Genomic DNA, 56,113 nt, shown 5'->3' on the forward strand with positions numbered 1-56,113 from the left:
GTGTCGAACCCCGCCGCCGCAGCCCGCTCCACCAGACCATAGGAGATCTCCCGCTGCCGCATCACATACAACTGGAACCAATTCCGGCCCTCCGGGTTGACCGCCTTCACCTCCTCGATCGACGTGGTCCCCAACGTCGACAACGTGAACGGGATCCCCGCCGCACCCGCCGCCCCCGCACCGGCAACCTCACCCTCGGTCTGCATCAGGCGGGTGAACCCCGTCGGCGCGATCCCGAACGGCAACGCCGACGGGCCACCCCAGATCTCACACGACGTATCCACCACCGACACATCCCGCAGCACCGACGGATGGAACTCCACATCCTGGAACGCCTGCCGCGCCCGCGCCAACGACAACTCCCCCTCCGCAGCACCCTCCGTGTAATCGAACGCCGCCTTCGGCGTCCGCCGGCGAGCGATCCGCGCCAGATCCTCGATCGACAACGCCGACCCCAACCGACGCTTCTTCAGATCCAACTCCGGCCGCTTGAACTGCATCAACTCCAGCAACTCAACCGGCTTCGGAAACTGACGGGTGATGCTGCCCCGCCCGGTCATCCTTCCCGCCCGGCTCTCGGACGTGGGCGAAGGCTGGCCATCCCGCCGTCGACGGCGACGCTGACGCCGGTGACGGAGCCGGCCCGCGGGTCGACGAGGAACGACACGACCGCAGCGATCTCGTCGGGCCGCACCAGGCGTCCGTGAGGCTGGCGGCCTTCGAGCGCGGCACGCTCGGCGACGGGGTCGTCTGCGGAGTCGAGCAGACGCTGGACCCACGGAGTGTCGGCCGTACCCGGGTTCACGCTGTTGACGCGGATACCGTCGGGCAGGTGGTCGGCTGCCATCTGCAGTGTCAGGGATGCGATGGCTCCCTTGGTCGCACCGTACAGAGCCCGCTGTGGCAGTCCGGTCGTTGCCACGATGGAGCTGATGTTCACCACCGCGGCCGAGTCGGATGCCCTCAGCCACGGCAACGCCGCCCGGGTCACGCGAACCGCGCCGAGCACGTTGATGTCGAACAGGCGGTGCCACTCCTCGTCGCTGTTGTCCTCGATGGTGCCCTGCGCGCCGATGCCCGCGTTGTTCACCACGACGTCGATCCCGCCGGCGACCTCGGCCGCCTGGGACACGGCCGCGCGAACCGCGGCATCGTCCGCGATGTCGACCGCCAGGGAGTCCGCCTCGTTCAGCGCGGTGCGATCGAAGACGAAGACCCGCAGGCCGTCTTCGCGCAGCCGGGAGGTGATGGCGGCGCCGATGCCGGACGCTCCGCCGGTGACGATGGCGGCGCGCTGCCGGCTCACAGGAACACCTGCCGCTGCGTGCCGAGACCGTCGATCGCGAGTTCGACGACATCCCTGCTCTTCACATACGGGAAGCGGCCGGAGAGCGCGACCCCGGCCGGGGTGCCCGTGAGGATGAGGTCGCCCGGCTCGAGCACCATGAACTGCGACAGGTGCCAGACGATGTAGGGCACGTCGAAGATCATGTCGGCTGTCGTCGAGTCCTGTCGCGGTTCGCCGTTCACCCAGCTGCGGAGGCGCAGGTCCGAGATGTCCACCTCGTCCGGCGTGACCAGCCAGGGTCCGATCGGCGAGAAACCGGGAGCCGACTTGCCCTTGCCCCACTGACCGCCGGAGATCTCGAGCTGCCACTCGCGCTCGGAGAGGTCGTTGGCCAGCACGTAGCCGGCGACGTACGAGAGCGCGTCGGCGGGGTCGCCGATGTAGCTCGCGCGCGACTTGATCACGACGCCGAGCTCCACTTCCCAGTCGGTCTTCCGGCTGCCGCGAGGGATGGCGACGTCGTCGTTCGGCCCGGCGATGGTGTTGGGGGTCTTGTGGAAGATCACCACGTTCTTGGGCGGTTCCGCGCCGGACTCGGCCGCGTGGGCGGCGTAGTTCATGCCCACGCAGATGATCGCCGATGGGCGGGCGATCGGCGCGCCGATGCGTGCCCCGTGCGCGTCGACCCGGGTCAGTTCACCGGCGTGCGCGGCGGCAGCGATGCGGGCGCGCGTTTCGTCGCGGAAGAAGTCGCCGGCGATATCTCCGGTGATGGTCGAGATGTCGTAGTAGGCGTCGCCCTGGACCAGGACCGGCACCTCCCGTCCAGATTCACCGAGTCGCGCGAAACGCATCCTTGCTCCAAACATCCGAGTTCTCGGGCCGAAAGTCGCCCTAACGTGCCGATACTAACATCGAACAGCGCGAGAGATCGGATGTTTGCACAACCGGAGGACGGCGTAGCCCGAATCCGATCGTTCGGGACCGGGTCCGGCCTCCCAGCCGCGCCGTCACGACTTCTTGCACGGATGAGCTCGCCCGCCAGCTGCCCCATCCTGAGGCCCGACCACCGCTGAGGTGCTCGTCGTTGCAGCCGACACGCCGTGTGATCGTGCAACGACGAGCACCTCGAGGGCAGGCGGGGGAGACATCCGATCGCGGCGGTGACGTCAGCCGACCCGAGAGTGCGCCCCGATCCGGTGATACGCGCGGTCGTGGTAGACGAGCGGGGCCGGATCTGCGATCCCGGCCCCACCGGCCGTCGGACGCACCGAGGTTTCGATCGCCTGCACCGTGATCAGGTAGCTGCCGCCGGTGTCTGTGCGCTGCACGATCGTCCCCCTCAACCATTGCGCCGCTCCGTCGATCACCGGTTCGCCTGTCGTGAGTGAATGCCAACCGCCCGCCGCGAATCGATCGACTCCCGTGGCCGAGAATCGTGCCGACACGTCCTCCTGGCCGGCGGCAAGGAAACTTACGGTGAGTGTCCTGGCCTCCCGGATCGCCGGCCATGACGACGATGTCGCCTGCAGAGAGAACGCCAGGAGCGGCGGCGCGGCGGATACCGAGATGACCGAGGTCGCGGTGAATCCGACCGGGTGCTCTCTGTGGCGCAATGCGATCACCGCGACTCCGGCCGGATGCCGGCGGAAGAGCGTGCGATACTCGTCGATACTGATCGGGCCGGCGCTCGCGGGCGACCGGTCGCCCGGCTCCGGCTTCTCCGTATCTGCGGTCGTCGTGCATCCAGCTGGAGTCATGGTCTTCTCCCGTTCTCGTGTTCTTTGTGACGTGGCTTGACTTCGTGCGTCGACCTTCAGGCGCCGGCGAACTCCGCAGCGGCCGCGGCATCCTCGGCGTGCGCGATCCCCTTGCCGCCTCCGGCCGGATAACGGCCGGCCGGGCGAGTCAGCCCGAGGTGGTCACGCAGTGTAGTGCCGGTGTACTGCTCGCGGAACTGGCCCCTGGCCTGCAGGATCGGAACCACGTGCTCGGCGAACGCGTCGAATCCACCGGGCAGGTAGGGCGGCATCACGTTGAAACCGTCGGCCGCGCCCTGCGTGAACCACTCTCCGATCGTGTCGGCGATCTGCTCCGGCGTGCCGGCGACCACTCGATGTCCGCGTGCGCCGGCGAGCCGGTGCAGCAGCCCACGCACGGTCGGGTTCTCCCGTTCCACGATGCCGGCGACCACTTGCAGCCGGCTGCGGTTGTTGTTCGTCACATCGCCCGCGCCGGCGAAGATCTCACGCGGGACCGGCGCATCCAGGGAGTCGGTCCCGAGTTCGACGCCGGTGAGCGAACGCAGTTGGCGCAACCCGTATTCGGGAACCGTCAGTTCGTTGAACTCGCGCTCGAGAGCTATCGCCTCGGCCTCGGTGGAGCCGATGAACGGGCTGATTCCGGGCAGGATCTTCACGGCGTCCGCATCGCGGCCGAACGCGCGCACGCGCTGTTTGATGTCGGCGTAGAACGCCTGCGCATCGGACAGTCGCTGGTGTGCAGTGAAGATCGCCTCCGCGAACCGGGCGGCGAAGGCGCGACCGTCGTTCGATGATCCCGCCTGTACGAGCACAGGGTGTCCCTGCGGCGAGCGGGGCGCGTTGAACGCGCCCGCGACGCGCACATGCTCTCCGGCGAAGGCTGCGGCATGGATCTTGGCCGGGTCCGCATACCGTCCGGCCGTGCGGTCGAGCAGGATGGCGTCGTCCTCCCAGCTGTCCCAGAGTCGCTGCAGCACTTCTACGAATTCTGCGGCCCTGGCGTACCGGGTCGCGGTGTCCGGGTGGGCGTCGAGGCCGAAGTTGGCTGCGGCATCCTCGGATGCGGTGGTGACGATGTTCCAGCCGGCGCGGCCGCCGCTCAGGTGGTCCAGCGTGGAGAACAGGCGAGCGAGGTTGTAGGGATCGTAGAAAGTGGTGGATGCGGTGGCGATGAGCCCGATCCTCTTCGTGTGCGCGGCGACAGAAGCGAGCGTGAGGATCGGCTCCAAGTGCCCGACCGAGTTGAACTCGATGCCGCGATTCAGGACGGGCCCGTCGGCGAAGAAGATCGCATCGAAGGCGACGGTCTCCGCCTTCTGGGCGAGCTCGGTGTAGAACGAGGCGTCGAAGATGCGCTCGGGCCGGGTCTGCGGATGCCGCCAGGCCGCTTCGTGATGACCGGCCGGATGGATGAACAGGTTGAGACTGAGCTGTCGCCCGGTGTTGTCGCGGGTCATGATTGTGGGCTCCGTTCGTTTTCGGGGGTGGATGTGGGGCATCGAGCGGGTCACGCCGGCTGCCGCCAGCGGGAGAATCGGCGTTCGAGAGCGACGAGAAGGGTGTTGACCAGCAGTCCGAGCAGGGCGATCGTGAGGATTCCCGCATACATGTCCGGGATCAGGAAGCTGTTCTGCGCGTTCACGATCAAGAATCCGAGTCCGGCCTTGGCGCCGACCATCTCGGCGGCGACGAGCACCAGGATCGATGCGGCGCCTCCCATCCGGATGCCCGTGAAGATCGTCGGAACGGCCGCGGGCAGCACGACCCGGCTGAAGAGTCGCACGCGCCCGACACCGAGCGACCGGGCGGCGCGGATGAGCAACGGGTCCACCGTGCGCACGCCTGCGATGGTGTTCAGCAGGATCGGGAAGAACGCCGCATAGGCCACCATCGTGATCTTCGAGACTTCACCGATTCCGAGGAGGAGCGTGAACACCGGCAGCAGCGCGAGCGCCGCGGTGTTGCGGAACAGTTCCAGCAGCGGGTTCACGGCAGACCCCAACCATCGGTTCCACGCGACGAATATGCCGAGGGGAACCGCGACAGCGACGGCGGTCGCGAATCCCGCCACTGCCCGCGCCAGGCTGGCCAGGATGTTCGCCTGCAACTCTCCGCTCTGCAGCAGGCCGAGTCCGGCGCGCAGAACCTCGTGCAGCGGCGGAAGGAACACGCGTGTCGTTGCGTCGGCGAAGTACGTCGGTCCGAACTCCCACAGCAGCAGGAACAGGATGATCCCGGTCGCCGCCCACAGGAGCCGGGCAGACCGTCTCAGCCACGAAGCGAACGGGATGCGCACGGCGCGGCGGATCGTGGACGCGTACGGCTCAACTGCTGAGGCGGTCATGCTGCGTTCCTCTCTTCGGTGCCTGCTCCCCCGTGGAGCAGCGCCCAGATCTCATGTCGGCGACTCACGAACTCGGGATCCGACCTGACGTCGGCGTTTGCGCGCCGCTCCGCTGCCTTGCCCGGGAACCGTACGTCGACGACGGCCTTCAGCCGGCCGGGCCGGGCACTGAGCACCACCACGCGCTGACCGAGATACACGGCCTCGTCGATGTCATGGGTGATGAACACCACGGTCTTGCCGGTCGCCGCCCAGATGCGCAGCAGTTCGTCCTGGAGCTGTTCACGCGTCTGCGCATCCAGTGCGGCGAACGGCTCGTCCATCAGGAGGATGTCCGGCTCGTACGCGAGACTGCGGGCGATCGCGACGCGCTGCTTCATCCCACCGGACAGCTCGTGCGGGTACCGGTCCTCGAAACCGCCCAGGCCGACGAGGGAGAGGAAGCGGCGTGCGCGCTCGTCCCGGGCCCGACGATTCAGACGCTCCCCGCCCACTTTCACGCCCTCCAGCCCGAACGTGACGTTGGCCAAGGCCGTGCGCCACGGGAACAGCGCGTACTGCTGGAACACCACCGCCCGATCGTGTCCCGGCCCGGTGATCGCGTTGCCATCCACCAGTACCGCGCCCGTCGTCGGGGCCGAGAGACCGGCGAGCAGATCCAGCAGAGTGGTCTTGCCCGACCCGCTCGGCCCGACCAGGGTGACGAACTCACCAGGGGCGACATCCAGCGTCAGATCGTCCAGTGCGGTCAGCGTCTCCGATCGCCGGGGCTGCACACTCGATCGCACCGTGAACGTCTTGCCCACATGCTGCAGGCTGATCTTCGCGGTCGCGTCGCTCATCGCTCGGCCTTCGCATAGGTGTTGAACCTGTTGGTGTAGATGGAGGTCGCGTCGAGTCGCCCGGAGACGATGCCCGCATCGTGCAACCAGGCATCCCAGCGGCCGAAGTCGTTGCTCGAGATCGCGCCGTAGCCCGGCAGCCCCGAGCTTTTCCAGTACTGCAGCGTCTGCGTGCTCTCGCCCCTGCCGCGCGAGGCGATGATCGAGCGGAACGTGTCGATCACCTGATCCCGCGGCGTCGTGTTCTCCCAGTGGATCGCCTTGGCGATCCCGGTCGCCAGCGCCGCGACAGTCTTCGGGTTGTTCGCGATGAAGTCATTGCGGAACACGTACTGTCCTCCCGCGAAGGAGCCGAACAGGCTGTAGTCGTCGAAGAGCGGACGGAGGCCGCCTGCGGCGACGGCGTGATCCTGCAGCACACCGCCGAGCGCTCCCAGCTCGACCTGCCCGCGACGAAGCGCCTCCTCGGTCGAGTTCGGCGGCGTGACGACCAGTTGCACCTGCTTGATCTCGTTCGCGCTGAGGCCACCGCGTTTCAGATACGTGTCCACCTCCGCCTCGCCTTGGGCGCCGAGCGTGTTGATGGCGACCTTCTTGCCGATCAGGTCCCGGGCGGTCTTGATCGGGCTGTCCGCCTTCACGTAGTAGCCGGTGAACGTCTTCGCGTCTTCGCCGTAGGCGCTGACCACCGCAGTGATGGGAGCGCCCGCCGTGACCAGCTTGACGATCGCGCCTGCGAACGCCTCACCGACATCGGTCTGGTCGGTCGCGACCGATTGGATGTCCTGGGGCCCGCTCGTCGTGTTTCCGACCCACTTCAATTTCACGTCACCGAGGTAGCCGAGTGCTTCCGCGAGCTCGGGAAGCACCACGGAATTCGCAGAGCCCTGGTAGCGCAGCACCGTCGTCTCACCGGACGCGCCGGCCTGAGGATCAGCGCTCGCAGCAGCCGAGCACCCGGTCACGCTCATCGCCATGCTGGCAACCGCTGCGACCGCTGCGATGGTTCGTCTCTTCCTCATTTTCCGCTCCCTCGAATCCGTCCGCCTGCGCGAGATGCTGCAGGCCGCCGTGTGTGAGAACGACGATATGGATTCTTGAGCAAATTAGTCAGGAAATAAGTCGAAGTAAGTCGGCGGAGCTACGCGGCACTCAATCCCGCAGGCGAGTACGCAGACGGTTAGGGCGCGTCTTCCACGCGGCATCGTCCGCGATCAAGGCTCGGACACCCTCCGGCAGCGGCCCGACAGCCACCTCGGCGAGGCTCGTCTCGTCGAGAACCGTACGCATCGCGGCGCGCACCGCGACCCACACATCGCGCACGTGCTCGGCGGCTCCGGGATAGGCGACGTCCTCAACGTGGGCCCCGGCCACATTCGCGAGCGGCCCGTCGATGGCCCGAATGACGTCCGCGACAGCGATCCGTTCCGGCGGCGACGCGAGACGATACCCTCCGTCGGCTCCGCGTTTGCTTTCGACCAACCCGGCGAGCTTGAGCTGATTCAGGATGCCGAGCACGAACGCCTCCGGCGCCGCCTGCGCCTCGGCGACTTCGTCGGCCTTCGTGTACCGCGAGTCGCCATCGGCGGAATAGCGTGCGGCCAGCTCCACCGCCGCACGGACGGCGTAATCGACCTTCGCGGTGATGCGCACCCGTCAAGTATCCCGGAGGGCGTGGGATTCGAACTCACGACGATTCCTTTTGCCCATCGGGATCAGGGGACCTCTCCTGGGACGTCACGTTTCCGCGGCCGGAGCCGGCGGCGAGGAACGCGGTGCCGAAGCACAGCTCGGTCCAGGAGGAATCGGCCAGGCTTTCCTGCATGGCGGCGCGGATCGACTCCCAGGGACGGCGCGCGATCCACTCGTCGAGGGAGGCCGAGCTCCGTACCGCCGCGATTGCGAGCTGCGACAGCCAGCGAGGCGTGCTGTCGGGGATCTTCAGATCCAGCACGACCCAACGACCGGCGGCGCAGAGGGCGTCTGCGCCGTGGGCGATGACCTGGCCGCACTCGGGCACCTGCGTCAGGGCGTAGGTCGACAGGATCGCGTCCATCGTGCCGGGGAAGACGAAGCCGGCGGCATCGGCCTGCACGAGGCTGACGTTGCTCCAGCCGTTCGCCGTGACGCGATTCTCGGCGCGCGCGAGCATCGCGTCGGTCAGATCGACGCCGACGATCCGGCCGCCGGGCCCGATCGCCTCCTCGATCAGCGGGAAGTTCAGGCCTGTGCCGCACGCGATGTCGACCACTCTGTCGCCTGGGCGGAGGCCGAGTTCCTTCACCGCACGCGACCGCTGCGCCCGTTGCGGGTAGCCGGGCACCGGGTAGAGCCGCGAGACCACGTCATAGTGCTCGGCCTTCTTGCGGTACGTCTCGATCAGGCGCTCGCGGCCTCGGTCGGTTCCGCTCATGATGACCCCGCGCCCGTCCGCAGATCGCGCTCGACCGAGCCCTTGATCCCCGCCATCTCGATGTCGCTCACGCGCTGCACCTGGCGCTCGAGGACACGGGCGGGAATGGTGCGCATGATGTTGGCGAGGTCGACTTCCACCCACATCATCGCGTCGGTGCGCCCGTCGCCTGCCGGCTCGATTTCCATCCCCCAGCGCGCGACGGAGCTTCCCATCGTGCCGGCGAAGGCCATGGAGTGCGGCGGGTCGACGGCGGTCACGCGCTCACGTCGTCGGTGATTCCACCCCAGGTCCCTCGCTCGCTGCTCCACCCAGCCGCCGGCCTGCAGCGGTCCGCCGCCGCGAACCCGGCATTCGAGCACCGTCGGTGCCCACTCCGCCCAGCGTCCCACGTCGCACAGGTAGGCCCACACGTCTCCGGCACTCGCGGCGACGGTGATCCGGCTCTCGGTTCTGACTGTCATTCGACGTTCTCCGCCTTCGCTTCCACCAGCGGCGGCGCGGCCGCCACGTCACGTCGCCTGTGGACCAGCCAGACGACATCCCTTCCGAACGACTCGATGAGCAGCACGAGGGCGGCCGCCACGAACACGATGCCGACCGGGCGGAGGATTCCCGACGCCGCCGCTGCCAGAGCGATCCCGGCGACGGCTGTCACCACTTTGCGCCAGTAGCGCGGCGGGAGCTTCCGGCGGAACCAGGGCAGCGCCCATCCGACGATCACGAACGCGTACCGCATCGAACCGATGGCGAGAACCCACACCCCTGAGCTCTGTGCGACGTACACGCTCAGCACGAGCAGGAGGAACGCATCCACCTCCATATCGAAGCGGGCGCCCAGTTCGGTCGTCGTTCCGGTGCGCCTGGCGACCCACCCGTCGACAGCGTCGAGTGCCAGCGCGGGGATGACGAGCGCGACGAGGAGGACCACCGCGATCGTCGTCGTGAAGGACGCGACGACCAATCCGGTGATCAGACCCACCAGCGTCGAACGGGTCATGGTGATGATGTTGGCCGGGCCGAGACGCTCCGAACGTCGACGCCGCAGCCCGCGGACCAGCAGCACATTCGAGAGGAGCAGGTACGCGAGGGTCGCCAACCATCCGGCCGACAGCGGCGGGACCGTCTGCCCGTGCACCGCGAGCACGATCACCGCGAACGCCGATCCGGCGAACGCCCATCCCGCCGCTTCGAGTTGAACTCTTCCCATGCGCTTCTCGTGTCTCTTGTGAGGGCACTACTTTCAATTAACACGCCACAGGCGCACCGATGGTTCAGAGAGGGGCGGATGTGCTCGATGCTATTGCGTTCTGGACCGAGGAGCCCGGTGTCGGCGTTCTCCGGTCCCAGCCCCTTCGACCGCCCGGCGACGGCGACGTCCTCGTCAGGACTCTGCATACCGGCGTGAGCCGCGGCACCGAGACCTCGGTGTTCGGCGGCCACGTGCCCGCGAGCGAGCGCGTACGGATGCGGGCCCCATTTCAGGAGGGCGACTTCCCCGGCCCGGTGAAGTACGGCTACCTGAACGTCGGGGTGGTCGAGCAGGGGCCTGCGACGCTCCGCGGGCGCACCGTCTTCACGCTCTTCCCCCACCAGTCGGCGTTCGTCGTCCCCGCGGAGGCCGTCGTCCCCGTGCCGGACGGAGTGCCGGCCCGGCGGGCCGTGCTCGCCGGGGCGGTCGAGACCGCCATCAACGTGTTGTGGGATGCCGCGCCGCTCCTCGGAGACCGGGTGACTGTCGTCGGGGCGGGGATGATCGGATGCTGCGTCGCACGTCTCGCCCGCGGGATCCCCGGAGTCGATGTCGTACTCGTCGACATCGACCCGTCGCGGCACGACATCGCCGACCGGCTCGGGGTGAGGTTCGCAGAGCCGGACGCTGCACCCGACCACCGGGATGTGGTCATCAACACGAGCGGGTCGGATGCCGGGCTGCAGCTCGCGCTCGAAACCGTCGTCACGGACGGTGAGGTCATCGAGGCCAGCTGGTACGCCGACCGTCCGGCGACGCTGCTGCTCGGCGGGGACTTCCATTCCCGGCGTCTCACCATCCGGTCGAGCCAGGTGGGCACGGTCTCCAGCCGCCGACGCGACAACCGGACCACCTCCGATCGCCTGGCGTTGGCCCTCCGGCTACTGGACGATGCCGCATTCGATGCTCTGCTCACAGCCGAATCCTCGTGGCGCGAGCTGCCCGCGGTCTTCGCGGAGCTGTCCGCCGGGGCGGGCGCCGGCCTCTGCCGCACCATCGATTGGGGGGATGCGTCATGACGTTCTCGGTGACGGTGCGAGACCACATGATGATCGCGCACAGCTTCACGGGCGAGACCTTCGGCCCAGCGCAGCGACTGCACGGCGCGACCTTCATCGTCGATGCGACGTTCGGCGCGGACGACCTCGATGCCGATGGCGTGGTCGTCGATATCGGGCGGGCGACCGCCGAGCTCTCGGAGATCACGGCGGCGCTCTCCTACCGCAACCTCGACGACGAGCCCGAATTCGCCGGCATGAACACGACGACGGAAGCGTTGTGCCGGGTGATCGCAGACCGCCTCGCCGACCGCTTCGGTGCGGGATCCGCCAGCGGGAGCCGGCACCTGACGTCGATCACGGTCACCCTTCACGAATCCCACATCGCGTGGGCGAGCTATTCGAGGCCCCTGTGAACGCGCGCCCGGAGGCGTCCGTCTTCTTCCTGGTCCCCGACGCCATCGACGACGCCGAGCGCGTCAGCGGCGGCAACGTGTACGACCAGCGGATTCGCGACGGACTGCGCGCGGAGGGCTGGGAGGTGCGGATGATCCGCGTCGCGGAGAACGAGCCGGGGCGGACCGCCGACGCCCTTTCGCAGCTGCCCGACGGGACCCTGCTGCTGGTCGACGGCCTGCTCGCGACGCACCATACGGATGCGATCGCGGCCGAGGGAGCGCGCCTGCGATTGGTCGTCCTCGCGCACATGATCGCGGCCGACCTCGCCGACTCCGAGCGCAGAGCATACGGAGTCGCGCGGCGCATCATCGCGACGAGCAACTGGACCCGCGGCGGACTGATCGCACAGGGCGTCGCGGATCCCGCCAGGATCGCCGTCGCCCATCCGGGAGCCGATCCGGCGGCGACGACGGCGGCCTCCTCGTCCGGCCACCGTCTTCTCTGCGTGGGCACGGTCGCGCCGCACAAGGGCCAGGATCTGCTCGTGAGGAGCCTGGCCGACTGCTCCGACGTTCCCGGTTGGACGTGCACGATCGTCGGATCGCTTCATGCGGCACCCGACTTCGTCACCGCGCTGAGGGCCGCGATCGCATCGGCGGGACTCGCCGATCGGATCGAGTTCACGGGTGTCCTCGCCGGGCGACCCCTCGAGGAGGCTTACGGCCGCGCCGATCTCGTGATCGCGCTGTCACGCAGCGAAAGCTACGGGATGGTGGTCGCCGAGGCGCTCGCGCGGGGCATCCCCGTCCTCACGAGCGGAGTCGGGGGCATCCCGGAGGCGATAGCCCAGGACGCCGCGGCCATGACCGTGCCCCTGGACGACCCGTGGGCGCTGGACGTCGTGCTGCACCGGTGGTGGGCAAGCCCTGCGCTGCGCCGGGAACGAAAGGCGGCGGCGCTGAAGGCGCGCGATGCGGCCCGGCCGTGGAGCACCACGACGGCGATCGTCGCATCCACTCTCGCGGAGGCCGCGCTCGCACACGCGGGGGCCGCGTTCCGCGGGGACGTGAGTGCCGACTCGGTGCCGAGACGATGAGCGAGATCATCGAGGTCGGCAGCCACTGGCTTGCAGTGCGCGAGGCGGAGGATTCCCGGGCGCGTTCTCAGGACCTCGCCCGGTCGGTTCGCTCCCTTCTTCCGGACGGGCCGATCATTGTGCACGACCTCGGCAGCGGCACCGGCTCCATGATGCGCTGGCTGGCGCCGCTGCTGCCCGGTCCGCAGACCTGGGTCCTGCACGACTGGAATGCGAGTCTCACCGAGCGAGCGCTCGACGGCGAGCTTCCCCGCGACCTCCTCGACGCACCCATCTCCGTACGCTCACGCATCGGCGAGCTCGCTCGGCTCGAGGGCGCGGACCTGGAGGGCGCCTCGCTCGTGACGGCGTCGGCGCTTCTGGATGTGCTGACTGCTCCCGAGGCGCACGCCATCGTGGACGCGTGCATCGAGGTCGGCGCCGCGGCTCTGTTCTCCCTGAGCGTGACCGGCGAAGTCGAACTCCGCCCCTGGGACGCACGCGACAAACTCTACGAAGCGGCGTTCAACGGTCACCAGCGGCGGGAGGTACACGGACGCCGGCTTCTCGGCCGCTACGGCGGCCCCATCGTCCGCGGGCTGTTCGGCCGGGCTCGGTGGAACGTGCGAACGGCACGAACGAGCTGGCGTCTCGACGACCGCGAGCCCCAGCTGCTCGCCGACTGGTTCGACGGATGGGTCGATGCCGCCGAGGAGCAATGCCCCGAGCTGCGCGACGAGTGCGCGGGCTACCGGGAGTTCCGCAGGGGGCAACTCGATCGGGGCGAGCTCTCCGCCGTCGTCCATCACCTCGATCTGCTGGTGTGGCCACGATGACATCCCGTGTCACGAGAGCCGGCGCACGCGTCCGCGGCGTCATCCGTTCGCGGTCGTTCCGCCTCACCGCGCGCATCGTCGTAGCCGGGGGCGTGCTCGTCGCGATCGCGGCGCGCGTCGGCGCCGGGCCGTTCCTCCACGGCCTGCTGAGCCTGGACGCACCCGCGATCGGCGCTGCGATCGTCCTCTACGCGGTCGCGACCACCGCGGCGGCGTGGCGGTGGCGAATCATCGCCGCACGCCTCGGCCTCGGACTGCCCTGGTCGATGGCCATGCGCATGTATTACCGATCCCAGTTCCTCAACTCCGTGCTCCCGGGCGGGGTGGTCGGCGATGTGCACCGGGCGGCCGTTCACGGCCGGGACACGGAAAGCGTCGGTGCGGCCACGCGCGCCGTCGTCCTGGAACGCACGGCCGGGCAAGCGGTCCAGTTCGTGCTCGCCGTGGTGATCGTGGCGTCGTCGGGCGCGGAGTTCGGCGGGTTCCTGCCCCCGGCGATCGGTATCGGGCTAGCCGTCCTCGCCGCGCTCGCGGTGTCTGCGCTCGCAGCAGGATGGGCGAGCGCGCGGGTCAGGCGCGCCCTGCGGCACGAAGCGGCCGAGTTTCGTGCCGGCCTCGGTTCCCCGGCGGTGTCCGCGCAGGTCGTCGCCGCTTCCGTGGTGGTCGTCGGCTGTCATGTCGCGATTTTCGCGATCGCCACGAGGTCCGTCGGTGCGAGCGTCCCGCCGATGCAGCTGCTGACCCTGGCGTTCGTCGTGCTGCTCGCCGCATCCATCCCCGTGAACATCGGCGGGTGGGGACCTCGCGAGGGTGTGGCCGGCTGGGCGTTCGCCATGGCGGGTCTCGGGGCATCCACCGGTGTCTCCGCCGCCACCCTCTACGGCGTTCTCGCCTTGATCGCAGCCGTGCTCGGCGCGGTCGTGGCAAGGCTCGCCCACCTCATCTCCGGGAGGAATCACCGTGACCGACAAGCCGCATGTGACGCTGAGCTGCGCCATCTCCCTCGACGGATACCTCGACTCGGCAGACCCTCCGAGGCTCGCCCTGTCGAACCCAGCGGACTTCGACCGGGTGGATGAGACCCGCGCGCGCAGCGACGCCATCCTGGTCGGCGCGCGAACAGTGCGACGGGACAACCCGCGCCTCATCGTGCACAGCCCCGAGAGACAGGACCGGCGCGCTGCCTCGGGCCTGACGCGCTCGCCCTGGAAGGTGACGGTGACGGCGACCGGCGATTTGGATCCACACGCCGCGTTCTTCACGGAAGGCGACACGACCAAGCTGGTGTACTGCCCCCGATCGGAGGCGTCGCGCATCCGCGGGCGGCTCGGCGGCGCGGCGACCGTCGTGGCGTTGGGCGACGTCGTGACCATGGCCGAGCTGCTCTGCGACTTGGCGGACCGAGGCGTGCGGCGCCTCATGGTCGAGGGAGGCGGGACCATGCTCACGCAGTTCCTCGCGGCGGACCTCGTCGACGAGCTCGACCTGGCGGTCGCGCCGTTCTTCGTCGGAGATCGGCGCGCGCCCCGGTTCGTCGCCGACGCCGTCTTCCCGTGGACCAGCGAACGGCGGGCGACTCTCGCGGAGGTGCGGTCCATCGGCGACGTCGTGCTGATGCGTTATGCGTTGTCCGATCGGTTCGCGGCGGAGCCCGACGCACCGCCGGTGGACGACGCACCGCACGCCGGCGCGGCGGACAGGTCGTGAACCGCCCGCGCGCGCGGTCGCCCCGCACCGGCAGCCGCACAGTCAGAGCGACCGTTGTGACGGTCCTCTCGGCTCTGACGCTGTTCGTCATCGCGGTGACCCCGGGCGTGGTCGCATCGGGAACGGCGCTCGCTCTCGTGCGGCTTCCCCTCGACGCCGTCGTGGCGCTCGTCGTGCTGGCATTCCTGCCGTGGCGCGGGGGGCGGCGAATCGTCGCGAGCATCGTCGCCATTCTCTTCGTGCTTGCGGCGCTCAGCGCCGCACTCGACCGGGCGTTCACGGCCACCGTCGGGCAACCCTTCGATGTGGTGACCGGATGGCCGGAACTGGTGGATGGCTACGGCGTGGTCCGCGACGCCGCCGGGCCGTTCGCGGCGCTCGGCATCCTGGTCCTGCTCATCGTCGTGTCCGCCGGGGCCATCCTCGCGGTCACCGCCGCCCTGCTTCACCTCGCCGAACGTGTGCGGCGCAGCCGGAAGGCCGGCCTGCTCGGGGCATCCACTGCGATCGCGGGGTGGCTCATCATCGCACTCGTCGGCGTGCAGCTCGTGCCCGGCGAGCCGCTCGCGGCGTCGGACTCGGTCACGACCGCCGCGGCGAAGCTCGACCAGGTGGCCGTCGCCGCCCGCGATCAGGCCGCCTTCCGAAGCGCGGCCGCTTCGGACGCCTATGCGCATCTGCCCGCATCCGACCTTCTCACCGGGTTGAAGGGCAAAGACGTCATCGTGGCGTTCATCGAAAGCTACGGCCAGGTGGCCGTGCAGAACACCTCGTTCTCCTCCGGGGTGGATGCCGTGCTGCGCCGCGGAGACGCACAGCTGGCGGCGCACGGCTACTCGGAGCGCAGCGCATTCCTCACATCGTCGACGTTCGGCGGCATCAGCTGGCTGGCACACTCGACACTGCAATCCGGGCTGTGGGTCGACTCGCAGCAGAGGTACGACGAGGTCACCTCGGGTGACCGGTTCACGCTCAGCGACGCCTTCGGAAAGGCCGGCTGGCAGACCCTGAGCGACGTCCCGTCCGACACGGGACCATGGCCGGTCGGAAGCTCGTTCTACCACTTCGGCAGCCAGCTGAACGCGAAGAACGTCGGCTACCGCGGCCCCACCTTCAGCTACGCGCGGATCCCCGACCAGTACACGTGGGCCTACTTCCAGCAGCATGAACTGTCGACGCCGCACCGACCGCTGATGGCCGAGATCGACTTCGTGTCATCGCACACTCCGTGGACGCCGTTGCCGCAGGAGGTGCCGTGGACCGCCGTCGGTGACGGCTCGATCTACGACGCGCAGCCCGCGCAGGGGCTCCCGCCGAGCGTCGTCTGGAAGGACGCGCACCACGTGCAGCAGCTCTACGCCCAGTCGATCGAATACACGATGAGCACCCTGTTCTCGTTCCTCACCACATTCGATGACCCGAACCTCGTGCTCATCGTGCTGGGCGACCACCAGCCGGCTTCGGTCGTCAGCGGGACGGCCGCGGACCACGACGTCCCGATCAGCATCATCGCCAAGGACCCGGCCGTCATCGACAGCATCGGTTCGTGGAAGTGGGAGCCGGGCATGCTCCCGTCGCCGACGGCGCCCGTCTGGCGGATGGATGCGTTCCGCAACCGGTTCCTGGACGCCTTCGGCCGGTCCCCATCCTCGAATCGAACCATTTGCTCGTCCGGCTCGTGTTCTCCATAGAGCCCCGCTCCGCAGAGGCACCGAGAGAAAAGCAGGTAGTCCAATGTCCGACAGCAGCCAGGGCCTTCTGAAGGTCACGCGGATCCTCGGCGGGATCGTCCTCCTCGCGATCGCCGGGATTCATCTCTTCCTCGTGTTCGACGGCGTCGGAGGCGTTCTCGGAGTGCTGTTCATCCTCAACTCCATCGCAGCCATCGTCCTTGCGATCGGGATGTTCGCGCTCCGCGGCGCACTGGTGACGTTCGTCGTCGTCCTCAGCCTGCTCTTCATCATCGCGAGCCTGATCTCGCTCCTGCTGGCGCTGACGGTCGGGTTGTTCGGCATCCACGAGACGTGGACGTTCACGCTCGTACCGGAGACGATCATCGTCGAGGCGATCGGCATCCTGGTGCTCGTCGTCGCCTCGGCCGCCGCGCTGCGCCGACGCGCGCGCCGCGCGGTGTGAGGGGCGACGCGGCTGAAATCCGTGCGGAGGGCGTCGAACCCTAGCCGCCGGCCCGACACGGCGCGACCAGAGCAGAGAAACCGCCGGGACCGTGGAATACCGGAGGGAGCGCACCGAGTGAGGATAAGGCGCGAAAGCCCGGCATGGAAGCACCGGGAACGAGCTACGATCGGGCGACGGAAAGACATACAAACCGGTAAGGGCAGCGCCGCCGACGGTGGCTCAACGCAGCATCGCACCCATGCAGCCGGGCTGGTCCTGCCGATCTCCGACGCACCCGACCGGCTCATCTACCGTGAGATCGGCCGGCACAGCCGAAAGCGACCGGAGGGTACACGCCCGATCTGGACCCTGGTGCGGGCAATCGGCGGATCCGGGCTAAGCGTCGCCGGGGGACGTCATCTCGGCGGATGGCACGGTGACTCGATCAGGGTGAACCCGGGGTGAAGTCCGCGCGAGAAGGTTGCGTTCGCATAGGTCGTTCCGAAATGCTGAGAGACACCCGGGAGTCTCGTTCCCCGGGCACAGACAGAGGGTGCCGTCGCTCCGACCAGCGATGCCCTTCTCGGCATGACCAGCTAAGGGGACCGGGTTGAGAGAGCGCATTTTCGGCGGGCGTGGGCGTGCCGGCGAAGGACATCGCAGCGGCGGGCTTCCCCGCCTCCGCTCCCGAAGGCTGCGGTCGACGGCTGCTGTCGTCGCTTCGTTTGTGACGCTCGCCTTCGCTGCGAGCGGCGCGCTACTGCCGGCCGAGTCGGCGTCTGCCGCACCGGGCACTCCCGGCGTTCCCGGCGCCCCGACCATCGTCTGGTCTGAGGGGTTCGACAATTCTCCAGTCGGACAGCCGACGCGGCTCGACAACTACGTCGGCACGGGCGGAATGACATACACCGCCTCCCCCTACTGGCTCTCCGAGGCTGCCTGTAATGGCACGATCACGGCGTTCAACGATGCCAACGACCCGGTCTGCGGCGCGACCGGCGCGCCTCAGTCGCAGGTACAGATCCGCCAGCTGGCCGATGCGCTGGGACAGCTCGCCGGCGCTGCAAATCCAGCCGCGAACAAGGCAGTTTCGACGTTCACGGGCACCTTCTTGACCCCGGAGGACACATCACACCCGAACGAGATCGAGCTCGCGACCGCCGGCCAGATCGCCTTGCCGACTTCCAGCGGCCGCTTCCTGACCTTCTCTGTGGATGCGGCTGCGCAGTGTGACACCAGTCCGCCGCTGCTGCGGTTCTACTACCGAACCGACGCGGGCGTCGAGGTTCCGGTCAGCCAGAGCGCGATCAACCCTTGTACTGCTCCTGGCGGTCAGTTCTTCACGACCCCGGCCGGCACGGACGCCTCCGGTGCGCCCGTCGGCAGCGGGGTCTACCGTGCCGGATCGTTCGCCGCCGATGGGTCTTACCTGGCCACGGGCCAGGGTATCGGCATCGTCATGCGGAACGAACAGTCGGTTCCGGGAAGCCTCGGCAACGATGGCGGCTTCGACAACATCAAGATCCTCGATGCCACTCCCCAGCTGGACAAGTCATTCAGTCCCGCGATCGTGCCGACGGGGGGCGTCTCGACGTTGACCTTCACGGTCACGAATACGAGTGATCTGGCTGCCAAGAACGGGTGGTCGTTCTCGGATGCGCTTCCGGCCGGGCTGACGGTGGCGTCGCCGTCGGGTGCGGCGACCACGTGCCCGGCCGGCGCTGTGACGGCGCCCGCGGGGAGCGGGACCGTCGCCGTGTCGGGTGACCTGGCGGCAGGGATGACCTCGTGCACCGTGACGGTGAATGTGACCTCGCCGACCACCGGTTCCTTCACGAACGGCCCCGGAAACGTGACCACTACGGGACTGGACAAGCCGGGCAACGCGACCGTCGCGTTCGAGTCCCCGGCGCTGTCGCTGGTGAAGCACGCGGGCGCGCCCGTGGATGTGAACGGCAACGGCATCACCGACGCAGGCGACACGATCCAGTACACGTTCACCGTCTCCAACACCGGTGACGTCCCCGTCGCCGGGATCGCGGTCAACGACCCGAAGGTGGGCGCTGTGGACTGCCCGTCGGCGACGTTGGCCCCCGGCGCGACGGAGTCGTGCACCGCGGCCGCCGCATACACCGTGACAGCGGCTGATGCGCAGGCCGGGTCGGTGGACAACACCGCAACGGCCACGGGCACGTCCCCCGCGGGCGCACCGGTGACGTCCAGCCCGTCATCGACGTCGACTCCGGCCAGTGTTGCGGCGCCGTCTCTGGGTCTGGTGAAGTCCGCCGATCCGTCGGATGCCGGCTCGTACCTGCCCGGCCAGGTCATCACCTACAGCTTCGTGGTGACGAACACCGGGAACATCACGATGAATGGCATCGGCATCGCTGAGACGTCCTTCTCCGGCACCGATCCGCTGCCGGCGGCGACGTGCCCGCAGCCGACGCTCGCGCCGGGGGCCCAAGAGGTCTGCACGACCAGTTACACACTGACACAGGCGGATGTGGACGCCGGTACGCTGCAGAACACCGCTGTCGCCCAGGGAACCCCGCAGGGCTCGGGCACGCAGGTCGCCTCCCAGCCGTCGTCGGTGATCATCCCGCAGGTTCCGGCTCCAGGGCTCGCCATCACGAAGTCGGCGACGCCCGGAACGGTCACCGCCGCTGGTCAGACGGTGACGTATTCGTTCGTGGTCAAGAACACGGGCAATGTCACACTGCACGATGTCGCCGTCGCGGACACGGACTTCTCCGGCACGGGGACGCTCGGAGCAATCGACTGCCCGACGACCATCCTGGTGGCCGGGCAGGTGGAGACCTGCAGCGCCGAGTACACCGTCACCCAGGCGGATGTGGACGCGGGGACCCTGACGAACAGTGCATCGGTGACGGGAACGCCGCCGAGCGGCGACCCGGTGCCACCGGTTCCGTCGAATCCGGTGGACATCACCATCCCGCGCACGCCGGCGCTCTCGATCGTGAAGACGGCGGATGTGCAGGCCGCGGCGGTCGGCCAGACGATCACGTACTCCTTCGTGGTCACCAACACCGGCAACGTGACGGTGGCGGACCCGCAGGTGACCGAAGGTGCGTTCTCAGGGAGCGGGACGCTGTCGGCGATCACCTGCCCGCAGGGACCGACGAGCCTCGCCCCCGGTGACGCGATCACCTGCACCGCCGATTACACGCTGACGCAGGCGGACGTGGATTCGGGTGCGCTGACCAACACCGCGACCGCGACCGGTACAACGCCTCCCGGCACGACGCTGCCACCGGTGCCGCCATCCACCTCCACGGTGACCACCAACCCGCATCCGGCTCTCTCCCTGGTCAAGACCGCCGATACGGACAGGGCGAGCACGGTCGGGCAAGTCGTGACCTACACGTTCACCATCACCAACGTAGGCAACATCACCATCACGCACCCGAGCGTGAAAGAGGGCGCGTTCAGCGGGCACGGCTCGCTGTCGGCAGTGGACTGCCCCAGCACGACGACCCTGGCGCCCGGCGCCTCGGTGACCTGCACGGCCACCTACACGGTCGTCGCGGCAGACCTGGCCGGTGGGACCCTGAGCAACACGGCGACCGCCACGGGAACACTCCCCGACGGTGACCCGCTGAGCTCCGACTCGTCGACTGCGACGGTTCCGGAGGCCGCCGTCTCCGCGCTGGCCTCCACCGGCAGCAGCATCGGCGGCTGGAGCGGGGCCGTCGCGGTCCTGCTCATCCTCGGCGGGGCGGCGTTCCTGCTCCTCCGTCGCCGAAGCCGACCGCGCGACGACGCCGCGTGAGAGAGGGTGGTGAGGCTGGCATCCGTCCAGCCTCACCACCCCTCGTTTTCTTTCCCTGTCCCAGCGGACACTGCAGGTCCAGAGTCATCTGCTTCTCACTGCAGGTGCCCATCACGATGCCCGGATTGGCTTGAGCGCCGGAGACCGTGTTCGAGGTAAGCCGGTCGGCGTTGTCGTAGCAGGAAGTCACGGTCACACCGGGGTTGGGCGGGCTCGCTCCGTCCCTGTGCGGAGGGCGTGGGATTCGAACCCACGAGACATTTCTGCCCACCAGTTTTCAAGACTGGCTCCATCGGCCGCTCGGACAGCCCTCCCGGCGCCGTGCGAAACAGCGTCGCCCGATTCTAGCGAACCCCGCGTGGATGCTGCCGAGGTCAGCCGGAGAACGGCTTGGAGCAGGTGTACTGTGCCGCGGTCTGCCCGTGCACATCCGAGGGCAGGGTCACGGACGAGCCGTCTCCGGTGGACCCCGTGCCGGCCGTCGGCGCCTGCGTGGCCGGAGCCTGCGTGGCCGGGGCCTGCGTCGCCGGGGCCGGCGCCTGCGTCACCGGAGCCTGCCCCGCCGGCGCGTTCGGGTCGGCCTCCGAGCCCACACCCGTGTTGCCGGTGAGGGTCACGGGCTGGTCGTTCGTGAGCGCCTCGGTGAGCTGCTGCGCCGCGTCGGTGGTCGGGACGACGCCGTCACCCTGATAGTGGTTCGGGTACTGGACGAACACGACCTTGCTGATGTCGATGTTCTTCAGCGCCAGGGCCATCGAGACGATGGTGGTCGGGTTGTTGAGGCTGTCGGAGAGCGTGATGTTGCTGGTCGCCGCCTTCGCGAGGCCGTAGAGCTTGACGGGGTTGCTCAGCACGTCGGCGCTCTTGATGGTGCGCACGAGCGATGAGAGGAAGACCTGCTGGTTGCTGATCCGGCCGAGGTCCGAACCGTCTCCGACCCCGTGACGGGTGCGGAGGAAGGCGAGCGCCTGCGAACCCTGCAGGACGTTCTGGCCGGCCTTCACATCCAGGCCCGTGTACGGGTCCTCGATGTCGCCCGCGACACACACGGGGACACCGCCGACCGCGTTCGACATCTCGATCACGCCGTCGAACTGGATGACACCCGCGTACGGGATGTCCATGCCCGTGAGCTTCTCGACCGTCAGCACGGTGCACGCCAGGCCCCCGTAGGAGAGCGAGTTGTTGATCTTCTGACGGCTCATCGCGTCGAAGCTGCCGCCCTTGGGGTCGGGGCACGACGGGATCGACACGTACATGTCGCGGGGGAAACTCACGACGGTGGCGTTCTTGTGGTCGGCTGAGACATGCAACAGCATGGTGACGTCGTTGAGGTTCTCGCCGCGGTCGCCATAGGCCGCGTTTCCGCCGCCGCTGTCGCTGCCCGCGAGCAGGACGTTGAACGCCCCGTTCATGGCGCCGATGCCCGGCGTCACGGTGTTGCCCTTGGTGTCGACGAGCTTCACGGACTTCTTGACGCCGGCCACGACATCCACCGCCGCGTAGGCCGCCAGCGAGACGCCGGTGACTCCGACGACCGCGATGACGGCGACGAAGATCTTGAGGAGTGCCTTGAGCGGATGGTGACGCTTCAGTCGTCCGTGGCGGACCGCTGGTCCTGCCGACTTCTCCTGCGCACGCGCTTGCGCGCGGGTGGGCATCTCGCTCATTCACGTCCTTTCGGGGGCGCAGTCGTCCGGGGCCGCCGTTCAGCGGCGTGGTTCGGCATCGGTGAGCACGAACATCGGGCGCGGCCGAAATGGGCACACGCCGCTAAAACTGTGCCACGGCCGGCTGGCAATGCTCTGGATGGCCGCGCGGCGCGTGCTCAGAGGGCGTCGAGGACCTGCGCGACACCGTCCTCGACGACCGGCCCCGTGGCCCGGGTCGCGACGGCCTTCACCTCGTCCGGCGCCTGGCCCATGGCGATGGCGACTCCGTGCTCTCCCGCCCAGCGCAGCAGGTCGATGTCGTTGCGGCCGTCACCGATGGCGACCACGTGCGACCGCGGGATGTCGAGCGCGTGCCGGACCCGCTCCATCGCGGTGGCCTTGCTGACCCCGTCCGGCGAGATGTCGAGCCACGCGGTCCAGCCGATGGCATAGCTCACGCGCTGGAGCCCCATCCGATCGACGATGGAGAGGAACTCCTCGGTGTCGTGCTCGGGCGACACGACGACGACGCGGGTGGCGGGATGCTGCAACAGCTCCTCGAACGGCACCTGCTCGGCGTTGACGAGCTCCCAGTCCGTCATGCCCTCGGTGTAGCGGCGGAAGCCGGTCGGACCCTCCACCATGAAGCTGCCGCTCGGGAGGTGCGGGCGGATGGTCTGCAGCACCTCGGACGGGTCGAAGACCTCGATGAACTCGCGCCGGTAACCGCCCTCGACGGTGTCATCCCGCCTCATGGTCAGGGCGCCGTTCGCGCAGACGACGAACTCGCTGGTCAGGCCGAACTTCTCGTGGATCGGGCGTGCGGTCTCCCAGCTCCGTCCGGTCGCCAGCATGACCTCGTGGCCGGCGTCGCGCACGCGCGTCACGGCGGCGCGCACGGCGTCCCCGACGCTCTCATCCTCGTGGATGAGCGTGCCGTCGACGTCGAGCGCGATCAGCAGGCGGGATCCATCGCTCACGGACGCGTCGGTTCCAGCAGCTCCAGGCCACCGAGGAAGGGGCGCAGCGCCTCGGGGACACGGACCGAGCCGTCCTCCTGCTGGTGCGTCTCGAGGATTGCGACGAGCCACCGCGTGGTGGCGAGCGTCCCGTTGAGCGTCGCGACGGGAGCGGTCCTGCCGCTCTCGCTGCGGTAGCGGATGTTCAGACGGCGGGCCTGGAAGGTGGTGCAGTTCGAGGTCGACGTGAGCTCGCGGTAGCGGCCCTGCGTCGGGATCCATGCCTCGACGTCGTACTTGCGCGCGGCACTCGAGCCGAGGTCGCCGGCGGCGGTGTCGATCACGCGGTAGCTGAGGCCCAGGGCCTGCATCATCTCCTCCTGCCAGCCGAGCAGGCGCTCGTGCTCCGCCTCCGCGCGGTCCGGCCGGGTATAGACGAACATCTCCAGCTTGTCGAACTGGTGCACGCGGATGATGCCGCGCGTGTCCTTGCCGGCCGAGCCGGCCTCGCGCCGGTAGCAGGTCGACCAGCCGGCGTAGCGGAGGGGCTCCTCCACGTCGATGATCTCGTCGGCGTGGTACCCGGCGAGCGCGACCTCGCTCGTTCCGGTCAGATAGAGGTCGTCATCGGCCAGGTGGTAGACCTCGTCCGAGTGCGCGCCGAGGAATCCCGTGCCCTGCATGATCTCCGGCTTCACGAGCGTCGGCGTGATCATCGGGATGAAGTCGTTCTGCACGGCCTTGTCGAGCGCCATGTTCATCAGCGCGAGCTCGAGCCGGGCGCCGATGCCGCGCAGGTACGAGAAGCGGGCTCCGGCGACCTTCGCGCCGCGGACCATGTCGATCGCGCCGAGCAGTTCGCCGAGCTCCAGGTGGTCGCGCGCCTCGAAGCCGAACTGCGGGATCTCGCCCACCGTCTTGAGGACCGTGAAGTCGTCCTCGCCGCCCGCCGGGACGCCGTCCACGATCGGGTTGCCGATGCTGCGGATCAGCCGCTCGAACCGCGCATCCGCGTCGTTGGCCGCCTGCTGGGCCTCCTTGACGCGGCCGGCGAGCTTCTGCGCCTGCGCGACGAGCTCCTTCTTCTGCTCCTTCGGCGCCTGCGCGACCTGCTTGCCGAACGCGTTCTGCTCGGCGCGCAGCTCCTCGAAGGCGGTGATCGCGGCGCGACGCTCGATGTCGGCCTGGATCGCCTCGTCGACCAGCTGCAGGGAGTCGCCGCGCGCCTCCTGCGAGCGGCGGACGACGTCGGGGTTCTCGCGGAGGAGCAGGGGATCGATCACCGCACAAGCTTATCGAGCGATGCCGAACAGGTAGCGTGAGGACCGTGAACGGACGGGGCGGGCAGGATCACGAGGTCGTCGCCGTCGTCTACAACCCCGTCCGCGTCGACGTCCCCCGCGTGCGCGCCGCCGTCGAGGCGGCGGCCCTCGCCGCTGCGGAGGAGGGCCGGACCACCGGTGACGTCGAACTGCTCTGGCTGGAGACCACGCCGCAGGAGGGCGGACAGGCGCAGACCCGGGAGGCGCTGGCCCGCGGTGCGCGGCTCGTGCTCGCGGCCGGCGGCGACGGCACCGTGCGGGCCGTCGCGGAGGCGCTGCGCGATCGGGAGGCGACCCTCGCGATCATCCCGGGCGGCACCGGCAACCTGCTCGCGCGCAACCTCGGGATCCCGTTCGCGAACGTGGAGAACGCATGCGCGATCGCCTTCGGCGGCCAGACCCGGCGCATGGACATCGGCATCGCGACAGCCCGCCGGCCGGACGGCTCGGTGACCGAGCACGCCTTCCTCGTCATGGCGGGCGTCGGGATCGACGCGGCGATGATCGCGAGCGCGCGCCCAGAGCTCAAACGCCGCTTCGGCTGGCTGGCCTACGTGGATGCGGCCTTCCGGGCGCTGCCCCGCTCGACGAAGGTGCACATCCGCTACCGGCTCGATCACGGCCACGAGCGCTCGGCGCACGTCAGCACGATCCTCGTCGCGAACTGCGGGACGCTGCCGGGCAACATGGAACTGATCCCCGACGGGGCGATCGACGACGGACTGCTCGACGTGGCCATCCTGCAGCCCGCGACCGTCTTCGGCTGGCTGGCGATCTGGCGGAAGGTGACCTGGGAGAACCGGGTGCTGCGCCGGTCCAGCGTCGGGCGGCGGATCATCCGCTTCACCGACCGCGCGATCCGCACCCGGCTGAGCTACCTGCGCGGCGCATCCGTGCAGCTGACGGTGGAGGAGCCGGAACCGTTCGAGCTCGACGGCGACGCGTTCGGCGACCTCCTGGGTCTCGACCTCCGGGTGGACGAACTCGGCCTCCGGGTGAAGGCGCCCGCGTCCGGTTCGGTCCGGTGACCCGTCCGCAGACCGGTATCCGCAGGCGGACGCCGCGCTAGAGCTCCTCGTCCCCCGATGCGTGCGCGCGGGCCCGGCCGGCCAGCGCCGTGAGGAAGAGCAGCGCCACGAGCGTGAGCAGGCCGACCGTGATCAGCGGGCTCGCGAGCATCCACCCGAGCTGGGCGAAGACGAGCGCACCGACATCCGAGGTCGGCGTCGGCCCGCTGTACGAGGTGGCGACGGAGAGGCAGTAGAGGACGATGCCGAGCACGACGAAGCCGCCGCCGATGATCCAGAGCGCGAGCAGGATCGGGTTGCGGCGGGGGTTCACGTCGAGGCTCTCCCAGAAGCCGGGCGTGGATGCGGCGAAGGGCGCACTCACGGAGGCGGCGGCCGCAGGCGGCGCGGGGACCGCCGCGGGCATCCGGCTGTCCGTCGACGCAGGCCCGTCCTCCTCGAACGAGAGAGCTGCCGCATCGTAGGCGCTCACCGGCTCCGACGGCTCGGGCGCCGCGTCCTCCCGCCCGCGGACCAGGGACGGCGCGCGGCGGAATGCCGGATCGGCAGCGGTCGACCGGACGCGGGTCCGGGGCCGCTCGCCCGGCTGCGGCTGGTAGCCGCGCTGGAACGCGGGGTCGAAGCGGGGGTCGAATCCGCCGGCACGATCCCCGTCGTCACGCTCCTCGGCGACCATGATGACCTCCCGACTGTCCTGACCGGCAGCCTACGCCGCCGTGCCGCCGTCGCGATCCGCCGCGTGCCCGTCCACGTCGTCCGTCAGGGAGGCGAGCCACTCGCGCGCCTCCGTGAACACCTCGTCCCGGTAGCGCTGGTCGAACTCCACGCGTACGCCGTCCGCCCGGGGGTACGAACCGAGGAACATGACCGACGGGCTGAACCTCCGGAGGCCGAGCAGCGCATCCGCCACCCGCTCGTCGTGGATGTGGCCGTCGGCATCGATGACGAACCGGTACCGCCCGAGGGCGTCGCCGACCGGGCGGGACTCGATGAGGCTCAGGTTGATCCCGCGTGTGGAGAACTGCTCGAGCAGGTCGAGCAGGCTTCCGGGCCGGTCGTCGGGCAGCTCGGCGATGAGACTGGTCTTGTCGGCGCCGGTGGGCTCCGGAACGCTCCGGGTGGTGCTCACCAGCACGAACCGGGTGACCGCGTTGGGGTTGTCGCCGATGTTCTCGGCCAGCACGTCCACCTCGTGGTGGTCGACGATCCCCGGCGGCGCGATCGCCGCATCCGCTGCGCTCCCCTCGAACAGGGAGGCCGCCGCAGCGACATTGCTCGACGCGGGCAGGTGGCCGTGCTCCGGGAGGTGGCGGTCGAGCCACTGCTGGCACTGGGCGTACGCGACGGGATGGGCGTTGACCGTGTGCACGTCGGAGAGGGTCGTGCCCGGGCGGGCGACGAGGACGAAGTTCACCGGGACGAGGTACTCGCCGATGATCCGCAGTCCCGGGATGGTCGCCAGCGCATCCTGCGCCACGGACACTCCGCCGTCGATGGAGTTCTCGATCGCGATCATCGCGGCGACGCTGCGCCCTTCGACGACATCCGCCAGCGCCTCGCCGAGGTTGTTCACGGCGCGCCAGTTCTTGCCGCGCGCCTCCGGGACCTGCTTGAGCGCCGCCTCCGTGAACGTGCCCGACGGCCCCAGGAAGCTGTACACGTCGTCGAGGGAAGCGGGAAGCTCGGCGGTCGCGCCGGTGGCGCCGGTGGCGCCGGTGGCGCCGGTGGCGCCGGTGGCGCCGGTCGACTCGTCAGCGGGGGCGGTGGACATGCCGTTCAGCTTAGCGAGCCGCCGGCGCGGCATCCCCGCCGGCGATCTCGCGCGTATGCGGGTCTACGGAACATGCGCGGTGGGGCGAACAGCCGCATACGTTACGAATCGCAGCACACACCGCCGGGCGGGCACGCGGTCGCATCCGCTCGGCGACCCGATGCACGAGGTTCCGTTCGAATCCAGCTCCCGATGGCACCCCCGCCGTGGAAGAGTAGGCACCATGGACGCACGAGCCGGCACCCCCGCCCAGCCTTCCGACCTGATCGACGTCGACGCCCTGCGGCGCGCGTACTACGAACTGAAGCCGGATGTCGGCATCCCGGAGCAGCGGGTGGTGTTCGGGACCTCCGGGCACCGCGGGTCGTCGCTGAACACCGCGTTCAATGAGGACCACATCGCCGCGACCACGCAGGCGATCGTGGAGTACCGCAATGCTCAGGGCATCACCGGCCCCCTGTTCATGGGGGCGGACACCCACCTGCTCAGCGAGTACGCCACCACCACGGCGCTGGCGGTGCTCGTCGCCAACGAGGTGCGCGTCCTCGTCGACGAGTTCGGCGACTGGGTGCCGACTCCCGCCGTGTCGCACGCGATCATCCGGTACAACCGAGCCGGGCACGGGGACCAGGCGGACGGCATCGTCGTGACGCCCAGCCACAACCCGCCCTCCGACGGCGGCTTCAAGTACAACCCTCCGCACGGGGGACCGGCCGACACCGACGCCACGAGCTGGATCGCCGCGCGCGCCAACGAGATCATCGCGAACGGGATGCGCGAGGTGCGGATGGCCGAACCGTCCGGCGTCGAGACGTACGACTTCCGCGGCCACTACGTCGCCGACCTCGAGAACATCATCGATGTGAAGGCCATCCGCGACAGCGGCATCCGCATCGGCGCCGACCCGCTCGGCGGCGCCAGCGTCAACTACTGGCAGGCCATCGCCGACCGCTACGACCTCGACCTCACGGTCGTGAACCCCGACGTCGACCCGGCCTGGGGCTTCATGACGCTCGACTGGGACGGCAAGATCCGGATGGACCCGTCCAGCCCGTCCGCGATGGCCTCGGTGGTCGCGCGGCGCGCCGACTACGACATCCTCACCGGGAACGACGCCGACGCCGACCGGCACGGGATCGTCACGCCGGACGGCGGCCTGATGAACCCCAACCACTACCTGGCGGTCGCCATCGACTACCTGTTCCGCACGCGCACCGAGTGGCGGAAGGATGCGGCCGTCGGCAAGACCCTCGTGTCCTCGTCCATCATCGACCGGGTCGCCGCCTCGCTCGGAAGGCGGCTGTGGGAGGTGCCGGTCGGCTTCAAGTGGTTCGTCCCCGGCCTGATCGACGGCACCGTCGGCTTCGGTGGCGAGGAGAGCGCGGGCGCCAGCTTCCTGCGGTTCGACGGGACGGCCTGGACGACCGACAAGGACGGCATCCTGCTCGCGCTGCTCGCCAGCGAGATCCGGGCGGTCACCGGGAAGTCGCCGTCGGAGCTCTACCGCGAGCTGACCGAGCGCTTCGGCGATCCCGTCTACCAGCGAGTGGATGCGCCGGCGAGTCCCGAGCAGAAGGCCGCCCTGTCGAAGCTGGACGGCGACGCCATCGCCGCCACGGAGCTCGCCGGCGAGCCGATCACCGCGAAGCTCAGCCGCGCTCCCGGCAACGACGCCCCGCTCGGCGGGGTCAAGGTCCAGACGGACACCGCCTGGTTCGCCGCCCGCCCTTCGGGGACCGAGAACGTCTACAAGATCTACGCCGAGTCGTTCGCCGGCGAGGACGACCTGCGCGAGGTGCAGGAGGAGGCCAAGCGCATCGTGGGCGAGGCGCTCGGCGCCTGACTCACGGGCCCAGCAGAGCCAGCGGAACGACGGCGACGCCGTCAGTCCGACGGTAGGCGTACGGCCCGGTATGGATGAGGACCATCTCGGTCAGCTCCGCGCCGAGTTGCGCTTTCAGCCAATGAAGGTGGCGCACGTCCCGATCATCCGGCGCAGCCGTCAGCTTCACTTCTACGGCGATGTTGGTGCCGTCATTGCGATGCACGAGCAGGTCCACTTCGTGGTCCCCGTTCTTCGTCCGCACATGATGCACAGTTGCCTCTGCCGCCTGAGCGTAGGTCTGGACGCTGAGCACGACGAGCGCCTCGAAGAGGGCGCCGAGGGCCGTCCGATCTTGAGGTCCCAGCATTCCGGTGCCTGCCCCGGCGAGGAGACGCGGCTCGTCCAGTTCAAGGAGGCGTGCAGCGAGCGCGGGGTCCGCCAGAAAGTGCTTCGGTGTGCTGGCAAGACGAGCGAAGGAATTCTTCGGCATCCACGCCGGCACAGGGTCCAGCAGCCAGAGTTGCGCCAATGCATCCCGATAGCGCTCGACTGTCGTCCGGGCCGGTCCGTCGCCGGCTCCTGGAGATGCGGCGCGGCCGATCGTCGCGGTCGAAGCCGTGGAGGCGGTGGCCGCAGCGTAAGCGGACATCCACGAGCGCAGCGCAGCGGGCTGGCGCCCCAGGATCCCTTGCTCGAGTACCTCGTGCTCTACCACTCGCTGGAGATAGCCGTCGAGGGCGAGGCGACGCGCTCGCCCCGAAAGTCCGCGAATGGCTGGAAAACCTGAACCGACGATCTCCTCGACGTACGCTCCCAGATCCGTTGAGGTCTCTCCTTCGATGGAAGCGCCGGCCTGGAACAGGGCAGAGATGCTGACGGTCGGAATCTCTATGTCGCGCTCACTGAAAGACAGAGGTCGCATGCGCAGCGTATGGATGCGCCCGGCCCCGGAATGCACAGGGGCGCCCCCGGGCGTCGCACTCCCCGTCAGCAGAAACCTGCCGCCGCCTTCCCCATCGTCGACCGCTCGGCGGACCAGATCCCAGACGGGTGGATAGCGTTGCCATTCGTCGATGAGCAGCGGGTGCTCGCTCGAAGCCGTCTCGACCACTCCCGGGTCGGCCGCGACGAGTTGCCTGTCGGCGGCGTCGTCGAGTCGCACCCGACGGGCGACGCGACGAGCAGCGGTCGCCGTCTTGCCGATCGCTTTCGGCCCTTCGATCGCCATCGCTGGAAGCAGGGGAAACAACTCGTCGAGTTCACTGTCGATGACGCGCGTCCGGTACATTCGCCCTCCGCGTTCAGAATACAAGGGCTGCGTCGGTTGGCGCTACATTTAGCAGGACTTTCGCGCTACATTTAGCAGGACTTTCGCGCTACATTTAGCAGCACTTTCGCGCTACATTCAGCAGCACTTTCGCGCTACATTCAGCAGCACCCGCGATCCCTCAACCGGGGTAGGCGGTGCCGCCCGGAACGCCGAAGAACTCCTCGAGGGTGGTGACACCGGTGGTGTGCAGCTGGGTCGAGAGGGGGACGCCGACGTAGCGGAAGTGCCACGGCTCATACGTGAAGCCCGTGACGGGGACTTTGTCGGCCGGGTAGCGCAGGAGGAAGCCGAACCGCCACGCGTTCGCAGCCAGCCATCGGCCGTGCGGGGTGTCGCCGAAGCATGCGTCGAGGGAGCAGGAGGCCGGCACGGCGCTGATGTCCACCGCGAAGCCGGTCTGATGCTCGCTGTGACCCGGGCGCGCGGTGTCCGTGTCGGCGAAAGCCTGGCCGTGCTGCGCCTTGTCGTCGTCGTAGACCCCCGTCTGCGACTCGAACGAGCGGTAGGCGCTCTGCACAGAGAAGCTCAGGCCCGCCTCCGACCTCCCCGCCTGGAACATCGCGACGAGAGCCGCCGCCGTCTCCTGCCGCATGGGCTGGTGGTTGACGTTGGGGACGTCCGGATAGGTCAGGTCCGCAGGCGCATAGTCGATCGGGGTGAGCGGGCGGGCCTTGTTGACGACGACCCACGGACTCGCGGGGTCGGTCGTCGAGTGCGCGGACTTGTCGAATCCGACGATCGTCGGCGTCGGCGGGGCCGAGAGGGTCGGCGTCGGCCGCGGCGGGCGCGGGCTCGACGAAGAACGGTGCAGTGTCGGACGATGCGTGCCGCCCGACGCCGAGATCGAGCCGGTGGCGCATCCCGTCAGCACAAGGAGCGCCACGAGGACGCCGCCGAGCAGCGCCCCCCGGGTCGCAGCGGCCCGACGCGGTCGGTCATCCCCCAGAGTCACGGGCCGAGCATAGCCCAGGAAGGTGATGCCCTCCCGCCGGATACGGAGCTACTTCGACAGGCTCCAGAAGTGACCGACAGCGCCGGGGTGGTCGACGGTGATGGCCTGGTCGAGGTCGCGATAGTCGCTGTCCTCGTTGTGGCCCACCATCTTGATCTTGATCTGGCCGTTCACGTTCTGCACGGCGGAAACGATCTGCACGTGGTCGAGGGAATCGTTGTCGTTCCAGTCGAACATCACGATGTCGCCGACCTTGATCTTGTCGCGCTGGTCGAAGGAGTACTCGGTCAGACCGAGTTGCGCCGCGTTCTCGCGGAAGTACTGGTCCATGGACGGCACGTACCCCCAGGCGGGACTCCAGTCTGCCGCGGCGTCGTGGTTGTACCAGTCGGCGTTCATCTGCCAGCCGCGGGCGATCAGCGTCTGGCTGACGAAGTTGGCGCAGTCTCCCCCGACCGGGTTGAGATCGCCGTACTGGGCGGTGTTGTAGTTCTTCCAGTACGTCAGCGCGTAGGCGAGCTGCTTGTCGACCGGGGTCTGCACCTGGTAGTCGTACGTCTTGCCCGTGGTGCTCACGGGCTTGCCGTTCTTGTCGGTGACGGTGATGGGAACGCTGCCGGCCTGGAAGTCCGCGGCTGCTGGCACGCTGACCACCACCTTGTCGTCCGTCGCCTTCGTCACGGTCGCGGGCTGCCCACCGATCTGCACCGCGCCGACCTTCTCGAGGTTGGCGCCCGTGAGGGTGACGGTACCCCCGGAGACGCTGCCCGCCGCGGGCTGGATGGAGGACACGACCGATGCGGCGGGTGACGGAGCGGCCGCCTGCGCGACGGCCTTCGTGATGGGCGACGGCTCACCGGCGCACGCGGTGAACGCGAGAGTCGCCGACGCGGCCACCGCTGTGACGGCGAGGATGCGGCGAGTGCGACTGAATGGGCTCATACGACTTTCGAAGCAGGTTCGGAGAGGGACCGGTCGGCCGCATCCCACGCTACGCCAGGAACTTATGCGTGACCTGGATGGGGGTCACCGCGTCCGCAATGTCGTTCGCCGCTGGCGAACCGCGCGGCAGAAGCGGCCATGGGCGCGTTGTCAGAAACCCGGCAGAGGGTGTAACTTTGCAGTCTCCGCAAAATTATTTTGCCCCACACCGGTGTGACGATCCGCGTGCCGGGCGTCCTCCACCCGACTCTCGACCTCCGGAGACAAATGTCTACACAGACCAGCGCACCGCCCGCCGGCCCACAACCGATCATGTCGCATCGGCAGATCCTGTTCGTGATCTTCGGCCTCATGGCCGGCATGTTCCTGTCCGCACTCGACCAGACCGTCGTCGGAACGGCCATCCGGACGATCGGCGACGATCTCCACGGCCTCAGCGAGCAGGCCTGGGTCACCACGGGCTATCTGATCGTCTCGACCATCGCGACGCCGATCTACGGCAAGCTCTCCGACATCTTCGGGCGTCGTCCGCTGTTCGTGATCGCGATCATCATCTTCATCGCCGGATCGATCCTCGCTTCGTTCTCGACCTCGATGATCGAGCTGGCCGCGTTCCGCGCGATCCAGGGCCTCGGCGCCGGTGGCCTCATGTCCATGCCGCTGGCGATCATGGGCGACATGCTCGCCCCGCGCGAGCGAGCGAAGTACCAGGGGTACTTCCTCGCCGTGTTCGGCATCTCCAGCCTGATCGGGCCCCTGATCGGCGGCCTCTTCGCCGGCGCGAGCGAGATCCTCTGGATCGCCGGCTGGCGCTGGGTGTTCCTGATCAACGTGCCGATCGGCCTCCTCGCCCTGGCGATGGTGCTTCGATTCCTGCACCTCCCGAAGCGCGAGCGCGGGTCCGCCCGCATCGACTGGTGGGGCGCCGCCGGCGTCATCGTGGCTCTCGTCCCGCTCCTCCTCGTGGCCGAGCAGGGCCGCGACTGGGGCTGGGGCAGCCCAGCGGCCCTCGCCTGCTACATCATCGGCGGCATCGGCATCGTCGCCTTCGTCATCATCGAGATCGCGATGAAGGACGACGCGCTGATCCCGATCAAGCTGTTCCGCTCGAGCACGTTCTCGATGGCGACCGTCATCGGCGTCTTCGTCGGCTTCGGGATGTTCGGCGCCATGCTGACCCTGCCGCTCTACCTGCAGCTCGTCCTCGGCTCGAGCCCGACCGTGTCGGGCCTGCAGCTGCTGCCGATGATCCTCGGTCTCATGGTGTCGTCGATCGCCTCCGGCCAGATCATCGCGCGGACCGGCCGCTACCGGCAGTTCCCGATCATCGGTACGGCGATGCTCGCCGGCGGATTCCTGTACCTGACGTTCATCAAGGTGGGGGACTCGTACTGGTTCATCGCCGGCGCGATGCTGCTGATCGGCCTGGGCCTCGGCCAGCTGATGCAGACGCTGACGATCGCGAGCCAGAACTCCGTCGGGCTGCGCGACATGGGTGTGGCGACCAGCGCATCCACGTTCTTCCGCCAGATCGGTGGAACGCTCGGCACGGCTGTATTGATCTCCCTGCTGTTCACGGTCTTCCCGACGAACATCAAAACCCAGCTGACGGACACCCCGACGCTGACCAGCGCCCTGGATGCGGCCCTCACGCCGTCCGTCGCCAGCGCTCCCGGCAACAAGCAGATCATGGAGCAGGTCTACGACCCCATCGTCGACCCGATCGCGAAGGGCGCCCAGGCGGCGGCGCACGAGCAGGGCGTTCAGGCGCTGGTTGCGAAGGGCATCCCGCAGGATGTCGCGGAGCAGCAGGTTCCCGCCGCGCCGATCGATTTCTCGAATGCGGACCAGCGCAAGCGGGTCGTCGACCAGGCCGTGCCGACGGTCCAGGCGAAGCTCACGACCTCCGCCGGCGGGTCGAACAGCTCCGCGGTCAACGACACGTCGTTCCTGAACAATGCGGACCCCCGCCTGTCGAAGCCATTCCTGGTGGCGTTCAACGACTCCTCGGTGCTGGTGTACTGGGTCGCCATGTTCGTGGTGCTGCTCGCCTTCGTCCTGACGCTGTTCTTCAAGGCGCCGCCGCTGCGCGCCAAGTCGGCTCTGCAGGAGGCGGCGGACAACGCAGCCGACGCGGCCGCCGCTGTGAAGGCCGAGGAGGAGGCCCGGGAGCCGGTCGGCGTCCACGCCTCCGTCTCGGACGACGGCGACGAGGAGTACGACACGGGCGTCCTGGCCAACCGGGCGGCCTCGGAGTTCGGAGCGCTCATCGAGCCGGGTGCGGACACCGCATCCACTCGGGCGCAGCGTCCCCGGCCCGCGACCGAGTAGCGCTCCGCGCACCAGGTGCTTCGCACCTCCACGGACGGCCGTCGCCCTTTCGGGCGGCGGCCGTTTCGCGTGTACGGCAACGACTGGTCCCGACACGCCGTTATGCCCCGCGCCATTACGGCATGTCGGGACCAGTCGTTGGGATGCGACGGGAGCGCGGACGCGAGACAGGGGATGCGCGCGAACGCGAGACGGGAGGACGACGCGGCGGAAAGACGCGGATGAGAGCGCGATCACAAAAGTCTTGACAGGGGCGGGTGGTGCGGCTTAGATTCTGTTCCAACGCGTGAGAGCGCTCTCACCGTTTCACGTGAGAGCGCTCTCACGCAGCAGACGCACAGACACGCGCACACAACAGACACGCACAAAGGAGTGACCCGTGAAGCTCTCACGACGCACCAGGATCGCCGCGGCCGTCGCCGGCGCAGCATCCTTCGCCCTCATCGCAGCCGGATGCTCATCCAGCGGTGGCGGCGGATCCACCTCCGGACCCGTCACGCTGACCGTCACCACGTTCGGCACGATGGGCTTCGACAAGCTCTACGCGCAGTACGAGAAGGAGCACCCCGGCATCACGATCAAGGCCACCAACATCGACACCGGTGACAACGCGCTCACCGACTGGCAGACGAAGGAGGCCGCCGGCAGCGGCCTCCCCGACGTCCAGGCCGTCGAGGAAGGCTGGCTCAGCAAGGTCATGCAGGTCTCGGACCAGTTCAACGACCTGAAGGACTACGGCGCCGACGACATCAAGAGCCGCTGGGTCGACTGGAAGCTGAAGCAGGCCACCGACAAGAACGGCCGCATCATCGGCTACGGCACCGACATCGGCCCGGAGGGCCTCTGCTACAACGGCAAGCTCTTCGCCGCGGCGGGTCTCCCCAGCGACCGAGAGTCGGTCGCGAAGCTGTTCGGCGGCGACAACGCCACCTGGGACGACTTCTTCAAGGTCGGCGAGCAGTACCACAAGGCCACCGGCAAGGCCTGGTACGACCAGTCCGGCTTCATCTGGAACGCCATGGTGAACCAGCAGAAGGAGGGCTACTACACCACGGACGGCAAGCTCAACATCGAGAACAACAGCGACCTCAAGACGCTGTGGTCGAAGCTCGCCGGTGGCGCAGCGGCCGGTCTCTCGTCCAACCAGACCCAGTGGGACTGGGGCAAGGGCAAGGCGTTCACGGACGGCTCTTTCGCCACGTTCGTCTGCCCGGGCTGGATGCTCGGTGTCGTGCAGGGACAGGTCAAGGCAGGCGGCGGCGACGCCACCACCGGCTGGGACTTCGCCAACGTGTTCCCGGGCGGTTCAGCCAACTGGGGTGGATCGTTCCTGACGGTCCCGAAGCAGTCCAAGCACCCGAAGGAGGCCGCTGCCCTCGCCGCCTGGCTGACCACCGCCAAGTCGCAGGTCCAGACCTTCCAGGCCGCCGGCACGTTCCCGTCGGTCACGGCCGCGCAGAGCGACCCCGGGGTCACCGGCTCGAGCGACCTGACGAAGTTCTTCAACAACGCTCCGATCGGTCAGATCCTCAGCGAGCGCGCGAAGGGCGTCGTCGCCCAGTACAAGGGACCGGATGACTCCGTGATCCAGTCGCAGGTGTTCGGACCGTCGGTGCAGCAGCTCGACTCCGGCAAGGCGAACGGCGACCAGGCGTGGAGCAACGCCATGAAGCTGCTCGACCAGCTGGTCGTCAACAAGTAACCCGAATCCGCACCCGGGCCCCCGCTGCAGCCGAAGCGGCGGGGGCCTGCTCCACGGGAGGACCGCCATGACCACCACCGCCACCACCCGGGAAGAGCCGCCGGCCGTCCCGGTCGCCCCCGCCTCCGCCTCCCGGCGCGGACGCGGCCCCCGCGCCGGCCTCACCTTCGCGCAGCGACTGAGCCGCTTCGACGTGAAAGCGTCGCCCTACTTCTACGTGGCCCCGTTCTTCGTCCTCTTCGGACTCGTCGGGCTGTTCCCGCTCGTCTACACGTTCGTCGTGTCGCTCAACAACTGGAACCTGCTGACCGGTCCCGGCGACTGGGTCGGCTTCAAGAACTACGCGTCCGAGCTGAGCGATCCGTTCTTCTGGAACTCGCTGTTCAACACGGTCAGCATCTTCCTGCTCTCCGCCATCCCGCAGCTGATCGCCGCCGTGTTCATCGCCGCGATCCTCGACCAGAACCTGCGCGCCAAGACCTTCTGGCGGATGAGCGTCCTGCTCCCCTACGTCGTCACGCCCGTGGCGGTCACGCTGATCTTCTCCAGCGCGTTCGACGAGAAGTACGGCCTCATCAACAACATGCTGCAGGCGGTCGGGCTCCACCCGGTGATGTGGAAGACCGAGACCTTCCCCTCGCACATCGCCATCGCATCCATGGTCAACTGGCGGTGGACGGGCTACAACGCGCTCATCCTCCTCGCGGCCATGCAGGCGGTGCCGCGCGACATCCACGAGTCGGCCGCGCTGGACGGCGCCGGGTCGTTCCGCCGCTTCTTCTCGATCACGCTGCCGAGCATCCGTCCCACCATGATCTTCGTCATCGTCACGGCGACGATCGGCGGACTGCAGATCTTCACCGAGCCCAAGCTGTTCAATCCCTCGAGCGCAGTGCCGGGCGGGCCGCAGCGGCAGTACCAGACGACCGTGCTCTACCTCTGGGACATGGCGTTCAACCGCCAGAACTTCGGCAAGGCGTCGGCGATCGCCTGGCTCCTGTTCCTGCTCATCGTCATCTTCGGCGTGCTCAACTTCCTGATCTCGCGCCGGATCGCCTCCACCGAGGCCCGGGTTCATCGACGGCGCACCGCGAGACGGCTTCAAGCCTCCCGCCTCCTGGCCGCTTCGAGCGAGGAGAAGAACGCATGACCGCCACGACCCGCGACCTCCGGCCGTCCCGCGATGTCCGGCCGTCCCGGTCTCCGAAGCGCAGGGCGCTCGGCATCGACCGGCGCCCCGGCTTCCTGACCTACGGCATCCTGCTCGCCATCTTCCTCGGCGGCGCCTACCCGCTGTGGTGGTCGTTCGTCGCAGGATCGAGCGACAGCACAGTGCTGACCTCCACGTGGCCGCCACTGCTGCCGGGAGGACAGTTCTGGACGAACGTCGGCCAGGTCCTCGACACGGTCCCGTTCTGGCTCGCACTCGGCAACTCGCTCATCGTCGCGACCGTGATCACGCTCTCGGTCGTCGCCTTCTCGACGCTCGCCGGCTACGCCTTCGCCAAGCTGCGGTTCCGCGGGCGGGAAGGGCTCATGGTGTTCGTCGTCGCGACGCTGGCCGTGCCGACGCAGCTCGGCATCATCCCGCTGTTCATGGTGATGAAGCAGTTCGGCTGGACCGGCACGCTGGGCGCGGTCATGGTGCCGACCCTGGTCACCGCGTTCGGCGTGTTCTTCATGCGCCAGTACCTGGTGGACGTGATCCCCGACGAGCTGATCGAAGCCGCGCGGGTGGACGGCGCGACCATGATCGGCACCTTCTGGCACGTCGGGGTCCCGGCCGCACGCCCGGCGATGGCGATCCTCGGCCTGTTCACCTTCATGACCGCGTGGACGGACTACCTCTGGCCGCTGCTCGTCGCGCCGCAGAACCCGACCCTGCAGGTCGCGCTCAGCCAGCTGCAGTCGGCGAAGTACGTCGACTATTCGATCGTGCTCGCCGGAGCCGTGCTCGCCACCATCCCCCTGTTGATCCTCTTCGTGCTCGCCGGCCGGCAGCTGGTCTCCGGCATCATGGCGGGCGCGGTGAAAGGTTGAGAATGAAACGCACCTGGCCCGATGGCTTCCTCTGGGGGTCGGCCACCGCGGCCGCGCAGATCGAAGGCGCCGCCCACGAAGACGGAAAGGAAGACTCGATCTGGGATGCGTTCGCACGCGTCCCCGGCGCGATCGCCGGCGGCGACACTCCGGAAGCGGCGGTCGACCATTACCACCGGATGCCGGCGGACGTCGCGCTGATGGCCTCGCTCGGGCTGCAGTCGTACCGCTTCTCGACATCGTGGGCGCGGGTGAAGCCGGGCGACCGGTCCGTGAATCCGGCCGGGCTGGCGTTCTACGACCGGCTGGTCGACGAGCTGCTCGAGGCCGGCATCCTGCCCTGGCTGACGCTCTATCACTGGGACCTGCCGCAGGCCCTCGAAGACAGGGGTGGATGGGCGTCGCGCGACACGGCGTACCGGTTCCGCGACTACGCGACCGCCGTGTACGACGCTCTCGGCGACCGGGTCGACCACTGGACGACCTTCAACGAGCCGCTGTGCTCCTCCCTCATCGGGTACGCCGGGGGCGAGCACGCGCCGGGCCGCCAGGAGCCGCGCGCCGGGCTCGCCGCCCTCCACCACCAGCATCTCGCGCACGGTCTCGCTGTCGAGGTGATCCGCGAGCGGGCTGCGGCGGAGGGGCGGGAGGCGACCCTGCGTCTCGGCATCACGCTCAACCTGACGACCGCCGTGCCGAACGACCCGGGCGACCCCGCGGATGTGGAAGCGGCGCGACGCATCGACGGGCTGTGGAACCGGATGTACCTGGAGCCGCTGCTGCTCGGCGCCTACCCCGCCGACGTGCTGGAGGATGTGCGCGAGCACCGCTTCGAGGAGCTCGTCCACGACGGGGACCTGACCGCCATCGCCCAGCCCATCGACTTCCTCGGCGTGAACTACTACCACGACGACAACGTCAGCGGGCATCCCCTCCCCGCGGATGCTCCTGCGGGCGTGACGCCGACCGATCGTCCGACGTCGTCCCCGTTCGTGGGCAGCGAGTATGTGACCTTCCCATCTCGGCACCTGCCCACGACGGCGATGGGATGGGAGGTCAACGCGGAGGGGCTGCGCGACCTGCTGGTGCGTCTCGACAGGGACTACCCGACCCTCCCGCCGCTGTACATCACGGAGAACGGCGCCTCCTACGACGATGTCGTGGCGGAGGACGGGAGCGTGCACGACAGCGAGCGCGAGCACTACATCATCGCGCACATCGACGCCGTCGGCCGGGCGATCGACGCTGGGGTGGACGTGCGCGGCTACTTCGTCTGGTCACTGCTCGACAACTTCGAGTGGGCGTGGGGGTACGCGAAGCGGTTCGGCATCGTGCGGGTCGACTACGACACGCAGGTCCGCACGGTGAAGGACTCGGCCCGCGCGTTCGCTCGGGTGATCGCGGACGCACGAGCCGGGGAGGCGCTGGAAGAGACCGCCGCGTCCCGCGTCTAGCATGGACGCAGGCGAGGAGGAGGCCCGATGACGACGGAGCAGGTGGCCGGCCGCACGGTGCCCACCCTGGAGGCGGTGGCTGCGCGCGCCGGAGTCTCCCGGGCGACCGTCTCCCGCGTCGTCAACGGCTCGCCGAAGGTCACCGCCGAAGTGGTGGCCGTCGTCGAGAGGGCCATCGCCGACCTCAACTACGTGCCCAATCGCGCCGCCCGCTCGCTGGCGTCGCGCCGGACGCAGGTGGTCGCGCTGGTGGTGCCGGAGTCGACGGCGAAGGTGTTCGCCGACCCGTTCTTCGCCTCCATCGTGCAGGGGGTCGCGCTCAGCCTGGCCGACACCGAGTACACGCTGAACATGGTCATCTCGTCGGAGACCACGCCCGACAAGACCCGGCGCTACCTGATGGGCGGCAACGTGGACGGCGCGCTGGTCGTCTCGCACCACTCGGGCGACCACTCCTACGCGCAGCTCGGCGCCTCCCTCCCGCTGGTGTTCGGCGGACGTCCCGTGAGCGTGAGCGAGCATGAGTCGTACTACGTGGATGTGGACAATGTCGCAGGCGCGCGGGTCGCCGCCCAGCACCTCATCGACCGCGGCCGGCGGAACATCGCGCTCATCACCGGTCCCCAGGACATGCCCGCCGGCCTCGACCGCCTCACCGGCTGGGCGCAGGCGCTGGAGGCGGCCGGGCTGGACACCTCACTGGTCGCCTTCGGCGACTTCTCGCCGGCCTCCGGGATGGAGGCGATGCGCCGGCTGCTCGCCGACGGACGTCCGATCGACGGGCTCTTCGCCGCGAACGACCAGATGGCGGCCGGAGCCTATTCGGCGATCCACGAGGCCGGCCTGAGCATCCCCGGTGACATCGCGGTGGTCGGCTACGACGACGACAACTTCGGCCTGATGTCGACGCCGCCCCTGACGACGGTGCACCAGCCGTCGATCCGGCTCGGCGAGACCATGGCGCGGGTGCTGGTGCGCCGGATGGCCGGCGAGTCCGTCGAGCGCGTGACGCTGCTGCCCACCGAACTCGTGGTCCGCCAGAGCACCTGACCCCCCGTCGCGCTCGCCCGCGCCGCCCTCTCCGTCGCCCCCCGTCGAGCCCCACCGTCGAGTCCGCAGAGATTGCACGGTTGCACGGCGTGTTGCGTGAAATCTTCGTGTACTCGACGGTGGGGGGCGGGGCGCGGGGGGCGCGGGGGGCGTATGGTCGCGGCATGTTTGCACTGCGCGAGAAGCCCTGACCCGGGGGACCGCATGTTCGCTAGCCGCCGGGCGCCGAGGTGCTCGTTGTTGCAGTCGACACGCCGGACGGCCGTGCAACAACGAGCACTTCGGCAGAGGGAGCGCCGGGCTACGCGGGAGAGTTGGGCAGCTCGACCGCGAGCTGGAAGCCCTCGGGCCGGTGCTCTGCGCGGACCGTTCCCTCGTGGGCTTCCACGATGGCGCGGACGATCGCGAGGCCCAGCCCCGCCCCCGACGCGCCCGGGATCCGCTCCGGCGTCCGCGCGGAGTCCGCCAGCCAGCCGACCTCGAACATCCGGTCGAGGTCGGCCTCCGGCACGCCTGCACCCCGGTCGAGCACGCCGATCACGGTCGCCGTCGGTGTGCGCAAGGCGGAGACCACGATGGTGCTGCCGACGGGAGCGTGCCGCACAGCGTTCCCGACCAGGTTCACGAGGACGCGGCCGAGAAGGTACGGGTCGGCCCAGACCGTGTCCGGACCCACCGCGCCGTGCGCGATCGAGATGTCGCGTGCCTCCGCCAGGGTGCGTACGTCCGAGACCGCGTCCGACACGAGGTCCAGAAGCCCCACATGCTCGCAGCGCGGACGCAGCGTGCCGCTCTGCAGGCGCGACAGCTCGAAGAGGTCGTCCACCATGCGGCTCATGGTGTCGGCCTGCTGCCGGATGCGGCTCACGTAGTCGGCGGGATCGGCGGCCACGCCGTCCTCGAGAGCTTCCGCCAGCGCCCGCACACCGGTCAGCGGGGTACGCAGGTCGTGGGAGATCCAGGAGAAGAAGGTGCGGCGGGCAGCATCCAATCGCTCCAGCTCCGCCCGGGCCGCCGCCAAGCGCTCGGAGGTCTCGGCGAGCTGTGCCGACATCCCGGCGAGCTCCTTGGCCTCGCCCGAGCGCCGGAGGACGACCTCCCCGTCGGCGATGCGCCTCGCGGACTCGGTCAGGCCCGCGATCGACCGCCGCACGCCGCGGGCCACCAGCCAGGCGCCGACGAGACTGAAGACGCTGGAGACGGACACGATCCAGAACAGGGCCTCGACATCGTGCGCGGAGATGTACATCCCGGCCGAAATCGCGACCGTCGATCCGGCGATGGATGCGATGGCAGCGGCCACGATGACGGCGATCCGCCAGCCGATGGATGCGCGGCGAGCGGTGCGCAGCACCACGGCGGCCACCAGGAACACGACCGAGGTGCAGCCGAGGGTGGTGAGGAGGATGATCCAGAGGTCCGAGTCCTTCACCTCGACGCTCCGTTCATGCCGGATCGCCGTTCACCGCGAACCGGTAGCCCTGGCCCCAGACCGTGAGCAGGGTGCGCGGGTCGTGGGGTTCCGGCTCGATCTTCTCGCGGAGACGGCGGATGTGCACGGTGACGGTCGACGGGTCGCCCCGGTTCCAGCCCCAGACCTCCCGCAGCACCTCGTCGCGGGTGACGACCCGGTCCGCGTTCTCGAGGAAGAACACGAGGAGCTCGTACTCACGGCCCGTGAGCAGGACCGGACTGCCCGACGCCCACACCAGTCGGCGAACCGGATCCACACGGAACGGCCCGGCCGAGAACGCTTCCGGCGGTCCCGCAGCAGCGGTGCGCCGCACCATACCGTTCACACGGAGCACGAGCTCGCGCAGCGCGAAGGGCTTGGGGAGGTAGTCGTCGGCGCCGTGCTCCAACCCCTCGATCCGGTCGTCGACCTGATCGAGAGCGGTCAGCATGATGATCGGCAGCTGGGCGGCCAGCTCGCGGGCCTCCCGGCAGAGCTCGTCGCCACTGATCCCGGGCAGCATCCGGTCGAGGATGAGGACGTCCGGGAGCCGCTCGCGCAGGGCCCTGAGGCCGCTCACTCCGTCGGTGTAGCCGGACACGACGTAGCCGGCTGTGCGGAGGTAGTCGCGCACCACGGTCAGGACCGTGCGGTCGTCTTCGACGACCATCACGTGCGACGGCTGGGCGGGGGTCATGGTCCGAGTCTTCTCCACAGCCTGGGGACTGCGCAGCAATTCTTACAGATCTGAAATGACTGATCCCTGTGGCTCTCCTGGTTGTTACGTTCGTTCCGCTGCCGGCAGAACGCCCAGCGAAACGAATAAGGAGCACCCTCCCCATGCGCAAGAAGATCACCCTCGCAGCCGCCGCTCTGGCCCTCGCCGCCGGCCTCACCGCCTGCAGTGCGAGTGCAGATGCCGGCACGAGCGCCAGCCCCTCGTCCTCCGCGTCGTCGTCCGCGTCGTCGTCGTCCTCGTCGGACAGCCGCACGGGCACGTTCGCCGGGCTCAACGACAAGAAGGTGTCCGGCACGGTCTCCATCAGCGGCGGCACCCTCACCCTCTCGGGCTTCTCGTCGGACGAAGGCCCCGACCTGCACGTCTACCTGACCTCCGGAACCGACGAAGCTGCCGTCAGCGCGGGCAAGGAGATCAAGGCTGTCGCGTTCGACAAGACCGACCAGACCTTCTCGCTGAGCGGCATCGACTCGTCGTCCTACACGGACGTCGTCATCCACTGCGACAAGGCGAAGGCCGTCTTCGGAGCAGCGACCCTGTCATGACCGGGCAGCTCGCGCCGGCGCCCCGCGTCGCACCGCCGGTCGTGGCGCCGACCCTCGTCGCATCGGCCCTGGTCGGTGCGGCGAGGGTCGCCCTCGGCGCCATGTGGCTCTTCCTCGAGGGGCTGGTCAAGTACCAGGCGGGATTCGGCTCTGCGGACATCCTGCTCGTCGCCCATGCCGGAGACTCCAACTCGCGCGTCCCCGGCTACTTCACCGCGTTCGCCCATGCGACGCTCGAGCAGGCACCCTGGCTCTTCGGGATCGGGATCCCCCTGCTGGAGACCGGACTCGGCGTCGCCCTCATCCTGGGAGCCTTCACGCGTGCGGCCGCACTGGTCTCGGCCCTGACGCTGATGCTGTACTGGTCGGCGGATCAGCTGATCTGGGAGTACCCGCTGATGGCGCTCCTGACGGTGGTCGTCGTGGCCTGGCCTTCGGCGGCCCGGCGATTCTCGCTCACGACGATGGTGGAGAGGCTCAATCCGAGGTTCGGGAGGGTGCCGGGGGCATTGCGCGCCTGGCTGTGACGGTCGGCCGCGGCGGTCGGCGACGGCCGGCCGCGACGGTCGGCCGCGAGGGACCGCGGCGACGGCCGGCCGTGACGGTCGGCCGCGACGGATCGCGACGACCGGGATGTGGCGCCGCCTCAGGCGAGGCGGCGGTACAGCCGGTTACCGAGCGCGGCGAGCACGAAGCCGGTCGCCACGATCGCCGCGACACCGCCCGCGTAGGCGATGAAGAGGTGCTCGGTGCCGGACTGGGTCGAGAAGTACGTGACCAGCAGGGCGATGATGGAGCCCGCCGCGCACACGGCGCCGATCCACACCAGCGGCCACAGCGCGGTGCGCACCGGCGGTTCGGCACTCGGCAGCCGCAGCCCCGACAGCACCAGGCCCGCCAGGCACCCCCAGAAGGCGACGACCAGCATCCCGGCCACCACGTCGCTCGGACGGTGCCACTGCTCCACGAGGGTGGAGGCGCCGGCGGCGATCGCGAAGATCGACCCGATGACCGCGGCGAGCGGACGGAAACGCGGAGCGGCGAGCAGGAACACCACGAGGGCGGCGGAGGCGGCGACCGCCGTGTGCCCGGACGGGAGCGAGTTGGCGAGCCCCGCATCCACTCCCTTCTCCGGCCGGGAGAGGATGGTGTACTTCAGCACCTGCGTGCTCACGTTCGCGCCGATCGCAGCACCGACGGCGACCGCGAAGACCAGCCAGTTGCGCCGGACGAGTACGATCACCAGCGCGACGATCGCCCCGATGATGACGGACGCCACCGGCAGCGCGTTGAGGAAGGCGTGAGCGAACTCGATCACGCCGCCCTTCCAGGCGTCCGCGCCGGCGAAGGCTCGTTCGTCGATCACCTGGCCGATGTAGCTGCGCACGAAGACGAAGTAGACCACGACGAAAAGTGCGGCGCAGACGAGCGCACCCCAGAGGAAGGGGAGAGGGCGGAGGCTCGAACGCATGGTGCAACCACCCTTCCACACGCGACTCTGAGATTTCCCGACGAACGCCGAGCGAACCCGAAGAGCCTCAGAAGCGACCGCATCCGGCGTGGCGCGGTCAGCCGACGAAGCGCACCGCGGGCTCGCAGGTTGCCAGCCGCGCCCGCATCACGGTCACCGCCTCGGGGTTGCTGTCGACCAGCAGGAAGCGCCGGCCGAGGCCCGCTGCGACCGCTCCGGTCGTCCCGCTGCCTGCGAAGAAGTCGAGCACCCAGTCCCCCTCGCGGCTCGACGCCTGCACGATGCGGCGGAGCACGCCCTCCGGCTTCTGGGTGGGATAGCCGGTCTTCTCGCGTCCGGTGGGCGACACGATGGTGTGCCACCAGACGTCCGTCGGGAGCTTGCCCAACTGCGCCTTCTCGGGCGTGACGAGGCCCGGCGCCATGTAGGGCTCGCGTTCGACGGCGGCCGAGTCGAACAGGTACGCCGCGGGGTCCTTGACGTAGACGAGGATCGTGTCGTGCTTCGCCGGCCAGCGGTTCTTCGGCTTGGCCCCGTAGTCGTAGGCCCAGATGATCTCATTGAGGAATGATTCGCGGCCGAACAGCGCATCCAGCAGCACCTTGGCGTAGTGCGCTTCACGGTAGTCGAGATGGAGGTACAGCGTCCCGTCGGCGGCCAGCACGCGCCAGGCCTCGATGAGGCGTGGCTCGAGGAACCCCCAGTAGTCCTCGAAACGGTCGTCGTAGCTGAGCAGGTCGCCCTTGATGCGCTCGTAGCTGCGGCCCTTGAAGCCGATGACGCTGCCGGCACCGCCCGCGGAGCGAACCGAGGTCGACGTCTGCCGCGCCTGCGGCCTGCCGGTGTTGAACGGCGGGTCGAGATAGATCAGCCGGAACGACGCGTCCGGCAGCCCGGCGAGCACGTCGAGATTGTCCCCCAGCGCCACCGTGCTGGGCCCGTCCGGATCCCACAGCGGATCGACTGCGGGAACGGGCTGGGACATGGGTCCATTGTGGCGCAGTCGGAGCCGTGGCGCAGTCGGAGCCGCTGCGCAGTCGGAGCCGCTCGGCCGACCCGCCAGAATGGACTGTGCACAATCTCGGTCTCCTCTTCGATGTGGACGGACCCCTCGCGAGTCCCGTCACCCGGACCATCGCCATCCGCAGCATCGTCACGGACCTGGTCGCCATTGCGGCGGCGGGCGTCCCGATCGCGTTCATCACGGGACGTTCCGGCGACTTCATCCGCAACCAGGTGGTCGCTCCCCTTCGCGACGCCGGACTCGGTGACGCCCTCGACCAGCACGGCGCGCGCATGTTCGGCGTGTTCGAGAAGGGCGGGGCCTGGGCGCCCATCACGGGCGAGGGGATGGGCGAGGTGACGGTGGATGAGACGGTCGCCTTCACCCCGGAAGCCGTCGACGCCATCCGGCAGCTCGTCCGCGACCGCTTCGCCGACACGATGTTCTTCGACGAGACCAAGCGCGCGATGATCTCGGTCGAGCAGCGGACCGACGTGGATGCGGAGACCTATGCCGAGGCGCAGGCCCGGTTCCAGGAGGCGGCGTTCGACATCCTGACCGGCCTCGCCGTCGGTCTGCGCTACGGCGAGCGCACCATCCCCGACCGGGATGGACTGGTGCCGTACCGGATCGACCCGACGATCATCTCCACGGACATCGAGTCGGTGCTGCTCGACAAGGACCGCGGCGCGCAACGCGCCTTCGACTACTTCGCCGCCCGTGGTCTGCTCCCGCGCCGCTGGCGGTCGGTCGGCGACTCTCGCAGCGACTACAAGATGGCCGACTTCGTGCACGACGCCGGCTACGAGGTCGCCCACGTGGATGTGCGCCCCGCCGATGGCCTGCTCGATCGCCCCTACGAGGTGATCACGATCGGCGACGCCATCCACGACGACGCGGGCGCCGAGTTCCTGGCCCACTGGCGGCGGGAGCTGGGCCTCACCTGATCTCCCGCCCGCCTCCCGTCTCTCCCGTCTCTCCGGTCTCTCCCGTCTCTCCGGTCTCTCCGGTCTCTCCCGGCTACGTCCGGTCTCCCAATGTCGCAAACGGAGGAGGATCGGCGAATCAGGAGATGGAAGCACCTCCCTTTCGCGTCACAGCCGGCGAGTCGCCTGCCCTTCTCCTCCGTTTCCGACAGCCAGGTCGGCAGTGGGAAACGGAGGAGAAACCTGCGCGGGACGGGCCTGTCGACGGGAAAGGGAGGACTCGCGGAGCGGAATGACCCGGAAACACCTCCGTTCCCGTCTAACGGAAAGCGCCGGGAGAGGGGAGGGACGGGGTACGAGGGAGGGACGAGAACGGGACGGGACGGGGCAGGACGGAGGGGGGCCTCAGCCGAGCTCGCCGCCGCGGTTGCGGCGGCGGATCTCGCGCGGCGCGCGGCCCCCGAGGAAGGAGCGCGCCGGATCGACAAGGAACCCCTGGCGCAGCGCCTCCCGGCCGACGAGCATCCGGAACCCCATCTGATCCCGGTTCGTCAGGGTCGTCTCGGCGTGCACCGGCCGACCGCCCAGCACGAGGTCGAGCAGCACGACGACGCGCTCCTCCGCGTGGCCGGAGGAGCTCCGCACCACGCGGCGGTCGTGCACGTCGCACTCGGCGGTCACCGCATCCCGATCGGAGTCCTGCCACGGCTGCACCCGGAAACGCACGCGGTCGCCGGGAAGCTCCTCGATGTCGAAGGCGTGGAGGGAGGAGCTGCGGGCTCCGGTGTCCACCTTCACCTTGATCCACGGCACGCCGATGCCGGGAAGGCTCACCCACTCACGCCAGCCGACCGTGCGGGCGCCGAGCGGATCGACGCTTTCCGTGTCTGCGCCGGCCGTCCCGGTGGTTGGATGGAGGTCGGCCATTCCCCCATCTTCGCAGGAGCACCCCCGTGAAACTCGCCATCCTCTCGCGCGCCCCGCACGCGTACTCGACTCAGCGGCTGCGATCGGCTGCCGAGTCCCGCGGTCACACGGTCAAGGTGCTCAACACGCTGCGGTTCGCGATCGACCTCTCCGGCGACGAGCCGGACCTGCAGTACCGCGGGCGCCTGCTCTCCGATTACGACGCCATCCTGCCGCGCATCGGCAACTCCATCACCTACTACGGCACGGCCGTCGTGCGGCAGTTCGAGCAGATGGACGTCTACACGCCGAACACCGCGAACGGGATCACGAACTCGCGCGACAAGCTGCGGGCCACGCAGATCCTCTCCCGGCACAACATCGGGATGCCGCGCACGGCCTTCGTGAACAGCCGGGCCGACGTGCGCATGGCGATCGAGCGCGTCGGCGGCGCACCGGTCGTCATCAAGCTGCTGGAGGGGACGCAGGGGATCGGCGTGATCCTCGCACCGGAGGCCAAGATCGCCGAGTCCATCATCGAGACGTTGCACTCGACGAAGCAGAACGTCCTCATCCAGAGCTTCGTGGCGGAGAGCCGCGGCCGCGACATCCGCGCGCTCGTCGTGGGCGACCGCGTGGTGGCGGCGATGCGGCGGGTGGCGAGCGGGGACGAGTTCCGCTCGAACGTGCACCGCGGCGGGACGGTCGAGAAGGTGGAGCTGACTGCCGAGTTCGAGGAGGCAGCGGTCCGGTCGGCGCAGATCATGGGCCTGCGCGTGGCGGGCGTGGACATGCTCGAGGGCAAGGACGGTCCGCTGGTGATGGAGGTCAACTCCTCGCCGGGACTCGAAGGCATCGAGCGGGCGACCGGACTGGATGTGGCGGGCGCCATCATCGACTTCATCGACAACCAGGTCGGGTTCCCCGAGATCGACGTCCGGCAGCGGCTCAGCGTCTCCACCGGTTACGGGGTGGCGGAGCTCGTGGTGCACTCCAATGCGGATGTCGTCGGCAAGTCGCTGCGCGACTCGGGACTGTGGGAGCGCGACATCACGGTGCTCACGCTGCACCGCGGCGCGTCCGTCATCCCGAACCCGCGCAGCGGAGTCGTGCTGGAGTCGGGTGACCGCCTGCTCTGCTTCGGGCGGCTGGAGGAGATGCGGTCGATGATCCCCGACCGCCGCCGGCGCCGCGCGAAGGTGCGGAAGCTGCCGAAGGCCGCGAAGGAGGCGCTCACCGAGGACTGACCTCGGTCAGCGCCGCCAGGCCGGCGGGCGGGGCTCGCCGACGCTGCGAAGCGACGCTTCCCGGGCCGACGCTTCGCGGGCTCACCCGGGGCGACCGTTCCCGGGCTCACCGCGGCGGTTCCCCGGGCTCATCGGGGGCGGAGGGCGCCCTCCAGCTCGTCGGAGAGGGTGCTCCACGAGTCGGCGAACTTCGCGATCCCCTCGTCCTCGAGCACGGCCACCACGTCGTCGTAGTCGACGCCGACCGCGGCGAGATCGTCGAGAACGGCCCGGGCCTCCGTGTAGCCGTCGCGCACGGAATCCGCCGGGATGACGCCGTGGTCGGCCACCGCATCCAGAGTGGATTCGGTCATCGTGTTCACCACGCCGCGGGTGACGAGCTCGACGACGTAGCGGGTGTCCGGATAGTCGGGGTTCTTCGTCGACGTGGATGCCCACAGCGGCCGCTGCGGACGGACGCCGGCTGCCGAGAGCTCCCGCCAGGCGTCGCCGGCGAGCACCTCCTCGAACGCCTGGAACGCGAGCCGCGCGTTCGCGACGGCGGCCCGGCCGCGGAGGCGGTCGGCCTCCGGGGTGCCGACGGCGTCGAGGCGCTTGTCGACCTCGGTGTCCACGCGTGACACGAAGAACGAGGCGACCGACGCCATCCGCGACGGATCGTGGCCGTTGCGCACGGCCTGGCGCATGCCCTCGAGGAACGCCTCCATCACCTGGCCGTAGCGGGCCAGCGAGAAGATGAGCGTCACATTGATGCTGATTCCCTCGGCGAGGCAGGCGGTGATCGCCGGAAGGCCTTCGAGCGTCGCCGGGATCTTGATGAAGAGGTTCGGCCGGTCGACGCTCCACCAGAGCGAGCGCGCCTCGGCGATCATGCCGGCCGCGTCGTGGGCGAGCCGCGCATCCACCTCGATGGAGACGCGTCCGTCGACGCCGCCCGTCGCGTCATAGCAGGGACGGAGGACGTCGCACGCCTCCCGGACGTCATGGGTGGTCAGTTCGCGCAACGCCTCGCCGACCTCGGCGCCGCGGGCGGCGAGGTCCTGGAGCTGGGTCTCGTACGTCTCCCGCTTGCCGATGGCGGCGGCGAAGATCGTCGGATTGGTGGTGACCCCGGTGACGTAGCGATTCTCGACGAGGGAGGCGAGGCGGCCCGAGCGGAGCATCTCCCTGCTCAGGTCGTCGAGCCAGATCGAGACTCCGGCGTCGGCCAGTGCGGACAGCGGATCGGACATGATCGGTGCTCCCTTCTCGTGATGCAGGCGGCGACACTTCCATGATCGCCGGGAAGCTCAGGACGCGATACCGGTGACGGCCAGGAATTCGGCGCGCGACCGGGGGTCGTCGCGCAGGCTGCCCAGCAGGGTGGATGTGACCGTGCTCGATCCGACCGCGTTGGCGCCCCTCAGGGTCATGCACGAGTGCTCCGCGGCGATGACCACGCCGACGGCACGCGGCTGCAGCTGCTCCTGCAGCCAGTCGGCCACCTGCTTGGTCAGCCGCTCCTGCGTCTGCGGACGACATGCGAAGAGCTCGACCACCCGGGCGAGCTTGGACAGGCCGAGGATGCGGTCGCCCGGCAGGTAGGCCACCCAGGCCCGCCCGGTGAACGGCAGCAGGTGGTGCTCGCAGAGGGAGCGGACGGGGATGTCGCGGGCGACGACCAGCTCGTCGTACCCCTCGTCGTTCGGGAACGTCGTCATCTCGAAGGGCCGCGGCGTGAGCATCTCGGCCCAGGCGCGCGCCATCCGGCCGGGCGTCGCGTGCAGGTGCTCGGATTCGAGGGGGACGCCGAGGGCGGTCAGGAACTGGGCGGCGGCCTTCTCCGCTGCTGCCGCGTCGATCCGCCCGGGCGAGGTGACGGCATGCAGCTCCGGGCCCTCGGGCCGCTCGGCGCGTTCGTCGCGCTCCACCATCTCCACCGCGTGCACAGCGCCGTTCATGGTGAGCCTCCCTGTCGGCTTTTCTCCAGCCTGCGACGACCCGGCCCTTTTTGTCAAGATACATTGTTGATAGAATCGCGGCATGGATGAGCGGAGCCGCGAAAGCGCACTGGAGGGCATCGGCGCCCTCTCCGACCCCGCGCGGCGCCGGCTCTACGAGTACGTCGGCTCGCGGGACCTGCCGGTGGGCAGGGAAGAGGCCGCCACAGCCACCGGCATGAGCCGGAGCCTCGCCGCCTACCACCTCGATCGCCTCGCCGAGGCAGGACTGCTGGAGACGAGCTATGCCCGCGAGGACGGCCGCACGGGGCCGGGAGCGGGACGACCCGCCAAGCGATACGTCCGCAGCCGGGCCGAGACGACCGTGTCCGTCCCCGAACGCGACTACCGGTTGCTCGCGCACCTCCTGACCGACGCCGTCGCCGCGGACTCCACCGGCCACCTCCGCGATGCCCTGCTCACCGCGGCGGAGACCGAGGGCCGCCGCAGCGCACGGCCCGAGACGGATCTGCTCGACGACCTCCGCGACCGCGGCTACGAGCCGGCCGTGGCGGAGAACGACGAGATCGTCCTGCGCAACTGCCCGTTCCATCACCTGGCGCAGCGACACGCCGACGTGGTCTGCAGCGTGAACCACGCGCTGCTGCGCGGCGTCCTGGCCGGGCACGACGACGACCCGGAACGAGCGGAGCTGGTCCCCCCGGAACCGCACTGCTGCGTCGTGGTGCGCCCCGCATCCTGACCACAGCGGTCAGCGGCCGCCGGCGAGCACCCCGTCGACGATCGACAGCAGCTCCGGGCGGGCGAGGATGCGGAAGTGGCCTCCCACCTCCAGCTCGATGTTCCTGGCGCCCTCGAGGCGGCTCCCACCGGGGACGTGGGGGTCGAACCAGCCCCAGACCGACACGATCCGCGCGTTGGCCGCCTGGCTGAGGGCGAGCCGTCGCACCTCGGGCGCGCTCGGCGTCAGCGCCCGGACGCTCGGCAGCGGGATGAACCGGGCCAGTGCCGAACCGGCGAACGGTGTTCCGACGGCGACGACCGCGCGGATCCGGTGACCTGCGTCCGGCATCCCCATCAGGTACTTGGCGACGAGGCCGCCTTTGCTGTGGGCCACGATCACGACGTCGGTGAGGTCGTGATCCTCCAGGTGGCGACGGACCAGGGCGGCGGCCTCGGGGACGGACATCCGATTGCGCTCGAGGCCGGTGACGACATGCACCGGGTGGCCGGCGGCGTGGATGTGCTCGCTCAGCGGGCGCAGGAATCGCCAGGTCTCGAAGATCCCGGGCAGCACCACCACGGGTGCGCGGTCGCCGGACCCGGCCACCATCGCCTCGGGCGTGCTCCGATCGAAGGCGGCCCGCAGTTGGTACCGGCCGGCATAGAGGTAGTCGAGGAGGAGGACGGACGCCCGCCGCAGCAGAGTGCGCCTCACGCTGCGACCTCGGCGACCTGTGCGATGAGGGCGGCCGTGCGCCACGGCGCGCCGTGCATGACGAGGTGGGCGACGGACGGAACCGTGACCGCACGGCCGCCGGAGCGGCGGGCGAGCTCGGCGACCCAGTCGGCGCGGGCGATCGGGTCCCTGGCGCCGCGCACGACCAGCGTCGGAATCCGGACGGCCTCGAGCTCCCGCTCGATGGGGTAATCCAGCATCGCCGGGAGGGTCGCCAGGTACCAGCGCGGACCGCAGCGCAGGTAGTCCGCGGCGACGAGCAGATTGCCGCGCGGGCTCTCCCGCAGGGTGTCGACGCCCAGCAGCATCCCGGATCTGAGGGCGGTGCGATCCGATGGATCCGTCACCGGCCCGAGCAGCGCCAGAGCGTGCACCAGGTCCGGCCGGCGCACCGCGAGGGACACCGCGACCTGGGTGCCCATGGAGTGGCCCACCACCACGGCGTCCGCGAGGCCGGCACGGTCCATCGCCTCCGCAACCGTGTCGGCGAAGTCGTCGATGGAGAGGGGATGCGCGGGCCGCTGCCGCGTGGCCCTCCCGAATCCGGGGAGGTCGACCGCGAACACCCTGCCCTCGCCGGACAGCGCCGGCACCAGGCGCTCGAAGTACCGCGAGCTGACCCCGATGCCATGCACGAGGACGAACACCGGGCCGCTCGCGACGGGGGCCGCCGCATCCAACGCCGCCGCATCCGCTCCGGTGTCCGCGCCAGTGTCCACGCGGGTGTCCACGGTCACGACCGCGCTGGGCGGCGAGGACGGGCGGCGACGGATCACTCCTCGAACGTACTCGCGCGTCCCCGCCACTCCGTGAAACCCGCCACTCCTTGAAAACGGAGGCGAGGAGCGTAACTGTGGAGAAGCAGAAGTGCGGGAAAGTACTAGACCCGAGAGCTGCGGAAGGAGTAGCACAGGATCATGCCAGCATCAGAGGAGCTGCCCTCCACCCTCGAGCGCTCGGAGAAGCACGCGCAAGCGCTCTGGTCGAAGGCGCACGACTCCGCCGTCAAGGAGTACGGCGAGGGCGAACGCGCCCACCGGACGGCGTTCGCCGCGCTCAAGCACGAGTACGAGAAGGTCGGCGACCACTGGGAGCGCAAGGCCGAGAACGGCCCATCGGACCGGAAGGCTGCAGGCGCCCGGAACACCCGCGCCGAGACGGAGGAGGGCGTCGACGCCAACGCCTCCAAGGCGCACCTGCTCGATGTCGCCAAGCGGCTCGACATCTCCGGCCGCACCCGCATGTCGAAGGACGAACTGGTCGACGAGATCAAGCGGGCCAACCGTCGCGAGACCGCGGCCGCACGAAAGAAGGGCTAGTCATGAGCGACGTGCTCGCGTTCATCGGGTGCTTCATCCTGTTCCTCTTCGGGCTCTTCCTGCTGGGACTCGCTGCGACCCTTCCGGCCTGGGAGGGCGTCGTCTTCTTCGGCGGCATCATCTGCATCGCGCTGTCCTTCGGCATCCCCGTGGGGGTGCTCGGACATACGGAGTGACGTGGCCGCTGACTTCACCCGGCAGCACAGCCACACCTTCGATCCCGCCGAGGCCGACGCCCTGCTCGCGGCCGCCGGCGGGCGTTTCGCGGTCGCGTCGGAGCCCGGTGCCGGCTTCTCGTTCGCGGTCGACCAGGCCACCGACGCCGCATTCTCGGTGGCCCGGTACGCCATCGGCGGGAAGTGGGAGGCCTCCGGCGAGTTCGAGGACCTCGTCGTGGTGAGCGTGACCGGCGGCGACTACCGCTGGGAGATCGACGGCGAGCGCGGCGACGCAGCGGGGTCGCCGTTCCTGATCCGTCCGGGCCACGACTTCGCCTGCTACGCGGAGGGCAGCGAGGCCGTGAGCATCTTCCTCCCGCCCGGGATGCTGCAGGATGTCGCGCGAACCACCTCCGGCGACGAGGACCTGAACCTCGTGTTCGAGTCCGCGCAGACGATCACCCCGCGCCATGCGGAGTTCATGCTCACCGCATCCACCGCTGCCGCCGAATACATGGAGGCGGGCACCTTCCGGCATCCCCTGGTGCGCGCGAGCCTCTTCCACAGCCTGTCGATGGCCGTCCTCCAGTCCTTCCCGGTGAGCACGGACCCGCGCGAGCGGACCCTGACGACCGCGGGGAAACGGAGGAAGTTCCGCCGTGCCGTGACCTTCATCGAGGACTACGCGTCGCTCCCGATCACCGTCGCCGACATCGCCGGCTCGGCGGGCGTGACGCTCGCTCAGCTGAATACGGCGTTCCGCACGCACAGCGGTACGACGGCACAGGGCTACCTGCAGCGCGTCCGCCTCTCCGCCGCGCACGCCGACCTGCTCGTCTCGGACCCCGCATCCACGGACCTGACGGATCTCGCGGCCCGCTGGGGCTTCCCCGACCTCGACCGCTTCAGCCGCGGCTACCGCAGCGCCTACGGCGTGCCGCCCACGGTCGAGCTCGGCGGCGCGCGGAGCGATGCCGTCGATCCCTGAGCCCCTCCCTGGTGGCGCCTGCCGGGTCGCCCCCTCTGCCGAGTCGCCCCTCTGCCGAGGTGCTCGTAGTTGCAGGGCCGCACGGCGTGTCGGATGCAACGTCGAGCACCTCGGCGGAGGTGGAGGGGGCGGCGGGCGCGGGCGGCGGAGGCGCGGGGCGCGCAGGCGGAGGGGCGCGCGGGCGGGGAGCGCCGGGTCAGGAGGCCGAGCGGGCGGCGATCGCGGCGTCGAGCGCGGCGATCACGGCCGAAAGCGGCCTGCCCTGCCCGACGGCGATCCCGGCGATGAAGGTCGTGAGCGGGGCGGCCGGACGGGCGACGCCGTGGGCCGCATCCCGCGCCAGGTCGAGAATGGCGGCGACGTCACCCGGCTGGATGCTCGCATCCACCGCCGCGGCGGCAGCGGCCGCCCAATCGTCGAGTTCGGACGGTTCCATGGACTCCTCCTCCGGGTGCGCAACGTGTCCGGCAATTCTCGCGCACCGCAGCGGCCCGGACCTCAGCGTCCCCGCGCGCGCCCGTGGCGCTGCGCGCGGATCGTCAGCGGCAGCACGACCCAGATGACGAGCAGCACCACGAAGACGCAGGTCGCGGCGATGATCCCCGCGGGAGGGTGCAGCAGGAAGTCGACGATGAACAGAACGATTCCGGTGAAGAGCAGGGATGCCGCTGCAAGGCACACGATGAGGATCTTGTTTCCGATGCCCACGAGTTCGGCCTTCGCGCGCTGACGGAACAGCAGGCGGTGCAGGCTCACCGGGGCGAGGGCCAGCAGCG

56 protein-coding genes and 1 tRNA gene (1 of these 57 cut by a window edge) are annotated in these 56,113 nt (G+C 69.3%); 25 read left to right on the top strand and 32 right to left on the bottom strand.

All coding sequences use genetic code 11. The features are described 5' to 3' along the window. The 12 genes from BM287_RS14900 to BM287_RS14955 all read right to left on the bottom strand — a co-directional run. Nucleotides 1–560 (bottom strand): alpha-hydroxy acid oxidase (locus tag BM287_RS14900; RefSeq protein ID WP_170857569.1); only part of this gene is annotated, 560 nt, incomplete at its 3' end. Continuing rightward, entirely contained in the window at nucleotides 557–1,306 is a 750-nt protein-coding gene (locus BM287_RS14905; RefSeq protein WP_090040965.1) for an SDR family NAD(P)-dependent oxidoreductase, read from the bottom strand. The genes BM287_RS14905 and BM287_RS14900, both read right to left, overlap by 4 nt. Then, nucleotides 1,303–2,142: a fumarylacetoacetate hydrolase family protein gene (locus BM287_RS14910; protein ID WP_090040967.1), complete on the bottom strand. Its 840-nt coding sequence runs from the start codon at nucleotides 2,140–2,142 to the stop codon at nucleotides 1,303–1,305. The genes BM287_RS14905 and BM287_RS14910 overlap by 4 nt, the downstream gene beginning before the upstream one ends. Nucleotides 2,143–2,457: 315 nt before the next feature. Continuing rightward, the gene (locus tag BM287_RS14915; RefSeq protein ID WP_090040969.1) at nucleotides 2,458–3,048 is read right to left on the bottom strand and encodes a flavin reductase family protein; all 591 of its coding nucleotides are present in this window, start codon (nucleotides 3,046–3,048) and stop codon (nucleotides 2,458–2,460) included. Between the two features lie 56 nt (nucleotides 3,049–3,104). Further along, nucleotides 3,105–4,508, bottom strand: a complete 1,404-nt coding sequence (locus BM287_RS14920; RefSeq protein WP_090040971.1) for an LLM class flavin-dependent oxidoreductase — start codon at nucleotides 4,506–4,508, stop codon at nucleotides 3,105–3,107. 50 nt (nucleotides 4,509–4,558) lie between these two features. Further along, nucleotides 4,559–5,395 (bottom strand): ABC transporter permease, encoded by an 837-nt coding sequence (locus BM287_RS14925; RefSeq protein WP_090040973.1) that lies wholly within the window; start codon nucleotides 5,393–5,395, stop codon nucleotides 4,559–4,561. Further along, nucleotides 5,392–6,237 (bottom strand): ABC transporter ATP-binding protein, encoded by an 846-nt coding sequence (locus tag BM287_RS14930; protein ID WP_090040975.1) that lies wholly within the window; start codon nucleotides 6,235–6,237, stop codon nucleotides 5,392–5,394. The genes BM287_RS14925 and BM287_RS14930 overlap by 4 nt, the downstream gene beginning before the upstream one ends. After that, on the bottom strand, nucleotides 6,234–7,259 hold the full coding sequence (locus tag BM287_RS14935) for an ABC transporter substrate-binding protein (RefSeq protein WP_090040977.1): 1,026 nt from the start codon (nucleotides 7,257–7,259) through the stop codon (nucleotides 6,234–6,236). The genes BM287_RS14930 and BM287_RS14935 overlap by 4 nt, the downstream gene beginning before the upstream one ends. Before the next feature lie 130 nt (nucleotides 7,260–7,389). Continuing rightward, the gene (locus BM287_RS14940; RefSeq protein WP_090040980.1) at nucleotides 7,390–7,890 is read right to left on the bottom strand and encodes an RrF2 family transcriptional regulator; all 501 of its coding nucleotides are present in this window, start codon (nucleotides 7,888–7,890) and stop codon (nucleotides 7,390–7,392) included. Nucleotides 7,891–7,924: 34 nt separating this feature from the next. Further along, the gene (locus BM287_RS14945) at nucleotides 7,925–8,650 is read right to left on the bottom strand and encodes a class I SAM-dependent methyltransferase (RefSeq protein ID WP_090040983.1); all 726 of its coding nucleotides are present in this window, start codon (nucleotides 8,648–8,650) and stop codon (nucleotides 7,925–7,927) included. Next, entirely contained in the window at nucleotides 8,647–9,114 is a 468-nt protein-coding gene (locus BM287_RS14950; RefSeq protein ID WP_090040985.1) for an SRPBCC family protein, read from the bottom strand. The genes BM287_RS14945 and BM287_RS14950 overlap by 4 nt, the downstream gene beginning before the upstream one ends. Further along, entirely contained in the window at nucleotides 9,111–9,860 is a 750-nt protein-coding gene (locus BM287_RS14955) for a CDP-alcohol phosphatidyltransferase family protein (RefSeq protein WP_090040988.1), read from the bottom strand. The genes BM287_RS14950 and BM287_RS14955 overlap by 4 nt, the downstream gene beginning before the upstream one ends. Nucleotides 9,861–10,054: 194 nt before the next feature. Here BM287_RS14955 and BM287_RS14960 point away from each other — a divergent pair, with 194 nt between their 5' ends. From BM287_RS14960 to BM287_RS14995, 9 genes are all read left to right on the top strand, one after another. Further along, a complete protein-coding gene (locus BM287_RS14960; protein ID WP_244528346.1) occupies nucleotides 10,055–10,921 on the top strand; it encodes a zinc-dependent alcohol dehydrogenase in 867 nt (288 codons plus the stop codon). Next, nucleotides 10,918–11,316 (top strand): 6-pyruvoyl trahydropterin synthase family protein, encoded by a 399-nt coding sequence (locus BM287_RS14965; RefSeq protein ID WP_090040994.1) that lies wholly within the window; start codon nucleotides 10,918–10,920, stop codon nucleotides 11,314–11,316. Before BM287_RS14960 ends, BM287_RS14965 begins: the two co-directional genes overlap by 4 nt. Further along, nucleotides 11,313–12,395 (top strand): glycosyltransferase family 4 protein, encoded by a 1,083-nt coding sequence (locus BM287_RS14970; protein ID WP_090040996.1) that lies wholly within the window; start codon nucleotides 11,313–11,315, stop codon nucleotides 12,393–12,395. The genes BM287_RS14965 and BM287_RS14970 overlap by 4 nt, the downstream gene beginning before the upstream one ends. Then, nucleotides 12,392–13,210, top strand: a complete 819-nt coding sequence (locus BM287_RS17890; RefSeq protein ID WP_170857570.1) for a small ribosomal subunit Rsm22 family protein — start codon at nucleotides 12,392–12,394, stop codon at nucleotides 13,208–13,210. The genes BM287_RS14970 and BM287_RS17890 overlap by 4 nt, the downstream gene beginning before the upstream one ends. Then, the gene (locus BM287_RS14975) at nucleotides 13,207–14,289 is read left to right on the top strand and encodes a lysylphosphatidylglycerol synthase transmembrane domain-containing protein (RefSeq protein ID WP_170857571.1); all 1,083 of its coding nucleotides are present in this window, start codon (nucleotides 13,207–13,209) and stop codon (nucleotides 14,287–14,289) included. Before BM287_RS17890 ends, BM287_RS14975 begins: the two co-directional genes overlap by 4 nt. Then, the gene (locus tag BM287_RS14980; RefSeq protein ID WP_244528364.1) at nucleotides 14,189–14,917 is read left to right on the top strand and encodes a RibD family protein; all 729 of its coding nucleotides are present in this window, start codon (nucleotides 14,189–14,191) and stop codon (nucleotides 14,915–14,917) included. The genes BM287_RS14975 and BM287_RS14980 overlap by 101 nt, the downstream gene beginning before the upstream one ends. A 56-nt stretch (nucleotides 14,918–14,973) precedes the next feature. Then, the gene (locus BM287_RS14985) at nucleotides 14,974–16,608 is read left to right on the top strand and encodes an LTA synthase family protein (RefSeq protein WP_090041003.1); all 1,635 of its coding nucleotides are present in this window, start codon (nucleotides 14,974–14,976) and stop codon (nucleotides 16,606–16,608) included. Between the two features lie 43 nt (nucleotides 16,609–16,651). Then, on the top strand, nucleotides 16,652–17,053 hold the full coding sequence (locus tag BM287_RS14990; protein ID WP_090041006.1) for a hypothetical protein: 402 nt from the start codon (nucleotides 16,652–16,654) through the stop codon (nucleotides 17,051–17,053). A 709-nt stretch (nucleotides 17,054–17,762) separates the two neighbouring features. Then, nucleotides 17,763–20,825 (top strand): DUF7507 domain-containing protein, encoded by a 3,063-nt coding sequence (locus BM287_RS14995; RefSeq protein ID WP_090041008.1) that lies wholly within the window; start codon nucleotides 17,763–17,765, stop codon nucleotides 20,823–20,825. Nucleotides 20,826–21,054: 229 nt separating this feature from the next. Here the strand turns inward: BM287_RS14995 and BM287_RS15000 are convergent. From BM287_RS15000 to serS, 4 genes are all read right to left on the bottom strand, one after another. Beyond that, nucleotides 21,055–21,139, bottom strand: a tRNA-Ser gene (locus BM287_RS15000). Between the two features lie 60 nt (nucleotides 21,140–21,199). Beyond that, entirely contained in the window at nucleotides 21,200–22,495 is a 1,296-nt protein-coding gene (locus BM287_RS15005; protein WP_090041010.1) for an LCP family protein, read from the bottom strand. A gap of 158 nt (nucleotides 22,496–22,653) precedes the next feature. After that, a complete protein-coding gene (locus BM287_RS15010) occupies nucleotides 22,654–23,457 on the bottom strand; it encodes an HAD family hydrolase (RefSeq protein ID WP_090041013.1) in 804 nt (267 codons plus the stop codon). After that, nucleotides 23,454–24,719 (bottom strand): serine--tRNA ligase, encoded by a 1,266-nt coding sequence (gene serS, locus BM287_RS15015; RefSeq protein ID WP_090041016.1) that lies wholly within the window; start codon nucleotides 24,717–24,719, stop codon nucleotides 23,454–23,456. The genes BM287_RS15010 and serS overlap by 4 nt, the downstream gene beginning before the upstream one ends. Before the next feature lie 44 nt (nucleotides 24,720–24,763). On the opposite strand from serS, the gene BM287_RS15020 reads away from it, so the two are divergent. Next, nucleotides 24,764–25,786, top strand: a complete 1,023-nt coding sequence (locus BM287_RS15020) for a diacylglycerol/lipid kinase family protein (RefSeq protein ID WP_090041020.1) — start codon at nucleotides 24,764–24,766, stop codon at nucleotides 25,784–25,786. 37 nt (nucleotides 25,787–25,823) lie between these two features. On the opposite strand, the gene BM287_RS15025 is transcribed toward BM287_RS15020, so the two are convergent. Continuing rightward, entirely contained in the window at nucleotides 25,824–26,462 is a 639-nt protein-coding gene (locus tag BM287_RS15025) for a hypothetical protein (protein WP_090041021.1), read from the bottom strand. 30 nt (nucleotides 26,463–26,492) lie between these two features. After that, nucleotides 26,493–27,557, bottom strand: a complete 1,065-nt coding sequence (gene pheA, locus BM287_RS15030; protein WP_244528348.1) for a prephenate dehydratase — start codon at nucleotides 27,555–27,557, stop codon at nucleotides 26,493–26,495. A gap of 223 nt (nucleotides 27,558–27,780) precedes the next feature. Between pheA and pgm the strand changes: the two genes are divergently transcribed. Continuing rightward, nucleotides 27,781–29,400, top strand: a complete 1,620-nt coding sequence (pgm, locus tag BM287_RS15035; RefSeq protein ID WP_090041023.1) for a phosphoglucomutase (alpha-D-glucose-1,6-bisphosphate-dependent) — start codon at nucleotides 27,781–27,783, stop codon at nucleotides 29,398–29,400. A 1-nt stretch (nucleotide 29,401) separates the two neighbouring features. Here pgm and BM287_RS15040 read toward each other — a convergent pair whose 3' ends face one another. The 3 genes from BM287_RS15040 to BM287_RS15050 form a co-directional block, all read right to left on the bottom strand. Next, nucleotides 29,402–30,670, bottom strand: a complete 1,269-nt coding sequence (locus BM287_RS15040) for an ATP-binding protein (RefSeq protein ID WP_090041025.1) — start codon at nucleotides 30,668–30,670, stop codon at nucleotides 29,402–29,404. Between the two features lie 160 nt (nucleotides 30,671–30,830). Beyond that, nucleotides 30,831–31,664, bottom strand: a complete 834-nt coding sequence (locus tag BM287_RS15045; protein ID WP_244528350.1) for a M15 family metallopeptidase — start codon at nucleotides 31,662–31,664, stop codon at nucleotides 30,831–30,833. Nucleotides 31,665–31,712: 48 nt separating this feature from the next. Continuing rightward, complete coding sequence (locus tag BM287_RS15050; protein WP_090041027.1) at nucleotides 31,713–32,606, bottom strand: amidase domain-containing protein; 894 nt, start codon at nucleotides 32,604–32,606, stop codon at nucleotides 31,713–31,715. A gap of 267 nt (nucleotides 32,607–32,873) precedes the next feature. Here BM287_RS15050 and BM287_RS15055 point away from each other — a divergent pair, with 267 nt between their 5' ends. The 6 genes from BM287_RS15055 (at nucleotide 32,874) to BM287_RS15080 (ending at nucleotide 41,183) form a co-directional block, all read left to right on the top strand. Next, complete coding sequence (locus BM287_RS15055; RefSeq protein ID WP_090041029.1) at nucleotides 32,874–34,937, top strand: MDR family MFS transporter; 2,064 nt, start codon at nucleotides 32,874–32,876, stop codon at nucleotides 34,935–34,937. A gap of 379 nt (nucleotides 34,938–35,316) precedes the next feature. After that, a complete protein-coding gene (locus BM287_RS15060; RefSeq protein ID WP_090041032.1) occupies nucleotides 35,317–36,639 on the top strand; it encodes an ABC transporter substrate-binding protein in 1,323 nt (440 codons plus the stop codon). 67 nt (nucleotides 36,640–36,706) lie between these two features. After that, nucleotides 36,707–37,789, top strand: coding sequence for a carbohydrate ABC transporter permease (locus BM287_RS15065; RefSeq protein WP_090041034.1), 1,083 nt, complete (start codon nucleotides 36,707–36,709; stop codon nucleotides 37,787–37,789). Further along, nucleotides 37,786–38,679: a carbohydrate ABC transporter permease gene (locus BM287_RS15070; RefSeq protein WP_090041038.1), complete on the top strand. Its 894-nt coding sequence runs from the start codon at nucleotides 37,786–37,788 to the stop codon at nucleotides 38,677–38,679. The genes BM287_RS15065 and BM287_RS15070 overlap by 4 nt, the downstream gene beginning before the upstream one ends. A gap of 2 nt (nucleotides 38,680–38,681) precedes the next feature. Continuing rightward, complete coding sequence (locus BM287_RS15075) at nucleotides 38,682–40,133, top strand: GH1 family beta-glucosidase (protein WP_090041040.1); 1,452 nt, start codon at nucleotides 38,682–38,684, stop codon at nucleotides 40,131–40,133. 27 nt (nucleotides 40,134–40,160) lie between these two features. Next, complete coding sequence (locus BM287_RS15080; RefSeq protein WP_090041043.1) at nucleotides 40,161–41,183, top strand: LacI family DNA-binding transcriptional regulator; 1,023 nt, start codon at nucleotides 40,161–40,163, stop codon at nucleotides 41,181–41,183. 301 nt (nucleotides 41,184–41,484) lie between these two features. On the opposite strand, the gene BM287_RS15085 is transcribed toward BM287_RS15080, so the two are convergent. Together BM287_RS15085 and BM287_RS15090 are read right to left on the bottom strand one after the other, a co-directional pair. Then, complete coding sequence (locus tag BM287_RS15085) at nucleotides 41,485–42,615, bottom strand: sensor histidine kinase (RefSeq protein WP_090041045.1); 1,131 nt, start codon at nucleotides 42,613–42,615, stop codon at nucleotides 41,485–41,487. Nucleotides 42,616–42,628: 13 nt separating this feature from the next. Then, nucleotides 42,629–43,333 carry a response regulator transcription factor gene (locus BM287_RS15090; protein WP_244528352.1) on the bottom strand — a complete coding sequence of 235 codons (705 nt, stop codon included), beginning with the start codon at nucleotides 43,331–43,333 and terminating at the stop codon, nucleotides 42,629–42,631. A 143-nt stretch (nucleotides 43,334–43,476) separates the two neighbouring features. Between BM287_RS15090 and BM287_RS15095 the strand changes: the two genes are divergently transcribed. Next, complete coding sequence (locus BM287_RS15095; protein ID WP_090041048.1) at nucleotides 43,477–43,920, top strand: DM13 domain-containing protein; 444 nt, start codon at nucleotides 43,477–43,479, stop codon at nucleotides 43,918–43,920. Further along, on the top strand, nucleotides 43,917–44,447 hold the full coding sequence (locus BM287_RS15100) for a DoxX family membrane protein (protein WP_090041050.1): 531 nt from the start codon (nucleotides 43,917–43,919) through the stop codon (nucleotides 44,445–44,447). Before BM287_RS15095 ends, BM287_RS15100 begins: the two co-directional genes overlap by 4 nt. Nucleotides 44,448–44,566: 119 nt before the next feature. Here the strand turns inward: BM287_RS15100 and BM287_RS15105 are convergent, their stop codons facing one another. Then, a complete protein-coding gene (locus tag BM287_RS15105) occupies nucleotides 44,567–45,391 on the bottom strand; it encodes a phosphatase PAP2 family protein (protein ID WP_090041052.1) in 825 nt (274 codons plus the stop codon). Nucleotides 45,392–45,488: 97 nt separating this feature from the next. Continuing rightward, nucleotides 45,489–46,376 carry a DNA-methyltransferase gene (locus BM287_RS15110; protein ID WP_090041053.1) on the bottom strand — a complete coding sequence of 296 codons (888 nt, stop codon included), beginning with the start codon at nucleotides 46,374–46,376 and terminating at the stop codon, nucleotides 45,489–45,491. A gap of 86 nt (nucleotides 46,377–46,462) precedes the next feature. Here BM287_RS15110 and BM287_RS15115 point away from each other — a divergent pair, with 86 nt between their 5' ends. Beyond that, nucleotides 46,463–47,341, top strand: coding sequence for a hypothetical protein (locus tag BM287_RS15115; protein ID WP_090041055.1), 879 nt, complete (start codon nucleotides 46,463–46,465; stop codon nucleotides 47,339–47,341). 384 nt (nucleotides 47,342–47,725) lie between these two features. Here BM287_RS15115 and BM287_RS15120 read toward each other — a convergent pair whose 3' ends face one another. Further along, nucleotides 47,726–48,247 (bottom strand): ATP-dependent zinc protease family protein, encoded by a 522-nt coding sequence (locus BM287_RS15120; protein WP_280140960.1) that lies wholly within the window; start codon nucleotides 48,245–48,247, stop codon nucleotides 47,726–47,728. Between the two features lie 26 nt (nucleotides 48,248–48,273). Between BM287_RS15120 and rimK the strand changes: the two genes are divergently transcribed. Further along, nucleotides 48,274–49,473: a 30S ribosomal protein S6--L-glutamate ligase gene (gene rimK, locus BM287_RS15125; RefSeq protein ID WP_090041056.1), complete on the top strand. Its 1,200-nt coding sequence runs from the start codon at nucleotides 48,274–48,276 to the stop codon at nucleotides 49,471–49,473. Nucleotides 49,474–49,601: 128 nt separating this feature from the next. Here rimK and tal read toward each other — a convergent pair whose 3' ends face one another. After that, nucleotides 49,602–50,705, bottom strand: coding sequence for a transaldolase (gene tal / locus BM287_RS15130; RefSeq protein WP_090041058.1), 1,104 nt, complete (start codon nucleotides 50,703–50,705; stop codon nucleotides 49,602–49,604). A gap of 57 nt (nucleotides 50,706–50,762) precedes the next feature. Further along, on the bottom strand, nucleotides 50,763–51,413 hold the full coding sequence (folE, locus tag BM287_RS15135; protein WP_244528354.1) for a GTP cyclohydrolase I: 651 nt from the start codon (nucleotides 51,411–51,413) through the stop codon (nucleotides 50,763–50,765). Between the two features lie 82 nt (nucleotides 51,414–51,495). Between folE and BM287_RS15140 the strand changes: the two genes are divergently transcribed. Continuing rightward, complete coding sequence (locus tag BM287_RS15140) at nucleotides 51,496–52,155, top strand: helix-turn-helix transcriptional regulator (RefSeq protein ID WP_090041062.1); 660 nt, start codon at nucleotides 51,496–51,498, stop codon at nucleotides 52,153–52,155. Nucleotides 52,156–52,164: 9 nt separating this feature from the next. Here BM287_RS15140 and BM287_RS15145 read toward each other — a convergent pair whose 3' ends face one another. Beyond that, on the bottom strand, nucleotides 52,165–52,851 hold the full coding sequence (locus BM287_RS15145; RefSeq protein ID WP_244528356.1) for an esterase/lipase family protein: 687 nt from the start codon (nucleotides 52,849–52,851) through the stop codon (nucleotides 52,165–52,167). Continuing rightward, nucleotides 52,848–53,648, bottom strand: coding sequence for an alpha/beta fold hydrolase (locus BM287_RS15150; RefSeq protein WP_280140961.1), 801 nt, complete (start codon nucleotides 53,646–53,648; stop codon nucleotides 52,848–52,850). The genes BM287_RS15145 and BM287_RS15150 overlap by 4 nt, the downstream gene beginning before the upstream one ends. Nucleotides 53,649–53,789: 141 nt before the next feature. On the opposite strand from BM287_RS15150, the gene BM287_RS15155 reads away from it, so the two are divergent. From BM287_RS15155 to BM287_RS15160, 3 genes are read left to right on the top strand one after another with little or no spacing between them, the layout of a single operon-like run. Further along, nucleotides 53,790–54,191 (top strand): ChaB family protein, encoded by a 402-nt coding sequence (locus BM287_RS15155; protein WP_090041064.1) that lies wholly within the window; start codon nucleotides 53,790–53,792, stop codon nucleotides 54,189–54,191. 2 nt (nucleotides 54,192–54,193) lie between these two features. After that, nucleotides 54,194–54,367, top strand: a complete 174-nt coding sequence (locus BM287_RS17895; protein ID WP_170857572.1) for a hypothetical protein — start codon at nucleotides 54,194–54,196, stop codon at nucleotides 54,365–54,367. 1 nt (nucleotide 54,368) lies between these two features. After that, nucleotides 54,369–55,337 (top strand): AraC family transcriptional regulator, encoded by a 969-nt coding sequence (locus BM287_RS15160; protein WP_090041066.1) that lies wholly within the window; start codon nucleotides 54,369–54,371, stop codon nucleotides 55,335–55,337. 196 nt (nucleotides 55,338–55,533) lie between these two features. Here BM287_RS15160 and BM287_RS18135 read toward each other — a convergent pair whose 3' ends face one another. Beyond that, nucleotides 55,534–55,773, bottom strand: a complete 240-nt coding sequence (locus tag BM287_RS18135) for a DUF6457 domain-containing protein (RefSeq protein WP_244528357.1) — start codon at nucleotides 55,771–55,773, stop codon at nucleotides 55,534–55,536. A 62-nt stretch (nucleotides 55,774–55,835) separates the two neighbouring features. Next, a protein-coding gene (locus BM287_RS15170; RefSeq protein WP_090041069.1) for a DUF6328 family protein crosses the window boundary here: on the bottom strand, nucleotides 55,836–56,113 show its 3' portion. It continues 229 nt past the right edge of the window; only the last 278 of its 507 coding nucleotides appear in the window; its start codon lies beyond the right edge, outside the window — the gene reads right to left on this strand; the stop codon is at nucleotides 55,836–55,838.

This window comes from Leifsonia sp. CL147, from assembly GCF_900114565.1.
In the GTDB taxonomy this organism is placed as follows: domain Bacteria; phylum Actinomycetota; class Actinomycetes; order Actinomycetales; family Microbacteriaceae; genus Leifsonia.

Coding starts and splice junctions, on each gene's coding strand:
- BM287_RS14910 (WP_090040967.1), bottom strand. CDS start 2,142: ATGCGTTTCGCGCGACTCGGTGAATCTGGACGGGAGGTGCCGGTCCTG.
- BM287_RS14915 (WP_090040969.1), bottom strand. CDS start 3,048: ATGACTCCAGCTGGATGCACGACGACCGCAGATACGGAGAAGCCGGAG.
- BM287_RS14920 (WP_090040971.1), bottom strand. CDS start 4,508: ATGACCCGCGACAACACCGGGCGACAGCTCAGTCTCAACCTGTTCATC.
- BM287_RS14925 (WP_090040973.1), bottom strand. CDS start 5,395: ATGACCGCCTCAGCAGTTGAGCCGTACGCGTCCACGATCCGCCGCGCC.
- BM287_RS14930 (WP_090040975.1), bottom strand. CDS start 6,237: ATGAGCGACGCGACCGCGAAGATCAGCCTGCAGCATGTGGGCAAGACG.
- BM287_RS14935 (WP_090040977.1), bottom strand. CDS start 7,259: ATGAGGAAGAGACGAACCATCGCAGCGGTCGCAGCGGTTGCCAGCATG.
- BM287_RS14945 (WP_090040983.1), bottom strand. CDS start 8,650: ATGAGCGGAACCGACCGAGGCCGCGAGCGCCTGATCGAGACGTACCGC.
- BM287_RS14950 (WP_090040985.1), bottom strand. CDS start 9,114: ATGACAGTCAGAACCGAGAGCCGGATCACCGTCGCCGCGAGTGCCGGA.
- BM287_RS14955 (WP_090040988.1), bottom strand. CDS start 9,860: ATGGGAAGAGTTCAACTCGAAGCGGCGGGATGGGCGTTCGCCGGATCG.
- BM287_RS14965 (WP_090040994.1), top strand. CDS start 10,918: ATGACGTTCTCGGTGACGGTGCGAGACCACATGATGATCGCGCACAGC.
- BM287_RS17890 (WP_170857570.1), top strand. CDS start 12,392: ATGAGCGAGATCATCGAGGTCGGCAGCCACTGGCTTGCAGTGCGCGAG.
- BM287_RS14975 (WP_170857571.1), top strand. CDS start 13,207: ATGACATCCCGTGTCACGAGAGCCGGCGCACGCGTCCGCGGCGTCATC.
- BM287_RS14990 (WP_090041006.1), top strand. CDS start 16,652: ATGTCCGACAGCAGCCAGGGCCTTCTGAAGGTCACGCGGATCCTCGGC.
- BM287_RS15005 (WP_090041010.1), bottom strand. CDS start 22,495: ATGAGCGAGATGCCCACCCGCGCGCAAGCGCGTGCGCAGGAGAAGTCG.
- BM287_RS15025 (WP_090041021.1), bottom strand. CDS start 26,462: ATGGTCGCCGAGGAGCGTGACGACGGGGATCGTGCCGGCGGATTCGAC.
- pheA (WP_244528348.1), bottom strand. CDS start 27,557: ATGTCCACCGCCCCCGCTGACGAGTCGACCGGCGCCACCGGCGCCACC.
- pgm (WP_090041023.1), top strand. CDS start 27,781: ATGGACGCACGAGCCGGCACCCCCGCCCAGCCTTCCGACCTGATCGAC.
- BM287_RS15040 (WP_090041025.1), bottom strand. CDS start 30,670: ATGTACCGGACGCGCGTCATCGACAGTGAACTCGACGAGTTGTTTCCC.
- BM287_RS15050 (WP_090041027.1), bottom strand. CDS start 32,606: ATGAGCCCATTCAGTCGCACTCGCCGCATCCTCGCCGTCACAGCGGTG.
- BM287_RS15055 (WP_090041029.1), top strand. CDS start 32,874: ATGTCTACACAGACCAGCGCACCGCCCGCCGGCCCACAACCGATCATG.
- BM287_RS15065 (WP_090041034.1), top strand. CDS start 36,707: ATGACCACCACCGCCACCACCCGGGAAGAGCCGCCGGCCGTCCCGGTC.
- BM287_RS15070 (WP_090041038.1), top strand. CDS start 37,786: ATGACCGCCACGACCCGCGACCTCCGGCCGTCCCGCGATGTCCGGCCG.
- BM287_RS15075 (WP_090041040.1), top strand. CDS start 38,682: ATGAAACGCACCTGGCCCGATGGCTTCCTCTGGGGGTCGGCCACCGCG.
- BM287_RS15080 (WP_090041043.1), top strand. CDS start 40,161: ATGACGACGGAGCAGGTGGCCGGCCGCACGGTGCCCACCCTGGAGGCG.
- BM287_RS15090 (WP_244528352.1), bottom strand. CDS start 43,333: ATGACCCCCGCCCAGCCGTCGCACGTGATGGTCGTCGAAGACGACCGC.
- BM287_RS15095 (WP_090041048.1), top strand. CDS start 43,477: ATGCGCAAGAAGATCACCCTCGCAGCCGCCGCTCTGGCCCTCGCCGCC.
- BM287_RS15100 (WP_090041050.1), top strand. CDS start 43,917: ATGACCGGGCAGCTCGCGCCGGCGCCCCGCGTCGCACCGCCGGTCGTG.
- BM287_RS15105 (WP_090041052.1), bottom strand. CDS start 45,391: ATGCGTTCGAGCCTCCGCCCTCTCCCCTTCCTCTGGGGTGCGCTCGTC.
- BM287_RS15110 (WP_090041053.1), bottom strand. CDS start 46,376: ATGTCCCAGCCCGTTCCCGCAGTCGATCCGCTGTGGGATCCGGACGGG.
- BM287_RS15120 (WP_280140960.1), bottom strand. CDS start 48,247: ATGGCCGACCTCCATCCAACCACCGGGACGGCCGGCGCAGACACGGAA.
- tal (WP_090041058.1), bottom strand. CDS start 50,705: ATGTCCGATCCGCTGTCCGCACTGGCCGACGCCGGAGTCTCGATCTGG.
- folE (WP_244528354.1), bottom strand. CDS start 51,413: ATGAACGGCGCTGTGCACGCGGTGGAGATGGTGGAGCGCGACGAACGC.
- BM287_RS15140 (WP_090041062.1), top strand. CDS start 51,496: ATGGATGAGCGGAGCCGCGAAAGCGCACTGGAGGGCATCGGCGCCCTC.
- BM287_RS15155 (WP_090041064.1), top strand. CDS start 53,790: ATGCCAGCATCAGAGGAGCTGCCCTCCACCCTCGAGCGCTCGGAGAAG.
- BM287_RS17895 (WP_170857572.1), top strand. CDS start 54,194: ATGAGCGACGTGCTCGCGTTCATCGGGTGCTTCATCCTGTTCCTCTTC.
- BM287_RS18135 (WP_244528357.1), bottom strand. CDS start 55,773: ATGGAACCGTCCGAACTCGACGATTGGGCGGCCGCTGCCGCCGCGGCG.